Raw genomic sequence first — 43344 nt, 5'->3', positions numbered from 1 at the left:
TAGCGTGAGTATTACTCCTTGTCAGAATGTCTGGAAACGGCAATTTTATAGCATTTCTGATAAAGGTTTTACCAATCGAATAAATCGATATATTTGTCGAATTCAGGTTTGTTTTCGATACCATGTTTTAGAAAGACGGCGGTAATCTGCTTTTGTTCGTCAGGATGTAGCATCCGTTCTTTGTTGCGGATGCGGTAAAACATACTGCGCCCCATCAAAGAATATAATTCTTTGCGGATGGTGATAGCCGTAGAATATGGTATGTTGTCCAATATATGGTCAATTCCGCATGCAAAGCGTGAAGTGCAGTATGGATTGAAAAATCTGCAGTTATTCTCGTTTCCTATTATGTGGTTGGGATTGACTGTTCGGAAATCAGGAACATTTTGCGGTATACAGAGTGTCGCTTGATGGCGTAGGCATTCATTGCGGCGCGGACATTTGTTGTGGGTGCAGTATAGATAATTCTTAGGAATGTCATTAAAGTCAATTTTTTGGTTCATGATTCTCAATGCTTTTATAGTTTGTTGTTGTTTTCATATTCTGTTTACTGGTGGCAAACTTACTCAAAATCTCCGGAATAGACGAATGAAAATGGAAGAAATGGTATGCTGCACCAAGCTATTAATGAATACTAAGAGACGTAGACAAACAGAACAGAGTTGCTAGATAAATTACTGTTTTAAAATAAAGAGTTATGCTTGCCGTTTTCTATGTCTGCAATAATGCTATTTATAGTGGCTAATAGAGGTGGAATTCCTATTTTTATGGTATTGAATATTGCTTCGGGGTCGATAGCAGCATATTCATGGGATAATATATTGCGTAAGCCTATAATTCGTTTCCAAGGAATTTCTTTATAATTTTCGACTAGCAATGCTTCTTCTGTAAGATTGTCTATTTGCCTCACTGTTTCTCCTATTGTTTGAAGGCACATGCAAGTAGAATTAAATAGGACCATGGCAGAGTCAGAGATTAAAAAGTCATGGTATGAATTTAGATGTTTCGTTGTTCTTTCTATAAAAGAGCTTTGTTCTTCAACGAAATGCAGCATGCCTACTATTTTTTCTTTAGATATAGATCGCATCTTCTTCTAAACTTTTCTTGAAAAAATTGCGCATGATAGCCCCTAGTGAGATGATGTCCACTTTTGTACGGAATATTTTTTCTAAATCTTCCTTTATGTCCTGTATCGTAAAATAGTTAGGCTCTTGTAATTTTATACAAATATCAATATCACTTGTTTCATCATGCTCTCCTCTGGCGGCAGAGCCAAACAACCCTAAAGTGATTATTCCGTATTTCTCAGCATAGTGTGCTTTGAAATCACGTAATATATCAAGTATCTCAGCAGTTGTTTTCATTTTCTATTTATATTCTGTTTATAGGAACAAAGGTAGCAATAATTTTGATATAAAGAAAAGTTAGAGACTATAACTTGACCTGATTTGTAGTATGTTAGAAAATAGTGACAAGCGATAAAGAATCCTGTGTCCTTGATTTTTCCTAAACATTTATGACTCTCTCTTGTTATTTTCCGAAAAGTATTTGTACCTTATGTCATTGGAACGTAGCACGCCTTTGTGGTGTGCGATTGTGCGTTTCCTCGGCTAACAGAAAAATGTAGCGATTTTTTTATACGTGCCGGGAAGACATTACAAATGTATAATTCTATACTTAAAGGGCTGAAATTGAAGAAAGATATATTGGCTACTTATCGAAAGCGTGCTATCGATGCTCGTTTTTTATCCTTGGCAGACAATAATAAGAATATAAATGTTGGGCAGGAAGAGTGGATACTTCAATTGCCTGTTTGTAAAGTAGCTGATACTCGGCTGGCTAATGTCTTGTATAATCAAGATGTTCGAACGGTAAAGGACTTATTGGAAATCGTATCGGGAAGAGGTTGGAAAAGTCTGTTGAGAATAGAAGGAGTAGGAAAAACTTCCTACTATCATTTATTATCCAAACTTCAGATGATAGGTGTTGTGGATGAAAGTCTGGACAGGATTCTTGCCGGACATTCTGTTGGTCAGTTTGATAATAAATGACGGTAGGACATAATGATAAAGGGAGATGATATCACATCAATGGTAAGTACATGACAATTTATATAATTCGCTTCCTGCCAATAAGAAAGCGCCTACGCCATATACATCTGTTGCATCGAATCCGGCAGCTTTGGGTGCGGCACCAACAGGTTGTATATATCCCAACTTTCCATCAGAATGAACAGCTTTTACTAATGATTGCCAACCTTTTTCAAGAACCGGCTTGTAAGTTCGTTGAGGCAGGTAACCATTGCGAATTCCCCAAGCAATACCAAAACACATAAAGGCGGAACAACTATTCTCTGGCATTTTGTATGAATCAGGATCTAGTAAGCTGGTACGCCAATCCCCGTCTTTGCATTGAGTCTTGCGAACTGCTTCTGCCATTTCTGTAAATAACCGGATATAGTAGTTACGTGAAGGGCAGTTGAGAGGTAGATTATCGATAATGAGAGGAAGGCCGGCAAATACCCAACCATTGCCTCTTCCCCAGAATTGTTTACTACCATTTTTTTCACGGAGAGGAATTCGTTTATTGTCTCTATAAAAGAGATGATCTTCTTTGTCGTATAGTGAATCTACACATTCTTTATATTCACTGTCCATATAATTTAGATAGATTTTATCTCCGGTTATTGTATATAGAGCCGCATAAACCGGAGGTGCCATAAACAAGGCATCCGACCATGACCAGCGTTCCGTTGTTCCTATAGCATCCGTTTTTTGTAATGTAGCTTTTGAAGGATGGGAAGCTACGTAATAAGCCCGTTCCATTACAGGTTGTAGCATACGTTTGTCATCAAATCTGCGGTACATCTCGATGAATGCTTGCCCCACACAAATATCATCGGCATGATATACACGGTCCCACATATTCCACTTATGCTTTTCGCCGATAGTACGGACAAAGTCATAGCAAGATTGATTTCCCGAGACTTTTCCCCATTCTGTCATTCCACGATACAGAGCGCCGTTTGTCCAGTCCAGTGGATTATGTTTTACTTCGTTGTGATGGGTAATTTGCCACTCGGATACGGCATTACAAACTTTGGTAATATCTTCTTTCTCCATCTTTGATGAAAAAAGTTGTTGAGCATTCAGGCTACAACTTATTGATACTAAAAATAAGGAGAGAATCTTTTTCATATATAATCTGTTTTAGAGGGTTTTATAGTTTTATGGCCTTGTCCAGTTTTACATTGGGATTACCTGACCATATTTTTTTTCCTGTCCATTCCTCATAAGGGGCACTCCAGAATTCATCGGTGACCGGAAGCCCTAATGCTGTGAATACAGTAGAGCATAAATACAGGCTGCCGGTAGAAATGTATCTTTCAGCTATTTGTGGTTGATGTCCTGCAAACCCTAAAGTCAGCCATCCATGTTCGTCGAAATTCCCTTTTATAGCCATGTGCCTTTTTATAACAGCAGTTAGGCCGCATCGGACTTGTGACTTGGTAATGGTAGTTGGTAGCAAATCTTTTAGAGCTGCTGTTGAAAGTACATGGAACGTTCCAAAACGGTATGCTATAGAACGGCCGATTACAGGGTATGCTCCATCCGGAGAAATCATTCTTTCTTGTTGTTCGGCATATCTGGAGAAACGTAGCTGTTCTTTTTTATAAAAGTCGGTTTCGCCTTTGTTATGTTTCTGCATGATTTCCAGAATATCCAGGAGCATTGGATGAATGACAAAACTGTTATAATAATCCATATGTAAGTTTATTCCGTCACCATACCAACTATCGCCTTTATACCACTCTTTGAACCGCATAATGGCATACTCTATGGGATGCATATTACATTTACCAGTCAATTCCAGCAGGGTAGCTTCAACCATAGCAGAAAAGAGTAACCAGTTACTTTCTACCGGCTTAATCTTACTTACTTGTTGTAAAGCGTTCAGGATATTCTTTTGGGTTTCAGCTGATAGTTTACTCCATATTTGTTTCGGGGAACGCAGCAGTCCTTGGCAAAAGAACGCAGTATCTACCAGAGGTTGCCGGGTGACTGTAAAATTCAGATAATCCGGAGATTGGGGATTGAATCCGTGATTGATGGACTCAGTCATCAGGCGGATATATTTCTCACGTATTTGTCCTTCTTGTGTATTGTCCGGGCCGAGTTCCAGCCAAGGAGCCATTCCTACAAACAAGCGTCCTAAAGCTTCCAGATGAGTGGTACGCGCATTGGATGGATTAGGCACACCGGAGATCGTTTCTACAGGCATGTTCTTCTTTAGTTCTCCCTTACTCATGCTATTTAATAATGGGTCGGCAATTTGAGATAATATGTTGACCCAATAGTTCCTGTCTTCCTGCCCTGAAGTTGTTTGTGAATAACCTGTGAGATTAAACATCAGAAAGGCAACAATTAAAATACTATATCTCATGATTTTATTTTATGGTTTAATAAACTTGTCTATTGGGAAATCTATACCGCCAAATGCTTTTATACTTGTCCATGGTTCAACTGGATTACACCAAAAAGGGTCATTGGCAGGGAGTCCTAAGGGCAGGAAGCCTAATGAGCACAGATAAACGCAAGGAGTAGACAGATAAATATCTCCTAGTTCCGGTTGTTCACCACAAACTCCGATCGTCAGCCAACCTTCTTTATCGAAAGTTCCCGGTTGTTCAAAAAGACGCTTAAGCATGGCTGTCATGGCTCCACGTACTTGTCCGGGCTTCAATGATTCCGGAAGTTTTCCGAATAAGGCGCATGCTCCCAAAACTTGGAATGCTGCTGAACGGTAACTGACAGAACGGCCTAGTACCGGATAGCTGCCATCGGGAGCTATCATGCGCTCTTGAATTTCGGCATAACGAATAAATCGTATCCATTCTTCATTCAGAAATGACTGGAAGGACGGCCTCTGTTTTACTGTCACTTTCAGGATTTGCAGTAACATAGGATGGATAACATAGCTATTATAATAATCTAAATGAAAATCTGCCCCATCTCCATAAACGCCATCTCCTTTATACCATTCTCTATGAGAAGTCAAGGCTCTTTCTACTGTCGGAAAATTCCATTCTCCGGAAAATTCTTTTAATCCGCACTCCACCATGGCAGAAAATAACAACCAATTGTTATTTCCCGGTTTCATCGTACGGGTCGATTTCCACTGTTCAATGAGTCTTTTGCGGGTGGTGTCATCCAGATTTCCCCATAACTGTGTAGGTGCTTGCAATAATCCTTGTATTAAGAATGCACTGTTTACTAATATCTGACGGGTAGCTGTGCTGTTGAAATAATCATTAGATTCCGGGTTTACAGAGTTTGCCAGCGCCTTGCACGTCATTTTAATATATTTTTCACGTAGCTTGCCTTCTGGAGTATTGTCCGGTCCGAGTTCCAACCACGGTGCTATTCCTGCGATGGTTCTGCCTACAGCTTCCATGTGAGTGATAAACTCCCGACTGCTGGCTAAAGCTGATGACGAACGCCCGACAGGAATATTTTTTTTCAGTTGGTCTTTGCTAAGATTGCTTATCACCGGATCAGCTATTTTTACGAGTGTCTGAATCCAATATTGTCTGTCATTATTAAGAGTATCACGTATTTGTGAATATGGCATAGTAGAAGTTGATTGATACTTCTTCATCACTTCCTGCAGCTCTTTTACTTTGTTCAGATATTGTAGATGAAGGTTATTCGATTCTCCGATATCTTGTTTTAGATTAAACAATTCGGGGACATCTCCTTTTTTGAACTTACTATTACCTGTTTTAGGCAAATAGACCCAATCACCTTTGCGTATACCGTGAACTTCACCACCTTTTATATAAACATATTCGTCACGTAACCGTAGAGAAGGATTTTTGAGAAAGGATGAAATATTTATACCGTCAATCTTTTGTTTGAAAGATTGGCAACCTGCATAGTGCATGATTGTAGGGAAAAGGTCGATGCTGGCAACTATTGCGTCACTAGTTACACCGGCAGGTATACTCCCTTTCCAACGGATGATACAAGGAACTCTGACGCCTCCTTCATAATAAGAGAACTTACCGCCTCGTAAGGGCTCAGCGGAACCTCCGTCTTCTTTGAAAGACAACCACGGTCCGTTATCCGATGCGAAAATAACTAAAGTGTTTTCTGCTAATTTCTTTTTGTCAAGGTAATCGAGTAAACGGCCTACATTCCAATCAATTTCTTCTACAACATCACCGTAGAGTCCTCGTTTGCTTTTACCTTTAAATTGCTCGGAGGCAAATAACGGTACATGAGGCATTGATGGGGTGATATAGACGAAGAAAGGTTGCTCCGGATTATTTTCTATAAAATCTATGGCATGATCAAAATAACGTCGGGTGGTAGTAGACTGGTCGCAGGGATACTCAATAATTTTATCTCCTTCAAATAGTGGAGAAGCGTTGTTCAACCTTTTTTTTATATCTGCTCTACTGGAAGTTCTCACAAATTCCTGGTCTTCTTTCGCTTTTGACAAATTATATCCTTCTCTGAAGGTTACATTGGAAGCAAATTGCTGGGAAGGGCCGATATACATATCATTACTGTATGGTATCCCATAGTAGTAGTCAAATCCTTGATCTGTGGGTAAATGTCCCTTTAAATCACCTAAATGCCATTTGCCAAAGCAACCGGTTGTGTAACCTTGCTCTTTCAATGCTTCGGCTAAAGTGATTTCTTCCGAAGGCATGCCTTCAGATTCGGGAAAAAATACCCCTTTTACTCCATTCCGTGTATTTAATCTACCGGTCAGAAGTCCCGCACGTGAAGCACTTGATACGGAAGATGATACGTAAAAGTCTGTCAACTTTATGCCTTCCTTTGCCATACGGTCAATAAAGGGTGTCTGTATCAATGGCGAACCATAACAACCAAGATCCTGGTAACCCTGATCGTCTGTGAAGATAATCACAACATTAGGTTTCTGCCGGGCTTGCAATAGCCCGGCAGAAAAGAGTAGGGGATAAATAAGCAGTTTCTTGTCCATATCTTTTTATTCAGAGATAACGATGCCTTCTGTAATTCCACTGTCATTATAGCTGTCAACTCGGTAATGATACTGTACGCCTTTGGTAAGAATGTGGAGCTGTAAATCGGTCGTTTCTTTATCTTTGACCTGGATACATTGATTAAGAAAATCGGGCTGATAACCAAAGCGAACAAGATAACCATCAGCATCGGATACTTTATTCCAGCTAAGCGAAGCATATCTTTCATCGTCTTTGTTTCTTTTTACTGACAGTTCTTTAACTATTTCCGGTTTGTCCGAATAGCCGAAACCGAACACACGCAAATCCAATAAAGCAAACTTGCCCTCTTTGGGAGTATGGACATTCTCTATTTTAACAAAGGAAGTTTCTATCGGCTTGGGGAATTCAACATATTCATGTGGTATGGCAACCGTGTTCTTTGATTTATCCACTATTAGTTTCCAATCTCTTCCATTGTCGGATACGTACAGCTTATAAGCGTGATAATCTGTTTCTTTGGGAGCATCAGGGTTTATGTCTTGTTCAGCAAAGTTTATTTGAACGGAATTCATACGAATCTTCTTGCCTAAGTCCATTACGAAATATTCACCTGCTTTGCCACTTGTAGCCGACCACCAGGTACGAACATTTTCATCCACTGCCTTTTCCGGTTCAAAACCCAGTAATGAAGAAGACGCCGTACTCTTTTTATGATAGGATTGGAGCATCCAGCCAAAAGCGGAAATATCTTGAGGATTGAATCTTTTTTGAGGTAGTGACATGGGATAATCCCCTAAAACAGTATGGGTTCTCATTCTTCCTTTATCATCAAAAGAAACAGGGAATAAACCTATTCTTCTTTCAAATTCGTCATGATTACCTACCCACATGGAGGTGACTTGCCACCAATTTTCGTATTTGTCTTTAAATACACAACTATGTCCGGCTCCTCCGATAAAACCACCGACTTTTAGAGATACAGGATTATAAGGTTGTTCTACAAAACCACCATTTACACTATCACTTTCCAGAACCACATCACAATACCAATTGCAGATAGTACCTGGAGTGGCATATTGCAGGTAGTATTTATTTTGGTTCTTCACAATCCATGCACCTTCAGGACATGGTACTTTGGAAAATTTTCCCAGCCAGGCAGAGGCGTCAATTTCATCATACAACTCTCTACGTCCAAAATGATAGCCCGATTTGCACTGATTGATATCTGTTACATATTCCCGCAAGACCTTTTTTGAGCCTTCTATCTCTTTGAATGTGGTAGGATCTACTTCGAAGAAAGTAGTAGATTGGGTTCCACCTAAACCATAATAGAAAAAGAAGCGTCCATTGTCAATAAATAAACAAGGATCGGCCATCCGTCTTACTTCACCACATTTTTCCCATTTCCCATTTTCCGGATCGGATGAGCGAATGACATCTACCGTTTTCTTGGTACGGTCTCTGGTGAAATTAACGAAGTATACATAGTTTTCGTCGGCTGCCACGGCTGGTGCTACATAATGATCGACATCAAGAGCGGACGTCTTTACCTCCGGATTAAAGTATATATTCTTCCATGTGATTAAATCGTCAGATACGCGATAGCCACCAATGTCCATCGTGGTAAACAAGTAGTATTTGTTTTTAAACAATACGATAACAGGATCGGCTGCGGAACGGGCTTTCTTTTCTCTTGTCTGAAAGTTTCCCCAACCATAATCCAGATTCATTGGATTACAGAAGGTAGTTTGTTTTTCAGCAGGCTTGTTCACCGAGCAGGAAAACAAAGTAAGTGAAGCGAATAAAATAGATAATATATTTCTCATATACAGTACTAAGATTAATAAATACTCTGTTTCATTTTATAACTGAAATATTTTCAGTTATTCTTTTAATATCTTTCATCAACAAGTGTTGCAAGCGTCTTTTTGTTGTTGCATAAGCAGAGTCTGCACTTTTATCTGACATCTCACCCGGATCAATCGAAATGTCCATCAAACTCTCTTTTTTGTTGCCACGTGTGAAAGTTGTATACTTGTAACGCCCGTCATTAATTTGATAACCAGAACTGGACTCTATAATAATATAATCACGATCAATTTTATTGGCTTCTCTTGTCAAAATTGGCTTTAATGATTTGCCGGACAAATTTTCGGGTATAGGAATCCCAGCTAAATCACAAATCGTAGGCACTAGATCTATTCCGCACGTCAAGTTTATTGAGTCCACTATATTTTTTTTCACTTTCGGACCCGAAATAATAAGTGGAGTACGGGTAGCCTCTTCCAATAACTGACTTTTAAATACAAGACCATGTGATTGGTTCATTTCTCCGTGGTCTGAAGTGAATACAACTATTGTATTATCTGCTAGACCAGATTCTTCCAGTGCAGCAAGAACTCGTCCGATTTGTTGCTCTACATCTTCTACGAGTCGGCAATACATCCAACGGTAGAAGGCCCATTGTTCCTCTGTCCAATTTCGGGAACCGGAGCCAATTTCCTTTATTTCAGCATATGCTCCGTTAGGTTCTGTATTACCCGGCACAGGGGGAACTTGCGAATGATATTCTTCATCACTTAATGTTTTACGCAATTCTATATACTTTTGTGTAGCAGCTATTTGATGAGGGCGCAACTTGTTTGGAAATCTGGGATCAAAACCAGCACCATAACAAATATCATGTGGATTCATAAATGATAGATATAGAAAGAACGGTTCATCTGCTTTGGGATTATAGTTCATAAAAAACTTTTTAGCAAAGTTTGCTGGACCTGCATTGTAATCAGTTCCATTTTGCGTAAATCCATAATCTTCGATATTTGTCTTTCCACAATAGAAGCCTGCATATCCGGAATAAAGTGTTTTATATCCGGCATTACGAAAGATATTTCCTATAGAGTTTTTTCGTGCAGCAGGCAATACGGCCAAAGTATCTGGTTGGGTAGAATTATTTGTATATCCAATTTCACCGGCAAAACGTCCTGTTACCATTGCAAAACGTGATGGCATGGAGACTGGATTTGCACAGTAATTACGTTCAAAACGAACTCCATTATTGGCTAGGCGATCTAATGAAGGGGTATTAACATAATGGTTACCTACACAACTTAACATATCGTACCTTTGTTGATCGGTCATTATAAAAAGAATATTCGGCTTCTTATATTCTTTTGCTTGTGTATAAGAAGTAAGAAACAATACACTGACCTCACATAGTAATATACCTGCTACTTTTATCATAAGTGTTTAAATTTTCTCTTCTATTTTTTTAAAGCTTTATCTACGTCCAAATCAACACCGGCCCAGCCTTTTTTACAGGTCCAATCTGCAGAAGGAGAAGACCAAAACTCGTCAGACTCCGGTAAACCAAGAGCGATAAATACGGCTGTACATAGATACAGACTGCCTGTCGATATGTATGTCTCACCGATATGGGGTTGATATCCGGCAAAACCTACTCGTAGCCAGCCTTCAGGATTAAATGTTCCGGGTGCATTAACCTGACGATTGATGATAGCGGATAAAGCGGATCTTACTTGAGCCGGCTTTACCCTTTCAGGAAGCAGTTTTCTGTAGGCAACATCAGACAATGCATGAAAAGCACCGAATCGATAAGCCAATGAACGACCTACTATTGGAAATGTACCTTCGGGTGATATCAGTCTTTCTTGTTGTTCGGCATAGCGTGCATAACGTTCGAGTTCAAGGTCATAAGGTATAGAGCTTTCTATACCGTTTTTTTTCATTATTTCCAAAACTTCGACCATCATGGGATGTATGACGAAGCTATTGTAATAATCCAGGTGAAAATCAGCGCCATCACCATACCAACCGTCCCCTTTATACCATTGTGCAAAACGATCGCAAGCGTATTTTACACGCTCATATTCCCATTCACCGGTAAATTCTTTCAAGGCAGCCTCCACCATTGCTGAGAAAAATAACCAATTGGTTTCAGAAGGCTTTATCACTCTCGATGATTTAAGTTCCTTAATGACTCGTTCTTGAGTCGTTTTATCAAGTTTGTCCCATAATTGCGTGCGTGCTCTTAGCAAGCCGTGAGCAAGAAATGCAGCATCGACTAATGGTTGGCGTCCGTTATTGAAGTTCAGATAATCAGGAGATTGTGGATTTACTCCATTAGAAATGGATTTCAAAGCTAAATCAATATATTCAGCACGTAGTTTGCCTTCTATTGTATTGTCTGGTCCTAATTCCAGCCATGTTGAGATCCCGGTAATTAATCTTCCTAAAGCCTCCAAATGCGTAACTTCTTTTCTTTTTTGCATATCAGCAGCGATAGATTCAACCGGCATATTCTTCCGAAGTTCCCCTTTTGCCATATTCGTTAACAGCGGGTAAGAAATGCGATGGAGTGAACTTAACCAGAGAGAACGGTCCGAATTCTCCGAAAAAGCTGTTATTGTTTCAACTACCGGACGATTTTCCAGTAGTTTTTTATATCTGATTAATGCCTCTATAAAATAATAGTCTGCATAAGTCAGAGGGGCATCAATTTCATATTGTTTAGCCATGAAGCCCGTACAATGTTTGATAATATAATGGTTATTATCACCTACTTTTTTTGCGCGATAAGCAGGAGAAGCTAACGATTTTATCTGTTGTTCGGCTATTGTGAGGAACTGTTTGCTTAGTTCCCCTTCTACATAAGTGCTCAATTCTACATAGGCTGATGCCATGATGGCACCAGCAGAGGCATCACGGTCTTCTTTGGGAATATTGGGAGCATCGAAATCCCAATAAGGAATCTTATCCTTAGGCAGACGCGGATGATTCATAATGAACTTACCAATCTTAATAGCGTGGTCCAAATACTCCTTTTTACCAGTCTGCCGATACATCATTGTAAAGCCATATAATCCCCATGCTTGTCCACGTGACCAAGAAGATTGATTGTTTACTCCTTGGTGTGTCACCTGATTCAGAACTTTTCCCGTAATCGTGTCATAGCTTACCACGTGGTATGAACTTCCATCAGGGCGGAAATGATTAATCATTGTCCGGTCTGCATGCGATTTGGCCATATTATAATAGGTGTTGTCTCCGGTTAGGGAAGAGGCTACGTTGAGTAGTTCCAAATTCATCATATTATCAATGATAACAGAGAATTGCCATTTTTTACTATTCCAGGAACGGGTGCATCCTGTTACCGGATGAAAACGGGTCGACAATGATTTTGCAGCAGTCTCTATTACTTTCCTATATGTTTCATTGTGCGTGAGACGATATCCATTTCCAAAGCTGCAATTGATGATAAAACCAACATCATGGTTACTGGTTGTATATTTCTGTTTTTCTACACGTGAAGTCATCTCTTCTGCGGCAGCCCTTATCTGCGGGTCATTACTATATTCGTAACAATACCAAAGGGTACCCGGATAAAAGCCACTTGTCCACCAGGCAGATTCGCATGTAATCATCTTGCCATTTTCCGCTGTTCTCGGAAGTATGCCTTTTTGATCTTTCATCTCATAGAACATGGACATTGATTGTTTGACAGAAAAATCAAGAGCGTCATCAATGACTTTCTTCATGCCCTTTGTCACTGTCTCTGCCGCACAGGTAAAACTGGCTAGCAGAGTCAGACTTATAATTAATATTTTCTTTCTATTTTTCATTACCATCACTTTAAAGGATTTATACTTGTTCCTTTTATTATAAACTTATTCTATTTGTCGAAATACTCAATTAGATTATAGACATTGTAATTCACTTCCTGCATAAACTTGCCCAAGTAAGGATACATCTCATAATGATTGTCATACACTCCTTTATTAGCCGGTTTTCCGCTGTTATCTGTACCGTCGTCATCCTGATACTTGAACCAATGCCATCCCACGCAATTTTTTGCTTCAAGCAATCCCAGCGTAAAATGTTGATAAGCATATGCGCGATCGTTCTGAGTCGGAACCGTGAATCCGGCTCCTGATAGATTATTCAAATCGGAATCTTGTCCTTTTGTATAAAATTCGGTAACTAGGAATGGGGCATCTGTCCATTCTCCCCAATTTTTAACATATGAGTCCAGTTCCGGGCTCCAACGACTGTAGTAATTGATGGATATGATGTCACAGTATTTACCTGCGGCGGCCACTACATCTTTCATATATTTGGGAGTACCGTGCAGGCGTGTACCTAGATACATCATGTCCGGGTCAGCTTCCTTAATGGCATCCTTTACTCCTTTATAGTAAATTTCGGCTAACCGACCTGCAAATTCACTGTTCAGGTTATCAGTCACCCCCGTTGCCCCTTTCTCATCCATAAATTTCTTTGCTGCTAGATAGGCTACGTCAGTTTTATCTGTAAGTGCCAGAAAACGGTCTAAAATTCTGGAATTCTGTGATGAGAAGTTGATTTCATTGTCTGAGAAGAAACCCAATACGTTGGCATCATGCAAGTAAGGAGCTAAAGACGTATTTACATATTTCTTACAAAAGTCTGCCCAGTCATCATAAAGTACCAGTCCCAATTCATTATCCGAAGTGTTGCCTGGATAAGTATGACCATTTTGCGACCTGAATTGTCCTAAAAATCCGAATGAAGGAGTCAACGTTAACGGAGAATTAGGAATGGAAGAATTATGAGTTTGAATCTTTCCATATGTATTCGTGCAAAAGGCTCCTGTACCGTGAAAACCGATACTAGCCAATTCGGCTTGTGATGTTGCTATCCATTTGGCGTCAGTGCCAAAACGTTTGTTCCATGCTTCCTTATTGCGTGCCGAAGAACCGTAACGCATGGAAGTGACACTTCTCTCATAATGTGGATAACCTTCAGGGTCGATAATCCACCAACGACCGTTCACCTTTTTTACATAAAAACGCCCTGTGGCCTGTTGTTTGGTTCCTGAAATGAAACTGCCATACTTATTTGTAATGGCTTTGTAGTCACTTTCAGATTTAATGGTAGGTTTGTATTCTCCCATGTATGCGACAATACGGGTATTACTCTCCGTCCATTTAGTCACTGGTGGAAATTCATTGGAATACTTAACTTTTATCGGACGATAAGGTTTGCCTAAGAGTGAAGGACTATAAGGCTGCATTTCTCCGGGAGTCGGTAACCCTTCAATGATGTCATTGTTACCTGTGTCGTCAGTAATAACAACATCCGGCGGCATAAAATTAGGATCTTTCACTACATAATCCGTACACGAAGCGAGTATAATAGCATGGCAAACTAACAATGCTTTGATATAGAATGAATAAACTTTCATAATTGTCTTCTTTAAGGGATTTTACTTGGAAATTTTTCGAATACAACGTACATATCGTGCAGGAGATTTGGCATATTTGGCACCAGTCAAACCGGGATTCCACTGTCCGAAACGTACATAGAATACTTTTGAAGCATCATCTGCTTCCGTACTGGTGAAATAGCTGTCACCAGCGGTATTGTCAGCCTTTACATTCATAACATCACCTCCATTATCAGTGAGGATTTTATCCCAGGCTGCCCGAGCGTCTTTTTCTTCCTGTTTGATAGCATCAGGCTTCAGCCCGCTACTTTGTGAAGGCCCGCCGTTATATGCATTAAATACCGCTTCCATTTCATTTCTTGCAGGTAGATACCAACCGTCTTTACAATATTCCAGAATCGGAATATTAGCAGCTATGCCACTCTCTCTCATCTTTTGAGTATTAGCTTCACCATCTTCCTGATCTGTTAAACCTAATGCGTCTGTAAATCCTTCGTTAGCCCAATTTATGGCAGTGGCACTACGCTTTAAAGACAGAATTTTAGCATTGTTACCCTCTACCCAAAATACGATACCGCCTTCAGCCAGTTCTGTACCACCATCCATTTTTACAAAATCTCCTATTTGAAAAGCAGCAACTTCCGTCTGTTCTTTCTGTTGTCTTATGGTTACTGTCGCTGTAGCTTGAGCATCGCCGTTGCCGGCTGTTATTGTTACGATGGCTGTACGAGCTTCGTCGCCGTCATTCTTAGACAAAGCTGTAAATTCAATTTTATCTCCATTCTGTTCTGCAGAAAGCCATGTATTGCCGTTACCTTCAATGACGTATGCAAACGACGGTTTGTTTGTACTAACTGTGACATCTGCTGTAGCCCCTTCTTCACTTGTCAGTTCTATCTGCATTGGTGAAACAGATAAGGTCGCTGGTTCTTCGGGGAATTTATAGTCACCGATTATTTTCATGGCACGTACAAAACGGCTTGTACCTGTCTTGGCACCATAATCCATTCCATATTTTCCAAAACGTACATAGCGTGCTTTCTGTCCGTCTTCGTTTTCCGTACTCGACCAGTAACTTTCTCCGTTACCGTTTTCTGCGGCTGCGTTTATTACTGCTCCTCCAAGGTCGGTTAAATTTTTATCGAATGTAGCACGGGAAGCCTTTTCTGCATCACTGATTTGATTTGGGGTAGCATTTGTAAATCCATTGTCGCGTGCTATTCCGTTATAGATATCAAACAAATGTCCTAATTCTTCAGATGCAGGCAGATACCATCCCTCTCCCAGATTTGTGCATAGAGCAGCTGCGTCATTGTTGCCGGCATCAGTATACAGAGCTGTATTTTCGATACCATTTATCGTGGAGAAAGCATTGTGCAATTTAATGGATGCTTCAAACGGATTACCGCCCCAACGTTCTAGTGAAATGGCCTTACCTGCTTCTTGATTATCCGGATCAACCCAGAATATCATTCCAAGGCCATCTTCCGTTAATTGTCCGACTTTTAATGTCTTCACTTCCGACTCGTCTTTCGCTAACTGGTTAACCGTCACCTCCATAGAGAATTCTCCGGCATTTAACTTAACGGTGGCAGAGCGCACTTCACCGGTTTCGTTAGTCGTAAGGGCTGTATAGATGATACGTTGTTTATTGGCATCTACCGAGAGCCAGCTGGCATTGTAGTCAGCTGTCACTTCATTTGCTGTAGTGGATATTACCACTGTTTTTGAGGAACCTTCATTTTTGTAGAGTTCAACCTCTGTTCCGCTATTATTAAATTCAGGCATGATTCTTACTTCACCATACTCTTTACAAGAAGTTAATACCATACCCAGAATCAATGAAATCAATGTTAGTCTTTTCATACTACGATTCTTTTACAGATTTATAAATTAAAATCAGTTTCTTTTTATTTCCAAGGATCACTTTGCGGAAAGACATTAGTTCCCATCAAGTCAATCTGCGTTTGTGGAATAGGCCATGTTTCATGTTTGCCTATTACAAAGTTCTGGCGGCATTCGGCATAATCTTTGTCCAGATATGGGTCTTCCAGCATAAGGTCACCTCCATGTTGACGAACGCGTTCGCCCAAAATACCAAGGCGTTTTAACAATGACCAGCGTACTCCTTCGAAGTGTAGTTCGCGGGCATATTCATCCAGGAGCATATTGAGGGTTAATGGACCGTTTTCGTGAGTATTACCTGCTCTTTCCCAAGTTTTGTTGTAGTATTCTATAGCTTTGGGACTGTCGCCACCATCACGATGGAAATAGGCTTCACTACACATTAAATATGTTTCGGCTAAGCGATAAACAATCAGGTCTTTGAAACTGCTGGTGCGGTCAGGTTGTGTCGCGTTGGTCCATTGGTCAAAGTGTTTCTTTGACATCGGGTGCAGTCTTTCCATATAACCTGCCGCCTTACCATATAAATCTTTAGGGATTTCCTGCCCATAATTAGGTTTACTTTGGTCATTATAGTAAAAAGTATGGATGAAAAGATCTTTATAACGATTGTCTTTTTCTTTATCATATAGACTGAACAAATAGGTGTTTGGATAAACACGTCCCCATCCATATCCTCCTTGGGCAGCTTCAAATGTACAATCCGGATTAGCTTGGGAACGGGTAGTGGTAATAATTGCGGCACGGTGTCCCATCAATGGGGTACCGGTTCCGCCTCCACCCATATTTTCAGAGAACTGATAAGACCATAAAACTTCGGCGGAACGCATGTCCGCACTGTTGAATACATCCCCTGTTTTGGACATCATAGAGTACATTGTTCCATCTCTGAATATATCCTCGCACTCTTCAATTGCCTTGTCATAGTCTTTTTCCCACATGGCCACTTGTGCTCTCACGTGTTTGGCTGTAGCTTTGGTAACACGACCATAGTCATTATTGGGTATTCCCCATTCGAGTGCATTGACAGCATCATCCAAATCTGTCTTGATCTGAGTAAATATCTGTTCTGTGGAAACCGGATGAAAATCACGTTCCAAATTATCTACTGTAGTAGGAATTGTATTCAGATAGAGACGTTCAAAACGTTTCCATAGTTCAAAATATGCACGTCCACGGAAGAATTTAGCTTCACCCCATGCGCGGGTAGTCACAGGATCGTCAAATCCCAGCTGTTCTGCTCCGGTGATAATCTCATTGGCTTTGCCAATGATGAAATAATAGTGTTGCCAGAATGATTCTACATCACTGTTATTGGGCATGAAATTCTGTAGTTTTGCGATTGCGGTACTTGTTCCTGCGCGAAAAGCCATAATATCAGTGCTGTAATCACACATCGTTACTATATAGAGGTTGCTGCCACCGCTTCCGTCTCCTTTGGCTAATTCTCTGTCCAAGCTATACAATCCTATCGCTCCGCGATACAATCCGTCAGGGGAGGTGGTCAGATAATCAGTAGTAATATCTGTTTTTGATTTGAGGTTCAGGAAATCTTCACAAGAAGACAATAGCGTAATGGAAGATACTGCCAAAGCTGCTATATATAATTTATTTTTCATATTCTGCGGGATTTTATTAGAATGAAACATTAATTCCAAATACATACTGTTTTGATTCAGGATATGCCCCCGGTGTCAACTCCGGACTATAAGACAAAAAGTCTGTAAATGTCAGAAGATTGGTTGCTGTAGCATATACTCTTAATTTCTGTAGCTGGAGTTTCTTTATCCAAGTTGTCGGGAAAGTATATCCCAGCTGTAAGGTGCGTAAGCGGATATAAGAAGCATCCTGAATTGCCAGGGAACCATGATAAGTGACATTTGTGTTATGACTAGGTCGTGGAAATTCGTTTGAAGGGTTGAATGGAGTCCAGTAATTCACCTTCACGCCGTTTAGTTTTCCCTGTAAAGAACCACCGCTATTGGATTCGGAGAGATAGCCATTTCTGATTTTACGACCGGACACACCATACCAATCCATATAGAAATCAAAACCTTTCCATTTGAGAGTTGTATTTAGGGAGAGTGTGAAGTCCGGATCTCTGGAGATAGGTGTACGGTCATCTGCATTTATTTTTCCATCGCCATTTACATCCTTTATTTTTACAGATCCCGGAGCAACATTATCTTCGCGTGTCAAGGCTTTATCAGCTATACCATCGCCATCGGTATCAATTGTCGGTTTCAATGTATATTCCAATTTGCCATAAGCATTTCGTTTGATATCGAAATCTTCATACTGATAGATACCGTCCGGTAAATAGTCATAATAAACATGTATAGGTTTACCTACAAACCAACTATTACCCGGTTGGCTCAACGGTTTACCGTTTTCATCGACCTGATTGTCAATCTTTACTATTTCATTAGCATACTGACTGAAATTAGCTCCTAAACTCCATGTGAAATTCTTTGTACGGAAGACGTCGCCGTTGATACTGATATCAATACCATGTGATTTGGTTTCTCCCAAATTATCAAGCATCTGTTCATATCCTAAGACGGAGTTTATTTCACGCTTAACGATCAAGTCTGTCGTTCGGGTATTATAGTATTCAATTGTACCTGACAAACGATTGTTGAAGAAGCCAAAATCAAGACCTATATTGGCTGTGCGTGATTGTTCCCACTTTAAATTAGGGTTTGAAAGCTCTTTTCCTGGAAGATAACCCATGTATGAGTTGTCACCGAATTCATAGCGTTCTTGATCAGTTAAACCAAGTGTTGTATAGTTGCCAATTCCATTTTGGTTACCTACAATGCCATAACTCAAACGAAGTTTTAAATTATCGATCCATGACACATTACGCAGGAAACTCTCTTCGTTTGCACGCCATGCCAGGGCGAGAGAAGGGAATGTACCCCATTTGTTGTTCTTGCCGAAGCGGCTTGAACCATCTCGTCTGATAGCTACATTCATAATGTATCTATCCATAAAGATGTAAGAAGCACGTCCCATGAAAGATACCAAGTTATTTTCAGAGAATGTTCTCGTAGGTGTGCCGGAAAATTGGCCGTTGGATATAAAATCCCAATCCATATCTACAGGTAAGTCACTGGTGGCATATCCCAGTCCTTTCGTTTGAGAATGGTCTACTGACTGTACGGCAGTAAGCGTCAGTTTATGCTGTTGTTTTTTTATCGGAACCTCATAAGTGAAGATGTTTTCTATCAGATAATTTCTCTGTTCGTTATTGGTTAGTTTGGCAGTTGCTCCTCCACCGGGATAATTGACACCTTTCACTTCTCCATCTTCCTGCTGTCTGTTATAGAAAGAAGTATTTAAACGATAATTAAATCCTTTGAAAGGTTTCAATTCCAGGAAGATATTGACACGGTAGCTGTTATTCGTTATTTCGCGTGCATAATTCTGTGCTCTGTAAAGTGGGTTAACATCGTTAGCAGTATCGATATATTTAGTATAACTACCATCTGCATTATATACTTTAGCCAGCGGAGTACGGGTAATGAACTCCGTAAAATTTCCATCTTCACGTTCACTTTTGGATAATGCGTAGGAAGTATTCACTCCGAAACTAGCCCATTTATTCACTTTATAGTCTACATTTAGGCGGAAAGCTGCTTTTTTATATCCCGAGCCGGTCGTTACCATACCGTCTTGATCAAAGTAATTGAGGCCGGCTGAAACACGGAGTTTGTCAGTTCCGCCACGTACGGTTAAATCATGGTTCTGGTAAAGAGCATTCTTCAACATCAGATCTTCCCAGTTGACAAACTCTCCATTCGCCCAGACTTCACTCATTATTTCGTCGCTCAAAGCTTCTGCAACAGAGATTTCGCGGGCGTCAATAATGCCTTTATCGTTTGCCATTGCTTCTCTTCGAAGCATCATATATTCTTGTGGAGAATAAAAATCGAAGTTACGCCATAAAGACTGAATACCTACATAACCGTTATAATTCACTTCCATTTTACCTTGCATACCACGTTTGGTTGTTACAAGAATTACACCGTCGCTGGCCCGTGCACCATAAATGGCTTGAGAAGCTGCATCTTTCAGAATTTCGATAGACTCAATGCTTTCCGCACTTAAGGTACTGAATTCTTCACTACTTGATACTGAACCATCAATAACATACAATGGCGTGTTTTGTGCACTGATAGAACGGTTTCCACGGATGGTGATGGTAGGAGCAGATCCGGGTCTGCCTGATGAACTTGTTACATTAACTCCCGCCACACGTCCACGGAGCATATCTCCCACATTCCCTGCCGGGAAACTTTTCATCTCATCGGTCTTGACGGAAGCAACGGAAGTAGCGATATCGCTTTTCTTTTGATAACCGTAACCCACTACCACGATTTCTTCCAGTAATTTAGAGTCTTCGGACATGGTTACATCGATAACTTTCCGGTTACCTACTTTATGCTCTTGATCTGCATAACCTATATAGGAGAATACAAGTGTGGCATTAGAAGGTACCTCAATAGAATATTTTCCATTCATATCGGTAATCACACCGGTGGTACCTCCTTTCACATGGACATTCACTCCAATCAATGGGCTTTGTGCGTCAGACACAACACCTGTCACTCGTACATTTTGCGCATGTATGCCTACCATAATCATTAGGAAAATAGCCGGCAAGATTAGTTTTAATTGATTGTTTTTCATTTATACATAAGATTTAATTATTGAATAAGCTGAACAAAAGTCTTCAAAAAAAGAAATATAATATAAGAGGATTGTACGAAAAGAGAGTAAAATCATACGGTTACCTGGTTTATGTTACCAAATTGATAATATCGGCTTATGGTTAGACTCTTTTGTATCCAAATAGCAACTTTTACCATTGTCCGAATCATCGCCCAATTGCCGGAGCTCCCTTATCAGTACGAAAGTGATCTCTTTCTGCTTACACTTACGTATCAGTTTAGTAACATCGAGCTGATGATATGAAGCATTTTTATCGACTACGATTTCTCCCGCTACATGTGCGGTGTTCCCTACTTGGGTTATACGCATCTGTTCCCTATCCAGATTAGGAGCGTTATTCCAATTTAAGGACACTTCATTCCAATCGCAGTTGTCTAAGGCATAGACATGGAAACGATATGAATACTTGTCCGACGAATTACCATAAATTTGCAGTAGTGCCGCATTTATATTATCTACTTTGGACAAGTCGAATTTGATGTAGCTGACCTGATTGTGATTAATCTGTGAAGCGTTCATTTCTATACTCATCTTTTTTATTTTGCCAAAGTTCTTTTCGCTATTACTGCCACTTTTTATAGTGGCATCTGCTGTAGCAGTCAAAGTGTAGGGTGTACTTTGGCAAGCGGGGATAGTAAGAAGCATCACACTTTGAGCCGGTAGTTCGAACGATAGTTGTCCGTTTTCAGAAATTTCTTTTGACCACACCACTTCGCCATAGGCATTCGCACTTACTTCTTCGGCAAATACCTTTGTACCGGTGGGGAGGTTTAATGATTTTAAATCCAAAGTCAGTGTGTTTGGCGAGAGTTTACGTTGTACAAGCCATATATAATATCGCATTTCTTTCGGGTTGTAAGAGGTTAATGCATCTACCTCATTATCGGGAACTGATTTCACTGTTTCCAATAGCGGTCGTTCGTCCTTAAAACCTTTTGCAAAAAGCCGGACTACCTGGCCCGTCCGCTGAATACCACTTATATCATAAGATTCCGGGATGTTTTTTACTGATTCTTCATCAAACAATTTTATCTCCCTCACCTTGATACTGCCCTTATCAGTAGCAATAAAACGAATTCTCGAACTTGTCACAGGAGTCTTAAATAGAAAGAAAGATTGCGTATAGCGAGCATTGTTTTCAATAGTTTCTTCAATATCTTTCCAACCTGTGCCCTCCCAATATTGCAACCGGAAATTCTTCACGCGGTCCGGACCTGTGTAGACTCCGTATTCCGAGCCGGTATATACCACGGCCGCACCCAAAGAATAACTCTTTCCCAAATCTATTTCGAGGCATTTCTTTTCGTCTGTATTCACAGATGTCCACATGGAGGCATCAGTCTTGTTGCCGTCGGTGATCACTTTCACTTGTGCAGGATGTGAAGAAGTCAAATCAATGACTTTCTTCCCCAATGCTACGTTATTGTAAGCATCTTCTACGATTCTCTTGCCTTGCCAAATAAAATGATGTCCCGATTTAATACCACGCGGATAGGTGTTGCTGGTTGTGTTGGCAAATTTGAAGGCCCACATACCATACCCCTGGTTAAGAGTATTGTTGGTGTATTCACCTGCCCATTCGGTAAATAGGGAAGGGGAGTCCATCGTCTCGTATTTGTCAATGAGATAGGCATTCATCCAACGCCCGGTTTCAGTATACACTATCGGAAGAGAGCGCTTTAAAGGATGATTGTCTACTATGATCTTCCGTATGTCTGAAACCTTGGATACATATCCTGCTGCCGGAAGATTATAAGAGTGTGTCGAGAATATGTCCAGCAAGTCTCTGTCAGAAGGGAATCCCCGATAATCGATGCGCAGGCTTTTCACAACTTCCGCCCACCAGTTAGCATTGGAGCCTGCTGTGACAGGACTTACAAAACGTGATTTCAGATGCTTCCCATAGAGTTTGTTTACATCCTGTATAGCACAATATATAGCATCTGACACAATTTTCATGGCATCTACATATTGTGTGATTTTCATCGGACCAGAATGTCGGTGATTAGGTTCGTTTTGCATGGCGAACATTGTCACGTCACCCGTTTTGGCTGCGTAAAATGCCAGGGCATAAAAGCGTTGCCATTGTTTCCATTTATTGCTCCATGTATGGTCAAAGTCTGTTGAATTCATCTGTAGGACTACATCTATGTTCAAGCGTTTCAATTCAAGTAAAGCATATTCAAACACCATTGAATTGGTGGAGAATTGTTGCTTACGGCATCTTTCCAGAATCAGTTTCCATTTGATGAAGTTATTTTTTTCCGGACTACTTCGTAATTCATGTTTGTACGCTTCAAACTCTTCTAGTGTATTCAAGTTCTTCTGATAATTTACTGCCTCTTCGGGTACGTAATCATTCATGGATGTCCATACGCGTAAACTGTTTACATTAGAATATTCAAGCCAACCTGAGATGTTGCTACCGGGCATATAATATCCTTGATTGTAAGCTACATATTTCATGGTATTGCCTATTACATCTTTATTGACTGTTACAAGCATGTCTTTAGGAAATTCTTTATGAACTCTATCTGGCAATTCATTCTGTATAACAGGAACAATCATATTTTTCTTTTCTTTGCCATATACTTCAAACTCATTGATGGTAACAGGTTCCCCATCAGTAGAGATTAGTCGAAGCTGGAAAGTAGTGAGTTGTGGGGTAAATGTAAATTCGATTTTATCCAACCGGTTCTCCGTACATTCCGTATTAGGCAAGTCTGTCCAGTTTGCATCGTCCCAATACTGAATTTTGAAGTTCTTCATCGCCCAGAAGCCGGGAGCTTGTCCTTTCTCTTGTTCCGTCTTTTCCGGTTCAGGAATTCCCGTGTAGATAACTATCCTGTCGATATCATAATATTTTTGCAAATTAAGATCCAGAATATGCGGGGTACGAGCGCCTTTGGCACTTGTCCAGGAAGATTTGCGCGAAATAACTCCGTCAGTTACATTGGATGCAGGAAATTCTTTTTGTTGTGAAGAAGCTATTACTGGTTTGTGCAATGCCACATTCACATTATCAGCAGATATACCCACGAAAGGTATAACCATGGCTCCATAAACTAAAACCAAACATTTTCTTAGGTACATAAATCTTTTGTATTTTATGGTATGTATTTATTCTTCAGAGTAACAAGCCTTATAAGCTGCTTCTGCATATTTTCGGTTCCGGATTAACATATACGCCTTCTGTTACTAACCGATACTTGTCTGTACGGAAAGGAAATGCCGGAAAACCTTCTTTATTAAATAAGTTCATATCGGCACTATTCACCCAGAGGTAACGGACATCTACGGGAGTTGTCACCAGATTATTTTTCACCTTTACTTGATTTTTGCCTACGATGATTGCTTCAGCGGGATAGAATTTACCATCTTTACCTGCAACAGTGAAACCTGAAAGTGTTGCTGCATTGTCTTTGCTAACGAGTCCTGTACCGGCATTGGCAAAATCAAGTAACAAAGATCCATCGGCAGTTTTCGTCATCTTCTTGAATTCCGGCCCCTGGCAAACAACTTTTTTACCATAAACTTTTCCTAGTGCTAATTGAGACAACCGCCAGCCTACTGTGTCTTTCACTATGGGATGAATGTCTTTCGGATTACCCTGATCGAAAGCGACAACCATTGCTGTATTTTTTACATGGTGCGAGGTAAGGTATTGCGCTTCACGTAGTTCATACCAATAACGTGTTTTCGTTTCGAATCTGGGTAACTGAATAAAGAGAAACGGAATATCTCCCTGTCCCCAAGCAGTTCTCCATTCATTTATCATGGCAGGAAACAATTTGCGGTATTGCGCTCCGCGGGCTGTGTTTGATTCTCCCTGATAAAAGAGGAAACCTTTCAATGTGTAAGGAATAACAGTGTTTAGCATTGTCTCGGACAATCCTATCGGTCTATGGAAATTCTTTCTTCCCATAGGTTCCACCGGTTTGTCTATATACTTCTTTTGTTCCGCGTTCAACTGGTGATACTCTGCCAGACTTGAAACATAACGGTTGTATAGTTTTTCGTACCCGTCCGACCCGTAAGAATTCACTATACTGTCATAATGCTGTACTATCGGGCGGAAGTCTTTGTCCGACATCAGCAGTGACCTGCTTGTCCAGGCCTCCACCGTGGTTCCTCCTACCGGAATTTGGATGATACCGATAGGAATATTCAACTCTTTATGTATGTTCCTGGAAAAATAATAAGCGATAGCAGAAAACTCCGGTGCTGTCTGCGGTGAACATACCCTCCATGATGCTTTGGACACTTCCTGTTCCGGGTAGAATTTTCTCGGCACTTTATAATAACGTATTTGTGGATAGTCGGCCGAACTAATCTCCTTTTGAGCATCTTTTACTCTGCGCAAAGCGAATTCCATGTTCGACTGACCACCCGCCAACCATACGTCACCTATTAAAACATCTTGAAAACTAACCTTATTATTACCGTTTATAATATCTAATTTATAGGGCCCTCCGGCTTCTCCGGTCTTCAATGTCACTTGCCATTTTCCCTGAATGGCTTTTACTTTCCGAAGCTGCCCTGCAAACCGGACCTCAACCAGTGAACCGTTTTGGGCTTCTCCCCATATCTTTATTATGGCATTTCGCTGCAATACCATGTGGTCCGTAAAGACATCTGCTACCGTAAATCCGTCAGCTGCAAAGGATAGTATTGTTATCAGTGATAAAAAGAAAGAAAATAATATGCGTTTCATAGTTTGCCTGATTATAAATTCATGGGCAAATATCCTGCTTTTGTATATGATAAGATATAAAAATCGTTCTTTTAAGAAGCAACATTGTACGGAAGTTACTTTTGGGTTTGCTTTATTATAGTCTTTAATAATATGGTGCGCCTGTCTCCTTTCAGCGTCACTTTCATCTTGTTTTTCAGATGAGAGATATTCGTTCTGATAATCAACTGTTGTTTGGGTTGGATGATATACTTTTCCCATGTTCCGTCCGTGACCGAAAGACTGATGTTAAGAGGCTCGTCTACCGGATTCTCCAATACAGTAACCATCGTCTTTGCCTTTCGGGGAAGTGCCAGATAAAAGTAACCTTCGCCAACGGTTAAAGATGTATCGACAATGGGGCTACCTCCACGTGAGAAAGTAAATGGAGCCATCGGACGTCTGCCGTATGTGACATATTGCACTCCCGGTTTCGAATTCCAGCCTCCGTAGGAGCCTGCATATTGATATCCATATTCATCAACCTGCACTTTATACTTCGGCAGTTCTTCCTGTCCTTTTGGAATGATAGGAATTGTATTCACCATCAAACCGTTACATGGAGCATTAACTATCCCCCGTTCAGAGGCATAGTCTCCCCAAATAATGGAATCGTTTACGGCTACATACTGTTCATGCTTCTTATTGACAGCCATATACTGAATTATGTTGGAAAGAAGTTTGTCGGCTACAGGATCTACTTCGCAATGGTCTATCAAGTCAAATCCGGATAAAAGGATAGAACCTTTCCCCACAAACAACTCGGATAAAGCTGTACCAGCCAGGGCACGGCTATAGTTGGCGAGAATTGCCACATCCTCTATTGAGGACGATTGCAACTCATAACCCGTATTTACAGGATAGATGGCCGGGAAGCCATTCTTCGACTCATCATAAGAAGTATAGTCAGCCCATAGCCTGAACATACGTGGATTCAATCCACTGAAAATCGGATGATAAGGACGTTCCAGATTGATATTCATGCCATCTTTGTATGCCAGAGACGGTGACAGATAAACCGGATCGTTATTACTATGTTCCAGGAATTTTACTTTTACGGGCAACCAGGATGAGTTGAAAGTGGTTTGATTCTGTTCAAGGCAAATAATGCGACCGCCTTTATTGACATACGCTTTTAATTCTTCGGTTTGTCTGTCAAGGTTATCATCCCACGAATCTTTACCGATGACAAATGTGGAGTGCATAGGGAGTTTTGGCAATGAGGATGCTGTTTTCACGGAATATCCCTTTCTTTGTAAACAGTTTAATGTTTGTTGTTCCGGGGTAGTGTCATATACAAAAACTGTTGTTTCTGTATCAGCCGGGTTGTTCCAATCCTTTCCGGCAATAAATAATTCGCTTTCGTTATATGACACCTTTTTGTCTTTGGAATAAATCTCTCCTTTTAATAGATAATCTCCAGTGGGTAGATTCTGTGGGATATTGATAGTGAGAGGTAATTTATCGGTTCCATAATAAGGGACAAACGGGAATTCATTTTCTCCCGATATTACTATCTTGCCTTCATGCTCAATCCACCAATGCAGGCGGGCATTGCTCAATCCATTACCGTAATCATCGTCATTCACTACGTGTGCCACTACCGATAGCTTCTTTCCTGCATATATTTGTGATTGCCAGTTTTCCCAACTCAATAGTATGGGTTGATAACTAAGTTGATATTGCCTGGCGACCGGTTTGGGCTTCATCTCGGCAAAAGAACTTACTCCGTCCCAATGGTGAAATACAATGGTGAAAGGCATGGTGCCAGCCAGACAATCATTCTGGCTTCTCAAGCGGCGGAATAGCTCCGTCGCATTTTTCAGAACAAATGCCTGATAGGCCATGGCGGCTTCTGCTTGTTCCGCATCAGGCAAATGTCCTGTCCAACACTTTTGAGAACCGGGTTGCTTGGTTCTCGAACAAAGGTTAAAGCGTCCGTCTATACCGGTATAGTTACCCACACATTCTGTGAAGGTAATGGGCTGTACTTTTCCCGGATTTTGCCACATATCCTTGTCGCGCATATTCAGGTAGGTGAGGAAAGAGTTATAGTACCATCCCCAATACCTGTGTACGTCATAGATATCTGCTGATTTCCCTAGACCATAGCCGGCATTACAAATATACAAACGGGTACTATCCCATTTTTTAAGTTCTTGATACATTCGAGTAAGAAAATCCCTGTATAAGTCACCTACCTTTCCTTCGTAGGGCATTTCATTGGATAAAATATAAATTACGACAGAAGGATGGGAGGTAAACGGACCTAAATCTATTTCCTTATAGGTTTTAAGTGATAATTCAAAATCTGTTGGAGGAGCTGTTTTTGTTGCGTGTTTAGGACGACCGTACCGACCGGCGAATATCATCATTCTTTCTTCGTCGCATACATCCATCCAGTTTTGGTTGTCGGGGATACGAATGATATTGATATGAAGGCTTTTCATATATCGCACATAGTCACGTGCAAACTCTTTACTTTGCTCCAGTTGTTCCGGTATGCCGCGTTCCGGTGGGTTTATGGCATTGCCCCGCAGGTAGATTGGTTTGTCGTTTAAATAGAAGACACCGTTATGCATCTCAAATTTTCTGAATCCTATTCTCTTCTGAAAAGTCTGCTTTCCTGCTTTTAGTGTAAGGTCATAAAGTACAGGCGAAACCGGACTCCATAATTTCGGAGTTAATTGATCTGTAGCCAGTATAACTGTCGTATCGGTTTTATGATTAAAGAGATATTCTTTTGAAAAGTTGCATAGTTTCTCTTTATTCTGTGAGCCGACAATGGTGGCATCAAGCAATAAATGTTCACCCGCTTCTGCCGATAAAGTCACTTCTATTTTGACACTATTGTCAGAAGTAATAGGAGTTATTCTTTGAATATCGGCAGCAACCGATAATAATGGGAATAACAGACAAAAAGCACCTAATAGTTTTGTTCTCATAGTATTATTATTGTATTAAAATAGATTATAAATTTATTCCGTGATTCCCTTTTGGAACTGTGCCGGTGTTATCCCGAACAGTTCTCTGAATCGTTTAATGAAATAACTTGGAGAGTTGAAACCTACTTCATAAGCTATTTCCGAAATCGTCTTAGTATCTGACTGAATCAGCAGCATTTGTGCTTTTTTCAACCTGACGTTTAAAATAAAATCATTCGGCGTCTGTCCTGTTATTCCTTTTAGTTTTAGGAATAACTTGGTACGTCCGATATTTAAAGCCTGTGCGAACATATTCACATCAAAATCGGGATTATCGATGTTTTGTTCAATACAGGTCACACATTGTTCCAAAAATTGCTGGTCGGCACCATTGGTTGCCAAAATATCTACATTGTTATCCATTTGTTTAGCATATTTTTTCTGTAACAGCTTTCTGCCGTTCACCAGGTTATTACAACGCATAAACAAATGTTTCACATTAAAAGGTTTAGTGATATAGTCATCTGCGCCCATTTTTAACCCTTGTATAGTAAATTCTTCCGCAGTCTGTGCTGTGAGTAGTATGACAGGTATGTGCGAAGTTTCAAAATTACTTTTTATCATCCGGCACATTTCTATTCCGGACATCTTGGGCATCATGATGTCACTAAGCACAATATCAGGTTGCACTTCTTTGGTTTTTTCAAAACCTTCTTCACCGTCTTGGGCTTCATAAACCGAGTATACTTTGGAGAATAAACGTACTAACAGCTCTCGTAATTCTTCGTTATCTTCGACAATCAGTATTTTACTCGAAGGTTCTTCTGTCCTGTCAGAATTTTCATCCTCCGGTATTTCTTCCGTTATTTTTTCATCATCCATCTTCAGTAATGAAATGCAGTATGAATCAATATCAGGAGTCTCCACTTTTTGTGAAACCGAAATATGGCTGTCTCCCAAAGGTAACTCAACGACAAATGTCGTCCCTTTCCCTTCCCGGCTTCGGGCACCGATTTTTCCTTTATGCGCTTCGATAATACTTTTTGCAAGCGCCAGGCCAATGCCTGTGCCTTTCTGGTTGTCCAGACTGTCTACTTGATAGAAACGGTCGAATATCTTATTCAGATTTTCTTCGGCAATGCCTATTCCCGTATCTGAAATAAGTATCATAACGCTGTTTTCATACTCTTGTACCGATAATGAAACCGTACCTCCCAAAGGTGTATATTTAAAAGCGTTCGACAACAAGTTATAAATAACCTTTTCCAGTTGCACTACATCAAACCATACATCCAGTGAACGATCTTTATTAAAGTATTCGAAAATAATTTGTTTGCCTCTGGCGTATTCCTTGAAAGACAGATAGATTTCCTCCAGAAACGAATAAATATCCTGCTTACTGTATTTAAACTTCTCGAATCCCTGTTCTTGTTTTCTAAAATCAAGAAGTTCGGTAATTAAACGTTTCATACGTAGCGTATTTCTATGTATGCCTACTAATTTGCCGTATACCAACGGTTGAATATCATTTCGTTCCATTAGCATTTCCAACTGACTTACAATCAGAGTAAGCGGAGTACGGAATTCATGTGATATATTGGTGAAAAAGCGGAGTTTTGACTGGTTCAGTTCTTCTATCTGCTTTTTTTCTTTCTTCTCATATTCGAGTGAGGCCCTCAATTTTAATTTGGAAGAATAGAAACTTACTATTATGTATATAGAAATAATTATTATAATGCCATAAAGGCAGTACGCCCATGTTGATTTATAGAAAGGTGGTTTTATCACAATATCTATCTCCTTACAAATACTTTCTCTTCCGGAGTATTCTTCAGAGCTTTTTATTATTAGCTTGTATTTACCCGGATTCAGGTTTGTGTAAGTGATCCCTTTACGATAACCGGCACTCATCCAGTCTTTATCAAACCCTTCCAGTTTATAGTAAATCCGATTTCTTAATACTGATACATAGTTTGATAACGAAAAATTAACTGTGATGATGGAGTGATTATGGTTCAGGGTGATTTGTGGTTGATATAAGATTGACTCGGAAAGGATGCCGGAGCCGTCATTGGGTAGTATGAGTTTATTGTTAACTTCCAATGAAGTAAAGTTCAGCTGATAAGGTTTAACATAAGAATTCAGTTCTTTTTCGAAGAAAGAGATCATCATCTTAGGTCCGGATAGGAATATTTCATTATCATGGGCGACAAACAATCCGTAGGGATTCAATGCTGTCATCGGAAAACCATTTTGTTTGTTATAGTTATAAAACCGTTCGTTTTCCATGTCAAACCGTGAAAAGCCCTGATTACTTGCTATCAAAAGATAACCGGAAAGAGATTCGTTTATATCCAGAATATAATCGTTAATCAAATCTGAATTTTGTGAATTGAACGATTTGAATGTATTCGTTTCAGGTTGGTATAGAAATATCCCGTCTCCGGAAGAACCAGCCCATATATTCCCTTTTTTATCCTCGAAAAGTACGTTTATAAGGTTGCTTCCTATGACTTTTTCGGAAGTGTTGGGAACAAAATATTCATCTCGTTTATGAGTTGCTATATTATATTTTACCAGTCCCAAATAATAGGAAAACCACAAATTGTTATGCTTGTCGAGATGCATATCAATGATTTGCCTGTTGTTGAGTTTGCTATCCGTTAATAGTTTGGTACATTCTCCGGTTTCCGGATTAAATAAACCGATGCCGTTGTGGGTAGCCAGCAGCAAGTTCCCTTTATATGGAATAATCTTCCGGATTATATCATTAATCAATGTGTTCTTTTGGCCGGGAACATGTCTGTAGTTGGTAAACTTCTGTGTTTTCAAGTTTAACTTATCCAATCCTCCTTTTAACGTTCCTATCCATAGTATCTGATTCTTTTCATCCAGATATAAAGCTTGAATTGTATTGGATGCAAGTGAATTACTTTGGTTACTGTGTTTATATTCGATAAAGCTCTTGGTCTTTCTATCGAGATAATTCACTCCTCCGCCTTCTGTTGCAATCCAAATACCACCTTTGGAGTCCTCTTTCATTCTTCCGGCAAAAGGGGATGTCAATTTACCTTTTTGTGATTCATCGGGATAATAGTAGGTGTAGATTTCATAATCGGGATTGAATAGATTGATTCCACCGTAGTAGGTACCTATCCAGAAAGTGCCCTGCTGATCTTTCATCATACAAATGATGGAAGAATTACTTAAGCTGTAAGGCTTGTTGTCTTCGCTGTAATGAGTAATATTGTTGGTGGTATCCAGTTTGTCCAAACCTTTAAAAGTGCCTATCCAATAATTGCCCTGATTGTCTTCAACAATACAACGGATATAATTGCTGGAAAGTCTGTTTTTATAAGGTCCGTCCTTATAGTTGATTTGTACGCCATTTCTGTCCAGACGGAAAAGTCCGTCATCCTTAGTTCCTACCCAAATATTCTTTTTGGAATCTTCATAAATACAGGTTATATCTTTCTCGGGAAGATAATTAAGCCATTTCTTATTACTATCTATTATGTACAAGCCTTTATTCATCGTTCCTACATACAGGTTGCCTTCATGATCTTCAGTGACGCATGATATGCGTACACTGTCCAGGTGGTAATAATACTCTAGTTTATCTTCTTTTCGGTTGTATGTAAACAATGAATCTCTCGTACAAACCCATAACCGGGAGTTACCGTAGTCAATGGCCTGGATATTGTTGTTACGGATAGTATGGAAAATGTTTTTTTTGATATCATATTCTACTACAGCATACTTGCAACGGATATAAATATGACCGTTTTTATCGCCACAGATAGTACCTATATTATTATTGTACAAGCTGTTTTTATCATTCTCTATCGGGCGGAATATATGGAAATCAGTACCGTTGTATCGATTCAGACCATCTTTGGTTCCTATCCAGATAATACCGAATTCATCTTGATAAATAGACGTGACTGTGGGTTGTGAAATGCCATTTTCTACTCCGATCGCTTGGAAGTGTATATTTTGTCCAAACGAAAGAGTAGAAATTAATAATAAAAGAAATGGAATATACTTCTTATACATACAATGGACTCCTTTAATACAAAACAAACTTATGAATTATTTTCGGAGTATACCAAGTAAAACAGCTTGTTTAACTAATGCAATCTTCCTGAAATAATCGGTTGGTAACAAAGGTAGTGTTGGGTAGTCGTTTTTAATATAAGAATAGGACGATTATATATCAATATTGTACGCAATCGGCGAATAATCCTTTTCTATTGATTATATTCCAATTCAGATTATTGTAATATCAAAAAAGAACAGAATTTTGTTTTGCTGACTCAAGAAGGCAACAAGCCTGTCTTCTTGTTCCGATATTCTTTAGGAGATATACCGACATACTGCTTGAAATATTTCCCGAAGAATGATTGTGTGGGGAAGTTGAGTTTGGTTGCTATTTCCTTAATACTTAAATCGGTATTATCGAGCAGATATTTAGCTTCTGTAATGACATTCTGTATAATCCACTGCAAAGCACTGCTCCCTGATTTCTCCTTGATGACAGAAGAAAAATATCGGGCGGACAAGCATTGCTTGTCTGCATAAAAAGTAACATCACGTTCCTGACGATAATATCGATAAAGGGTAATCATGAAATTTTGGAAGATCTTATCCTTTTTATCCTGTGGCAGTGGTGTTTGGGGTTCGTTACTGAAATAAATGTTTAATAACTCATAGCATATCACCTGTCCCCAGGATTTGATTAATTCAGAAATTAAATGTTGTTTCTGACGGGAACTGTTACAGATATTCTCCCTGTTAATTCGTTTTTCTACAGATTTGAGCAAGTTTTCTACAAATGTATATTGCTCTTCAGAGAGCGACAGGCAGGGATTTTCCCGCAAATAAAGCAAGTTTTCCGAGTTGGCTACTTTGTTTACTATCGGTATGATATAATCCAGATCGACCTCTATCATGATTCCTTCCAGGTCTGCGCTTCTTTGGCGTATCTGTAGAAGGTTGGCTGCAGTATATATGAAAAGATTCCTTTTGTTAATCTGATATGGTCTACCTCCCAGCAGGATTTCCGCCTGTCCTTTCTGGCAGAGGAAAAGTCCGCATTGGTTGAATTCGGAAATAATGCATCCTTCTTTCATGGAAGTATCCTCCGGAGATATTATAACATACTTGAATGGCATCAGTGGTTCCATATTCCTTTTTTGTTGAAATGAATTTCTTTACAAAGTAACAAACAAATAAATACAAATAGCAAACTATTTCGGCTTTTTATCTTAGGTAACGTACAAATAGAACAATGTTTCGTCTAAATCAACCTTTCTCCTCATGTTTGCTTGGGATACTTTTGTGGCAACTAACTAATAAGTGAAAATATGAGACGATTGGACTTCTTATTAACAGGATTTTTAGCAGTTCTGTTGACTTCGTGTGGGCAACGTGTACAAAACACAGACAGTAATCCGGCAGTGAAGATTGACACTATACTTTCTGCTGACAAACAAATAGCTTTACAGTTTCCGGGACGGGTGAAAGCAGCACAAGATATAAGTTTGTCTTTCCGGGTGAGTGGTACTATTCAGTATATGCATGTAAATGACGGTGCCTATGTGCGTAAAGGGCAATTATTGGCAGAATTAGATCCGACAGACTATCAGATTCAGCTGGATGCAGCAGAAGCAGAATATCAAAGTGTGAAAGCGGAGGCGGAACGGGTGATGGCACTTTATAAGGAAAATGTGACAACACCGGATGCTAACGATAAGGCCGTGTACGGATTGAGACAGATTACCGCCAAATATAACCATGCTAAAGACCAGTTGGCATACACCCGTTTGTATGCTCCTTTTAGCGGATATGTGCAGAAACGTCTTTTTGATTCCCATGAGACGGTAGCTGCCGGTATGCCCGTCGTTTCCATCATCAGTGAGGGAAGCCCGGAGGTGGAGATTAATCTTCCGGCAGTGGAATATATTCGTCGACAGCAGTTTACCCGCTACTATTGTACATTCGATATTTATCCTCATCAAAGATATGCTTTGGAACTGATTAGTGTCACCCCTAAGGCAAATGCCAATCAGTTGTACACCATGCGGCTTCAACTGAAAAAAGAAGATAAACAGGCAGTTCCATCGCCCGGCATGAATACAATGGTAACTATCGAATGTAGTGAAGGAGATGTGCGTAACCTGTTGGTTCCCAGCGGAGCGATCCTTCGTGAGAACGGACGTACGAGTATTTTTCTTTATGATGCTTCCAGTCACGCTATTCGCCGTTGTGATGTGACAGTAACCCGTCTGCTTAGCGACGGCAGATGCCTGATTACTTCAGACGGAGCGAATCCCGGTGATTTGGTTGTCGCTTCGGGGGTGCATCATGTAAAAGAGGGAGAACAGGTGGAACCGCTTCTTCCGGCTGCTGAAACCAATGTGGGAGGACTGCTATGATTGATATTAGTAAATGGGCATTTGAGAACAAGAAGTTAATCTACTTCCTGATTGCCGTACTGATTGTAGGAGGAGCTTATTCCAGTTATGAAATGAGTAAACTGGAAGACCCAGAAATAACGGTAAAGCTTGCCATGGTAGTCACCACCTATCCCGGTGCGTCTGCGCATCAGGTAGAATTAGAGGTGACGGATGTACTGGAGAAGAATATTCGCTCCATGGGGAATATAGATAATGTGGAAAGTTATTCCTACAACGATCTCTCCCTGATTCAGGTAGAACTGAAAACGACTGTCAAAGAGACGGACGTAGAACAATGCTGGGATCTGTTGCGTCGTAAAGTGGCGAACGCACAGGCAGAACTTCCCGAAGGTGCCAGTCCTTCTATTGTAAAAGATGATTTTGGAAATGTTTACGGAATGTTTTTCGCTTTGACGGGTGACGGACTTTCCGATAGGGAACTGTCTGATTATTCAGAACTGGTGAAACGTGAAGTCAGCGAACTGGATGGGGTGGAACGCGTCGACTTATACGGTAAACGTCCCGAATGTATTAATATCTCTCTTTTGCAAGACCGGATGGCTAACTTGGGTGTGAAACCCGCCGAAGTGCTAGCCACATTGAACGGACAGAACCAAACGACTTATACTGGTTACTATGATAATGGCGATAATCGTATCCGGGTGACAGTCAGTGACAAGTTTAAGACGGTGGAGGATATCGGTCGTATGCTGATTCAGGGACATGATGCCGATCAGTTGCGGTTGAGTGATATAGCCCGTATTGAGAAAGATTATGAAGATCCTACCCGCAACGAATTGTTTTATGACCGTCAGCGTGCGATAGGAATAATGGTGGCCGCTTCTTCGGATGCCGACATTATCAAAGTGGGGCATCAAGTGGAAAAGAAATTGGAGCAACTGAAAGTCGAACGCCTTCCAGCAGGAGTAGAGTGTCATAAAGTTTTCTATCAGCCGGAACGCGTAGGCAGTTCGTTGGGGACGTTCATTCTTAATCTGATAGAATCTGTGATTATCGTAGTCGTTATCCTGATGATCGCTATGGGGTTCAAGAGTGGGGTGATTATCGGTATCAGCCTGGTAGTGACGGTATTCGGTTCCTTCCTGTTCCTTTATTTTATGGATGGTACGATGCAGCGTGTTTCATTGGCTTCGTTTGTGCTTGCGATGGGGATGCTGGTGGATAACGCAATTGTTATCATCGATGGTATTTTGGTAGATTTGAAAGCCGGAAAGAGCCGGATGGAAGCAATGACTGCTATCGGACGGCAGACAGCGATGCCTCTGCTGGGAGCTACTCTGATTGCCATCATTGCTTTTCTTCCTATCTTTATGTCGCCTGATACGGCAGGCGTCTATACGCGCGATTTGTTTATCGTACTCGCTGTTTCCCTGTTGCTTAGCTGGGTGCTGGCTTTGGTGCACGTCCCGTTGATGGCTGACCGGATTTTGCATCCGGAAATCTCTGCGGCAACTACTGCTGCCGGAAAACGTGTGTATGAAGGAAAGATTTATGCTGTGCTCCGTTCATTATTGAAATTCAGTCTGGCACATCGTTGGAGTTTTGTGTTTACAATGATTGCTTTGGTATTGCTTTCGGCTTTCAGTTATCGGTTTATGAAGCAGGGCTTTTTCCCGGATATGGTCTACGATCAGCTTTACATGGAATATAAATTGCCGGAAGGGACTAACTCCACTCGTGTAGCACATGACTTGGAAGAAATCGAAGTTTACCTGAAAAAGCGTCCGGAAGTTACACACGTCACTACTTCTATCGGTGGTACACCTGCCCGTTATAACTTGGTGCGTAACGTAGCCAATCCTTCCTTATCTTACGGTGAACTGATTATCGACTTCACCTCTCCGGACGATTTGGTGGATAACATGGCGGAAATTCAACAATATCTTTCACAACATTATCCGGATGCTTACGTAAAGATGAACCGCTACAATCTGATGTTCAAAAAATATCCTATTGAAGCGCAATTTACCGGTCCTGATCCTGCTGTTTTGCATCAGTTGGCAGACAGTGCCCGCAAGATTATGGAGAATTGCCCGGATGTTTACCTGATTACCACGGACTGGGAACCGCAAATTCCGGTACTGACTATTGAATATGACCAGCCTGCGGCACGTGCTATCGGATTGAGCCGTAATGATGTAAGCCTATCTCTACTGACCGCTACCAGCGGCATCCCTATCGGGTCTTTCTACGAAGGTATTCACAAAGATAATATCTACTTGCGTTGCCTGGACGAACACGGAAATCCGATTGAAAACCTGGACAATACGCAGATATTCTCGTCTCTTCCTTCTCTGAACGGTTTGCTGACACAGGAAATGATGATGAAACTGAAGACAGGAACACTATCAAAAGAAGAACTGGTGGAAACGTTGATGGGAACAACTCCGTTAAAACAAATCAGTAAGCGGATTGATGTGAAGTGGGAAGATCCGGTGGTTCCCCGTTATAACGGGCAGCGTAGCCAACGGGTGCAATGTTCTCCTGTTCCGGGGGTAGAAACGGAGAAGGCGCGGCAATCCATTGCCACGCAGATTGAACAGATTCCGCTGCCTGACGGATATCGGCTTCAATGGCAAGGCGAGAGGAACGCCAGCACAAAGTCTATGCAATATCTGTTCAAGAATTTCCCGTTTGCTATCATTCTGATGATATCCATTCTAATCATGCTGTTCAAAGATTACCGGAAACCGGTTATCATCTTCTGTACTATTCCGCTGGTATTTGTCGGTGTTGTTGCTGTAATGCTGCTTACCGGGAAGACATTCAACTTTGTGGCTATCGTCGGTACATTGGGGTTGATCGGTATGATTATTAAGAACGGTATTGTCTTGATGGATGAGATCACTTTGCAAATTAATCAGGGAGTAGAACCTGTGACGGCATTGATAGACAGTTCGCAAAGTCGTCTCCGTCCCGTGATGATGGCTTCGCTGACTACGATTTTGGGAATGATTCCATTGTTGCCGGATGCCATGTTTGGTTCGTTGGCGGCTTCTATCATGGGTGGGTTGCTGTTCGGCACGTTGATAACGTTGCTTTTTATCCCGATTTTGTATGCATTATTCTTTCATATAAAAAAGACAGACAAATGAAAAAAGAAATTCTTGTAGCCATTAGTGTAGCGGGTGTATTGTTCGGCCTGTCGGTTTCTCTTGCCGCGCAAGAAAAACTAAGTCTGGCGCAATGCCGTGAAATGGCACTGAAATATAATAAGGATATGGCTGCCGCTAATAAGCAGACGGAAGCAGTCCGATTGATGTCTCTTAGTTATAAAGCCAATTTCTTCCCTAATTTTACAGCCAACGGAACGGGTATTTATAGCACAGCGGATGGAAGTCTCGGAGTTCCGGGAGGAAACCTTCCGGTTTTCCTGCCCAATCCTGCTACCGGAGAACTGGTATCGAGCGGTTTCGCTTATTTTCCCGGATTGAATCTGGATTATAAGGTCGGAACTGTTTACTCGGGCGGTATACAAGTGGAGCAACCTCTTTATATGGGAGGAAAAATCCGTGCCGCCTATAAAATGTCACTACTGGGAAAAGAAATGGCACACTTGAACGAAGCCTTAACTACTTCGGAAGTTATTCTGAATACAGATAAAGCATACGTGCAGTTAGTGAAAGCCAAGGAAATGAGAAAAGTGGCGGAAAAATATCATAACTTACTAACGGAACTTTTCAAAAATGTGAAGAGTGCTCACCGACATGGCATGAAACCGCAAAATGATGTACTGAAAGTGCAGGTGAAGCTCAACGAGAGTGAACTTTCTTTGCGAAAGGCTGATAACGCCCTCCGTCTTGCGGGTATGAATCTCTGTCATTACATCGGACGCCCTTTGACAGCACAGATTGATATATCTGATGATTTTCCGGAAGTGGAGCAGGAATGGAAAGTGCAGGTTTCTGATATTACCGCCCGTCCCGAATATGGAATCTTGAACAAACAAATAGCCATTGCCGAGCAGGAAGTAAAGCTGAATCGTAGTGAACTATTGCCGCGTATCGGCGTCAGAGGTAGTTATGATTATCTTCACGGATTGGAAGTCAATGATGAAACTTTGATGAAAAAGGGTGCTTTTTCCGTATTCCTGAATGTCTCTGTCCCTCTGTTTCATTTTGGCGAACGTACCAATAAAGTAAAGTCTGCCAAAGTGAAGTTGGAACAAGCTCGTCTTGAACAGGAAAATGTCAATGAAAAGATGTTGCTGGAGTTGATGCAAGCTGCCAATAATCTGGATGAGGCCCGGTTGGAAACGGAGCTTTCCGAACGTTCGCTGGAACAGGCAGAGGAGAATATGAAAGTCAGTGGTAAGCAATATGAAGTGGGACTGGAAACTCTTTCGGATTATCTGGAAGCACAAGTGCTTTGGCAGCAGGCTTATCAGACGAAAGTGGATGCCCATTTCCAATTGTATGTGAATTATGTGGCTTATTTGAAAGCGGCGGGACAACTGCAATGATAAAACCAGTATTCTGGCATCCTTATGGAATGTCCAGAATACTGGTGATGATTTGTACCTGCCGGGGAGTAAACGTTCGTGTACGCGGATGATAACCTGTGGCAGTCAATAACCGGAGCAGTTCTTTATTTATTTTAATCCATTTGGTGAATATGCGTATGGCGCAACGGGGTGTAATGTTCGGATTGTACATACAAGCCAATTCCTTTTTCTTATAAGTTTTAATGCGAAACGGAATTTCTTCCTCTTCTGATGGCAATTCTTTCATGTTGATATTTTAATGTTTTAAGATGTGGTAAAGATACAAAATAAAAAAGGCGTTGTCAAGTCTTTTACAGGAATACTTTGGGAAACAGTATCCGCCCGTAGGCGGTACTGTTTTCCTGCTTTTAAAGGCTGATGATTAATCTTATGCTGCCGGGTCCGGTGCTTCTCCTTTGCCGTCATCCGGGTTTGGATTCGGGTTGGGGTCCGGTTGTTCCGGGCTGATGGAACCATCATCGGAAGCTACCGCTTTTTGAACACTGACTTTACTTAGCATCTCTTTGAATTTGTAGCCCGGAGTGAAAATGATTTTCACTCTGCGTATCGTATCGCTATCTACCTCTTTTTCAGTATCCTGACTTTCGCAATTCATACCAGGACGGAAGCATCCGAAATCTCCTAATTGAACAGAGATGCCTTTTCTAAGGTTGAGATTTAATGTATCGATCAAAGCATCGAGTACAAATTTTACCGCTCCACTGGGAACCATTCCTACTTTAGTGATTTCCTCGCACAAATCTCTGAAATCCACCGTATTGGTGATTACATTTTGTGCTACATACTTTTCAGCTTTAGTTTTATCAAAACCGAATGTTCTTTTTTTAATGACGTATCTAAGTGCCATAGTTTTTTGTTTTTTAAATTAATTACTTTACTTATCAATTCTCTTTGTGATCACGATGCAAAGATACTATGGGCACTTTCCGGGGAGGTGCTTTAACGGTCCTAGATGTACGTACTTTGATTCACTTTTATTTATTTTGTTTGTATGATTCTGATTTATAGATCCTTATATATTCTGCTTTAATAGCCATTTCCAAATAGGGAATATTTCAATCAGTTTCACGATACTCAAATGTTCTTGATAATCATAAAATATGCCGAAAAACGATGAACGTTGTAAGAATAAACACTATATTTGTACATATTACATTAAGATAATAGAGGTATAGCTATGCTACATTCAAGCCAATCAGCCCCCGTTGTTGATGGCAAAGTCATGGAGTTTGTGATTTTTGCCATTGAGAGTGCCGCCCAGAAGTTGGGTATTCCGGCTCCTACTCTCTATAACCGTTTGGAAAAACTGAATCTTATCCGTCAATACCTGATAAGTGGATATGACATGCTTCACACCCAGAGTCGTGAGTACATAGCCGATACGTTGGTAGAAGCTCTTGAAAACTGGGAAGCCCATTATAAAGAAAAAGGAGAATCTGTATGAAGGTCTATCATGGTAGTACGCAGGCCGTAGAGTATCCTTTGGTCGGTGTCGGACGCGAAAACCTCGACTTTGGTAAAGGATTCTCAATCAACGTCTCATTGACGAGTGTCTCTCTTTCAAAGAATATATAACAATAAAATAACCTGCGTTTATGATAGATGTATTAGTATGGAATAAATACACTCGTGTGGTGATGCAATTAGCGGAGCGTTTGAATATTTCTCCCGAAAAAGCATTGCACTTGTTCTATAATAGTAAGGTATATGCATTGCTTCTTAATAAACAATATCCGCTTATAACGTTGAGTGATGCCTACATCACTGATGAAATCATACTTGAGTTACAACAGCAATAATCTTGTTGTGGCTCTTAATTCTGTGTTCCAAGAGTTTATACCTTTATATATACAGTCAACTTTCCAACCCCTTCTTTCCGTATTATTCCGTCAGTGATAAAGGAATTTAATTCTTCAATAGCTACTTTTTTATTTCGTCCTGTCAGATGGCTATAATCTGTCCGGCTGATGAATAGGTGATTTTTCAAATATGTGTTGAGGCGCTCGCGACACGTCTCACGGGAGATACTATTTTTCTTAGGGCGTGTGATAGATTCTCCTCGTTGCAGCCTCATTTTGTTGCCTACTTCTTTCTTGAATGGACGACTTGCGCGGAAATTAATATTTTTCATTTGGACAGACGCTGCCCGAATTTCTTTTTTATCTTTAACCGGCGGACATTGCAACGATGTAGAGAAGAATCCGAAGTTTCCCATTTCTACATTCCAGCCGTCGGCTAGTAAATCCCGTGCTTCATTGGCAAAGGCTTCCATGGCTCCTGCCAATAAACTTCTGCTGATACCGGTGAATTTGTGGACACGATCCAGAAACTCTTCTTTATCTACGGTTCCTTTGGAGACAATACGGGCATGTAGCGGTTGTTTCTCTCCGTCAGGTGACGGTGGATTTTCAAATAAGTCATATAAAGCACTCATATTCTATTATTAATGGATTAATTACTACTATTAATTCGTTCTACCAAGGTTATTCTTTAGTTCTACCTTGGTTATCGTTTGGTTCGACCATGGTATTTGTTTAGTTCTACCTAGGTGGAACGAATTGTTATTTGCTACAAAAGTAGGTAGTTTATGTAAGAGAGAGGTGCTTTAATTGTAGAGTGGTTTCTTATTTGAATAAGATAACTTCGTTATAACTTGCACTTCCTGATTTATTCAATTACTTTTGTAGCGTATAAACCCAAAGAAAGGAGTTGTATAAGTATGGCAAGATCAATTAAGGAAACTCCGATACTTTTCGGAGAAGATGCTCGGCGATTTGAAGAACGGATGAAAGAGAAGCGTAGTGAAACGCCGGAGCAGCGGGAAAAAAGGTTGAAAGACTATGAACTGGCAATGAAAATCTTTAAAAAATAAAATACGAACCTTTTCTTTATCGGGAAGCTTTGTTAGCTGTAAGTAATGTACTTGAAAATAAAACGGGTTGTCGCTTTTTAACTGTAGATGCGTATGCAGCAGCTGTTCCTTTTTATGAGAAAAATGGGTTTATTCCTTTGAATAATGAAGATGTGGATTCTGCTACACGTTTGCTTTATTTTGACTTGAATGATATTGTGCTCTAGATTAGAGCAGCTTTATTAAATATTTTGTTTTGTATACGAGACAAAATGGTGTGCCCCTTATTTTATATACGAAACAAAAAACTTATTGAAACCTGCCTTTTTTTATATACATACGTTTTAATTATACAATCATCATTCGTTTTCTTTCCTAAACATTTATACCTCTCTCTTGTTATTTTCCGAAAAGTATTTGTACCTTTGTCATTGGAACGTAGTATGCCTTTGTGGTATGCGATTGTGCGTTTCCTCGGTGAACAGGAAATCGTAGCGGATTTTTTTTCAGACACCGGGAGACGCCTGTACTTCTATGACTTCTCATAGGGTACGGGCTGTCTGCCCGTGTCTGAAAGGTAGCCGCTACTACCTCCTGTTTGCGGGATTGTGGCAGCTCCGTACTCTTTTATAATAAAAGGTACGGAACTAGTTGATATTATTAATCTAGTTCCGTTTTTTTATGTCAAATTGGCTCACAACAAAACAGATGTCTGAAAGACGCGACATTCAAGAAGCTATGGCTCAGTTGTAATTCTTGGGGGATTAAGTTTAGTCAATTCCCTTCATGCATATACCTTTGCTAGCCTAAAAAGGAAGAAGCTCATATCCACTACTCCTCTAAATGATGCCCTAAATGCTTTGATTTTAGCATTAAATGCTTCCGCTGCTGCATTTGTACTCCTGTTCACAAAGAAGTTCAGAATCCTTTCATAATGATTCTCAATAGAGTTTGCTACTGTTGTGAATGTATCGTATCCATATTCTTCAA

30 protein-coding genes and 2 pseudogenes are annotated in these 43344 nt (G+C 40.4%); 9 read left to right on the top strand and 23 right to left on the bottom strand.

Annotated elements, in window-relative coordinates:
- Positions 1–68 precede the first annotated feature (68 nt).
- The 3 genes from HMPREF0106_RS23130 to HMPREF0106_RS23140 form a co-directional block, all read right to left on the bottom strand.
- The gene (locus HMPREF0106_RS23130; protein ID WP_008641052.1) at positions 69–503 is read right to left on the bottom strand and encodes a DUF6078 family protein; all 435 of its coding nucleotides are present in this window, start codon (positions 501–503) and stop codon (positions 69–71) included.
- Between the two features lie 179 nt (positions 504–682).
- Positions 683–1087 carry a DUF86 domain-containing protein gene (locus HMPREF0106_RS23135; protein ID WP_004313488.1) on the bottom strand — a complete coding sequence of 135 codons (405 nt, stop codon included), beginning with the start codon at positions 1085–1087 and terminating at the stop codon, positions 683–685.
- The gene (locus HMPREF0106_RS23140; protein WP_004313487.1) at positions 1071–1364 is read right to left on the bottom strand and encodes a nucleotidyltransferase family protein; all 294 of its coding nucleotides are present in this window, start codon (positions 1362–1364) and stop codon (positions 1071–1073) included. The genes HMPREF0106_RS23135 and HMPREF0106_RS23140 overlap by 17 nt, the downstream gene beginning before the upstream one ends.
- Before the next feature lie 273 nt (positions 1365–1637).
- Between HMPREF0106_RS23140 and HMPREF0106_RS23145 the strand changes: the two are divergent.
- Positions 1638–2051: pseudogene (locus HMPREF0106_RS23145) on the top strand (hypothetical protein); the annotation flags it as partial.
- A gap of 36 nt (positions 2052–2087) precedes the next feature.
- Here the strand turns inward: HMPREF0106_RS23145 and HMPREF0106_RS23150 are convergent.
- The 16 genes and pseudogenes from HMPREF0106_RS23150 to HMPREF0106_RS23225 all read right to left on the bottom strand — a co-directional run bounded on the left by HMPREF0106_RS23150 (position 2088) and on the right by HMPREF0106_RS23225 (position 33706).
- On the bottom strand, positions 2088–3197 hold the full coding sequence (locus HMPREF0106_RS23150; protein ID WP_008641054.1) for a glycoside hydrolase family 105 protein: 1110 nt from the start codon (positions 3195–3197) through the stop codon (positions 2088–2090).
- 22 nt (positions 3198–3219) lie between these two features.
- Positions 3220–4443 carry a DUF2264 domain-containing protein gene (locus tag HMPREF0106_RS23155; protein ID WP_008641056.1) on the bottom strand — a complete coding sequence of 408 codons (1224 nt, stop codon included), beginning with the start codon at positions 4441–4443 and terminating at the stop codon, positions 3220–3222.
- Positions 4444–4452: 9 nt separating this feature from the next.
- Positions 4453–5631: a DUF2264 domain-containing protein gene (locus tag HMPREF0106_RS28400; RefSeq protein WP_009038800.1), complete on the bottom strand. Its 1179-nt coding sequence runs from the start codon at positions 5629–5631 to the stop codon at positions 4453–4455.
- A 33-nt stretch (positions 5632–5664) separates the two neighbouring features.
- Positions 5665–7014: pseudogene (locus HMPREF0106_RS28395) on the bottom strand (sulfatase); the annotation flags it as partial.
- Positions 7015–7020: 6 nt separating this feature from the next.
- Complete coding sequence (locus HMPREF0106_RS23170; RefSeq protein ID WP_009038798.1) at positions 7021–8823, bottom strand: family 43 glycosylhydrolase; 1803 nt, start codon at positions 8821–8823, stop codon at positions 7021–7023.
- A 31-nt stretch (positions 8824–8854) separates the two neighbouring features.
- Positions 8855–10240, bottom strand: coding sequence for a sulfatase (locus HMPREF0106_RS23175; protein ID WP_009038797.1), 1386 nt, complete (start codon positions 10238–10240; stop codon positions 8855–8857).
- A 20-nt stretch (positions 10241–10260) separates the two neighbouring features.
- The gene (locus HMPREF0106_RS23180) at positions 10261–12645 is read right to left on the bottom strand and encodes a DUF2264 domain-containing protein (protein ID WP_032850949.1); all 2385 of its coding nucleotides are present in this window, start codon (positions 12643–12645) and stop codon (positions 10261–10263) included.
- 44 nt (positions 12646–12689) lie between these two features.
- Positions 12690–14240: a hypothetical protein gene (locus HMPREF0106_RS23185; RefSeq protein ID WP_009038795.1), complete on the bottom strand. Its 1551-nt coding sequence runs from the start codon at positions 14238–14240 to the stop codon at positions 12690–12692.
- A 21-nt stretch (positions 14241–14261) separates the two neighbouring features.
- Entirely contained in the window at positions 14262–16088 is a 1827-nt protein-coding gene (locus HMPREF0106_RS23190) for a BACON domain-containing protein (RefSeq protein WP_009038794.1), read from the bottom strand.
- A gap of 44 nt (positions 16089–16132) precedes the next feature.
- Complete coding sequence (locus HMPREF0106_RS23195; RefSeq protein ID WP_008024937.1) at positions 16133–17746, bottom strand: RagB/SusD family nutrient uptake outer membrane protein; 1614 nt, start codon at positions 17744–17746, stop codon at positions 16133–16135.
- A gap of 16 nt (positions 17747–17762) precedes the next feature.
- Positions 17763–20822 carry a SusC/RagA family TonB-linked outer membrane protein gene (locus HMPREF0106_RS23200; protein WP_009038793.1) on the bottom strand — a complete coding sequence of 1020 codons (3060 nt, stop codon included), beginning with the start codon at positions 20820–20822 and terminating at the stop codon, positions 17763–17765.
- A gap of 114 nt (positions 20823–20936) precedes the next feature.
- A complete protein-coding gene (locus HMPREF0106_RS23205; protein WP_009038792.1) occupies positions 20937–23957 on the bottom strand; it encodes a DNRLRE domain-containing protein in 3021 nt (1006 codons plus the stop codon).
- A gap of 49 nt (positions 23958–24006) precedes the next feature.
- Positions 24007–25578, bottom strand: coding sequence for a sialate O-acetylesterase (locus HMPREF0106_RS23210; protein WP_032850948.1), 1572 nt, complete (start codon positions 25576–25578; stop codon positions 24007–24009).
- A gap of 95 nt (positions 25579–25673) precedes the next feature.
- Entirely contained in the window at positions 25674–28541 is a 2868-nt protein-coding gene (locus HMPREF0106_RS23215; RefSeq protein ID WP_009038790.1) for a glycoside hydrolase family 2 TIM barrel-domain containing protein, read from the bottom strand.
- A 33-nt stretch (positions 28542–28574) separates the two neighbouring features.
- Entirely contained in the window at positions 28575–32576 is a 4002-nt protein-coding gene (locus tag HMPREF0106_RS23220) for a two-component regulator propeller domain-containing protein (protein ID WP_032850947.1), read from the bottom strand.
- A 260-nt stretch (positions 32577–32836) separates the two neighbouring features.
- Positions 32837–33706, bottom strand: coding sequence for an AraC family transcriptional regulator (locus HMPREF0106_RS23225; RefSeq protein WP_009038788.1), 870 nt, complete (start codon positions 33704–33706; stop codon positions 32837–32839).
- Between the two features lie 180 nt (positions 33707–33886).
- Here HMPREF0106_RS23225 and HMPREF0106_RS23230 point away from each other — a divergent pair, with 180 nt between their 5' ends.
- From HMPREF0106_RS23230 to HMPREF0106_RS23240, 3 genes are read left to right on the top strand one after another with little or no spacing between them, the layout of a single operon-like run.
- Positions 33887–34957 carry an efflux RND transporter periplasmic adaptor subunit gene (locus tag HMPREF0106_RS23230; protein ID WP_009038787.1) on the top strand — a complete coding sequence of 357 codons (1071 nt, stop codon included), beginning with the start codon at positions 33887–33889 and terminating at the stop codon, positions 34955–34957.
- A complete protein-coding gene (locus HMPREF0106_RS23235; protein WP_009038786.1) occupies positions 34954–38094 on the top strand; it encodes an efflux RND transporter permease subunit in 3141 nt (1046 codons plus the stop codon). Before HMPREF0106_RS23230 ends, HMPREF0106_RS23235 begins: the two co-directional genes overlap by 4 nt.
- A complete protein-coding gene (locus HMPREF0106_RS23240) occupies positions 38091–39461 on the top strand; it encodes a TolC family protein (protein WP_009038785.1) in 1371 nt (456 codons plus the stop codon). The genes HMPREF0106_RS23235 and HMPREF0106_RS23240 overlap by 4 nt, the downstream gene beginning before the upstream one ends.
- A 22-nt stretch (positions 39462–39483) precedes the next feature.
- Here HMPREF0106_RS23240 and HMPREF0106_RS23245 read toward each other — a convergent pair whose 3' ends face one another.
- The gene (locus HMPREF0106_RS23245) at positions 39484–39729 is read right to left on the bottom strand and encodes a DUF4248 domain-containing protein (RefSeq protein WP_004299385.1); all 246 of its coding nucleotides are present in this window, start codon (positions 39727–39729) and stop codon (positions 39484–39486) included.
- Between the two features lie 141 nt (positions 39730–39870).
- Complete coding sequence (locus HMPREF0106_RS23250) at positions 39871–40350, bottom strand: HU family DNA-binding protein (RefSeq protein WP_004313515.1); 480 nt, start codon at positions 40348–40350, stop codon at positions 39871–39873.
- 330 nt (positions 40351–40680) lie between these two features.
- Between HMPREF0106_RS23250 and HMPREF0106_RS23255 the strand changes: the two genes are divergently transcribed.
- From HMPREF0106_RS23255 to HMPREF0106_RS23260, 3 genes are read left to right on the top strand one after another with little or no spacing between them, the layout of a single operon-like run.
- Positions 40681–40947: a DUF3791 domain-containing protein gene (locus HMPREF0106_RS23255; protein WP_004299387.1), complete on the top strand. Its 267-nt coding sequence runs from the start codon at positions 40681–40683 to the stop codon at positions 40945–40947.
- Positions 40944–41078 carry a DUF3990 domain-containing protein gene (locus tag HMPREF0106_RS25530; protein ID WP_004326183.1) on the top strand — a complete coding sequence of 45 codons (135 nt, stop codon included), beginning with the start codon at positions 40944–40946 and terminating at the stop codon, positions 41076–41078. The genes HMPREF0106_RS23255 and HMPREF0106_RS25530 overlap by 4 nt, the downstream gene beginning before the upstream one ends.
- A gap of 20 nt (positions 41079–41098) precedes the next feature.
- The gene (locus HMPREF0106_RS23260; protein WP_004299389.1) at positions 41099–41302 is read left to right on the top strand and encodes a DUF3791 domain-containing protein; all 204 of its coding nucleotides are present in this window, start codon (positions 41099–41101) and stop codon (positions 41300–41302) included.
- A gap of 35 nt (positions 41303–41337) precedes the next feature.
- Here HMPREF0106_RS23260 and HMPREF0106_RS23265 read toward each other — a convergent pair whose 3' ends face one another.
- Entirely contained in the window at positions 41338–41937 is a 600-nt protein-coding gene (locus tag HMPREF0106_RS23265; RefSeq protein WP_009038784.1) for a DsbA family protein, read from the bottom strand.
- A gap of 285 nt (positions 41938–42222) precedes the next feature.
- Between HMPREF0106_RS23265 and HMPREF0106_RS25525 the strand changes: the two genes are divergently transcribed.
- Both HMPREF0106_RS25525 and HMPREF0106_RS27315 read left to right on the top strand, forming a co-directional pair.
- Positions 42223–42375, top strand: a complete 153-nt coding sequence (locus tag HMPREF0106_RS25525) for a hypothetical protein (protein WP_009038783.1) — start codon at positions 42223–42225, stop codon at positions 42373–42375.
- A 29-nt stretch (positions 42376–42404) separates the two neighbouring features.
- Positions 42405–42581 (top strand): GNAT family N-acetyltransferase, encoded by a 177-nt coding sequence (locus tag HMPREF0106_RS27315; RefSeq protein WP_009038782.1) that lies wholly within the window; start codon positions 42405–42407, stop codon positions 42579–42581.
- Positions 42582–43138: 557 nt separating this feature from the next.
- On the opposite strand, the gene HMPREF0106_RS25515 is transcribed toward HMPREF0106_RS27315, so the two are convergent.
- Positions 43139–43344 (bottom strand): transposase (locus HMPREF0106_RS25515; RefSeq protein ID WP_009038781.1); only part of this gene is annotated, 206 nt, incomplete at its 5' end.

This window comes from Bacteroides sp. D22 (assembly GCF_000163675.1).
Classification (GTDB): domain Bacteria; phylum Bacteroidota; class Bacteroidia; order Bacteroidales; family Bacteroidaceae; genus Bacteroides; species Bacteroides xylanisolvens.
Note: the sequence above shows the minus strand (reverse complement) of the source record. Positions and strands in the feature narration are given on the sequence as shown.

Coding starts and splice junctions, on each gene's coding strand:
- HMPREF0106_RS23170 (WP_009038798.1), bottom strand. CDS start 8,823: ATGAGAAATATATTATCTATTTTATTCGCTTCACTTACTTTGTTTTCC.
- HMPREF0106_RS25530 (WP_004326183.1), top strand. CDS start 40,944: ATGAAGGTCTATCATGGTAGTACGCAGGCCGTAGAGTATCCTTTGGTC.
- HMPREF0106_RS23235 (WP_009038786.1), top strand. CDS start 34,954: ATGATTGATATTAGTAAATGGGCATTTGAGAACAAGAAGTTAATCTAC.
- HMPREF0106_RS23195 (WP_008024937.1), bottom strand. CDS start 17,746: ATGAAAAATAAATTATATATAGCAGCTTTGGCAGTATCTTCCATTACG.
- HMPREF0106_RS23220 (WP_032850947.1), bottom strand. CDS start 32,576: ATGTATAAGAAGTATATTCCATTTCTTTTATTATTAATTTCTACTCTT.
- HMPREF0106_RS23155 (WP_008641056.1), bottom strand. CDS start 4,443: ATGAGATATAGTATTTTAATTGTTGCCTTTCTGATGTTTAATCTCACA.
- HMPREF0106_RS23130 (WP_008641052.1), bottom strand. CDS start 503: ATGAACCAAAAAATTGACTTTAATGACATTCCTAAGAATTATCTATAC.
- HMPREF0106_RS25525 (WP_009038783.1), top strand. CDS start 42,223: ATGGCAAGATCAATTAAGGAAACTCCGATACTTTTCGGAGAAGATGCT.
- HMPREF0106_RS23150 (WP_008641054.1), bottom strand. CDS start 3,197: ATGAAAAAGATTCTCTCCTTATTTTTAGTATCAATAAGTTGTAGCCTG.
- HMPREF0106_RS23225 (WP_009038788.1), bottom strand. CDS start 33,706: ATGGAACCACTGATGCCATTCAAGTATGTTATAATATCTCCGGAGGAT.
- HMPREF0106_RS23205 (WP_009038792.1), bottom strand. CDS start 23,957: ATGTACCTAAGAAAATGTTTGGTTTTAGTTTATGGAGCCATGGTTATA.
- HMPREF0106_RS23245 (WP_004299385.1), bottom strand. CDS start 39,729: ATGAAAGAATTGCCATCAGAAGAGGAAGAAATTCCGTTTCGCATTAAA.
- HMPREF0106_RS23230 (WP_009038787.1), top strand. CDS start 33,887: ATGAGACGATTGGACTTCTTATTAACAGGATTTTTAGCAGTTCTGTTG.
- HMPREF0106_RS23210 (WP_032850948.1), bottom strand. CDS start 25,578: ATGAAACGCATATTATTTTCTTTCTTTTTATCACTGATAACAATACTA.
- HMPREF0106_RS23175 (WP_009038797.1), bottom strand. CDS start 10,240: ATGATAAAAGTAGCAGGTATATTACTATGTGAGGTCAGTGTATTGTTT.
- HMPREF0106_RS23190 (WP_009038794.1), bottom strand. CDS start 16,088: ATGAAAAGACTAACATTGATTTCATTGATTCTGGGTATGGTATTAACT.
- HMPREF0106_RS23260 (WP_004299389.1), top strand. CDS start 41,099: ATGATAGATGTATTAGTATGGAATAAATACACTCGTGTGGTGATGCAA.
- HMPREF0106_RS23215 (WP_009038790.1), bottom strand. CDS start 28,541: ATGAGAACAAAACTATTAGGTGCTTTTTGTCTGTTATTCCCATTATTA.
- HMPREF0106_RS23180 (WP_032850949.1), bottom strand. CDS start 12,645: ATGGTAATGAAAAATAGAAAGAAAATATTAATTATAAGTCTGACTCTG.
- HMPREF0106_RS23140 (WP_004313487.1), bottom strand. CDS start 1,364: ATGAAAACAACTGCTGAGATACTTGATATATTACGTGATTTCAAAGCA.
- HMPREF0106_RS23265 (WP_009038784.1), bottom strand. CDS start 41,937: ATGAGTGCTTTATATGACTTATTTGAAAATCCACCGTCACCTGACGGA.
- HMPREF0106_RS23255 (WP_004299387.1), top strand. CDS start 40,681: ATGCTACATTCAAGCCAATCAGCCCCCGTTGTTGATGGCAAAGTCATG.
- HMPREF0106_RS23250 (WP_004313515.1), bottom strand. CDS start 40,350: ATGGCACTTAGATACGTCATTAAAAAAAGAACATTCGGTTTTGATAAA.
- HMPREF0106_RS23185 (WP_009038795.1), bottom strand. CDS start 14,240: ATGAAAGTTTATTCATTCTATATCAAAGCATTGTTAGTTTGCCATGCT.
- HMPREF0106_RS28400 (WP_009038800.1), bottom strand. CDS start 5,631: ATGCCATATTCACAAATACGTGATACTCTTAATAATGACAGACAATAT.
- HMPREF0106_RS23200 (WP_009038793.1), bottom strand. CDS start 20,822: ATGAAAAACAATCAATTAAAACTAATCTTGCCGGCTATTTTCCTAATG.
- HMPREF0106_RS23240 (WP_009038785.1), top strand. CDS start 38,091: ATGAAAAAAGAAATTCTTGTAGCCATTAGTGTAGCGGGTGTATTGTTC.
- HMPREF0106_RS23135 (WP_004313488.1), bottom strand. CDS start 1,087: ATGCGATCTATATCTAAAGAAAAAATAGTAGGCATGCTGCATTTCGTT.